The 54,549-nt window shown below is 68.5% G+C and carries 56 protein-coding genes (2 of these 56 only partly in view); 29 read left to right on the top strand and 27 right to left on the bottom strand.

What is annotated here, in order from left to right:
• The 14 genes from AC1RRF_RS12925 to AC1RRF_RS12860 all read right to left on the bottom strand — a co-directional run.
• Positions 1-244 carry the 5' portion of a VOC family protein gene (locus AC1RRF_RS12925; RefSeq protein ID WP_492835150.1) on the bottom strand. 149 nt of this gene lie to the left of the window's left edge, so the window shows 244 of its 393 coding nt (coding positions 1-244); the start codon lies at positions 242-244; the stop codon falls past the left edge of the window.
• On the bottom strand, positions 244-1,605 hold the full coding sequence (locus AC1RRF_RS12920) for a glutamate--cysteine ligase (protein ID WP_492835148.1): 1,362 nt from the start codon (positions 1,603-1,605) through the stop codon (positions 244-246). The genes AC1RRF_RS12925 and AC1RRF_RS12920 overlap by 1 nt, the downstream gene beginning before the upstream one ends.
• A gap of 193 nt (positions 1,606-1,798) precedes the next feature.
• Positions 1,799-2,518, bottom strand: a complete 720-nt coding sequence (locus AC1RRF_RS12915; protein WP_492835147.1) for a 16S rRNA (uracil(1498)-N(3))-methyltransferase — start codon at positions 2,516-2,518, stop codon at positions 1,799-1,801.
• Positions 2,515-2,697, bottom strand: a complete 183-nt coding sequence (locus tag AC1RRF_RS12910; RefSeq protein WP_492835145.1) for a hypothetical protein — start codon at positions 2,695-2,697, stop codon at positions 2,515-2,517. The genes AC1RRF_RS12915 and AC1RRF_RS12910 overlap by 4 nt, the downstream gene beginning before the upstream one ends.
• A 58-nt stretch (positions 2,698-2,755) precedes the next feature.
• Positions 2,756-3,919 (bottom strand): acyl-CoA dehydrogenase family protein, encoded by a 1,164-nt coding sequence (locus tag AC1RRF_RS12905; protein ID WP_492835407.1) that lies wholly within the window; start codon positions 3,917-3,919, stop codon positions 2,756-2,758.
• 94 nt (positions 3,920-4,013) lie between these two features.
• Positions 4,014-5,801, bottom strand: coding sequence for an acyl-CoA dehydrogenase C-terminal domain-containing protein (locus AC1RRF_RS12900; RefSeq protein ID WP_492835143.1), 1,788 nt, complete (start codon positions 5,799-5,801; stop codon positions 4,014-4,016).
• Between the two features lie 3 nt (positions 5,802-5,804).
• Positions 5,805-6,290, bottom strand: coding sequence for a MerR family transcriptional regulator (locus AC1RRF_RS12895; protein WP_492835141.1), 486 nt, complete (start codon positions 6,288-6,290; stop codon positions 5,805-5,807).
• A gap of 143 nt (positions 6,291-6,433) precedes the next feature.
• Positions 6,434-6,856, bottom strand: coding sequence for a DoxX family protein (locus AC1RRF_RS12890; protein WP_492835139.1), 423 nt, complete (start codon positions 6,854-6,856; stop codon positions 6,434-6,436).
• 323 nt (positions 6,857-7,179) lie between these two features.
• Positions 7,180-7,341 (bottom strand): hypothetical protein, encoded by a 162-nt coding sequence (locus AC1RRF_RS12885; protein WP_492835137.1) that lies wholly within the window; start codon positions 7,339-7,341, stop codon positions 7,180-7,182.
• A gap of 57 nt (positions 7,342-7,398) precedes the next feature.
• On the bottom strand, positions 7,399-7,593 hold the full coding sequence (locus AC1RRF_RS12880; protein ID WP_492835135.1) for a helix-turn-helix transcriptional regulator: 195 nt from the start codon (positions 7,591-7,593) through the stop codon (positions 7,399-7,401).
• On the bottom strand, positions 7,590-7,817 hold the full coding sequence (locus AC1RRF_RS12875; protein WP_492835133.1) for a hypothetical protein: 228 nt from the start codon (positions 7,815-7,817) through the stop codon (positions 7,590-7,592). Before AC1RRF_RS12875 ends, AC1RRF_RS12880 begins: the two co-directional genes overlap by 4 nt.
• Positions 7,818-7,927: 110 nt before the next feature.
• Positions 7,928-8,167, bottom strand: a complete 240-nt coding sequence (locus tag AC1RRF_RS12870; protein ID WP_492835132.1) for a helix-turn-helix domain-containing protein — start codon at positions 8,165-8,167, stop codon at positions 7,928-7,930.
• A gap of 13 nt (positions 8,168-8,180) precedes the next feature.
• Positions 8,181-8,702, bottom strand: a complete 522-nt coding sequence (locus AC1RRF_RS12865; protein WP_492835130.1) for a DUF2975 domain-containing protein — start codon at positions 8,700-8,702, stop codon at positions 8,181-8,183.
• A 108-nt stretch (positions 8,703-8,810) separates the two neighbouring features.
• A complete protein-coding gene (locus AC1RRF_RS12860; RefSeq protein ID WP_492835128.1) occupies positions 8,811-10,214 on the bottom strand; it encodes a protein adenylyltransferase SelO family protein in 1,404 nt (467 codons plus the stop codon).
• A gap of 208 nt (positions 10,215-10,422) precedes the next feature.
• On the opposite strand from AC1RRF_RS12860, the gene nhaA reads away from it, so the two are divergent.
• The gene (gene nhaA / locus AC1RRF_RS12855; protein WP_492835126.1) at positions 10,423-11,637 is read left to right on the top strand and encodes a Na+/H+ antiporter NhaA; all 1,215 of its coding nucleotides are present in this window, start codon (positions 10,423-10,425) and stop codon (positions 11,635-11,637) included.
• A 230-nt stretch (positions 11,638-11,867) separates the two neighbouring features.
• Complete coding sequence (locus tag AC1RRF_RS12850; protein ID WP_492835124.1) at positions 11,868-14,525, top strand: TonB-dependent receptor; 2,658 nt, start codon at positions 11,868-11,870, stop codon at positions 14,523-14,525.
• A gap of 583 nt (positions 14,526-15,108) precedes the next feature.
• Here AC1RRF_RS12850 and AC1RRF_RS12845 read toward each other — a convergent pair.
• Together AC1RRF_RS12845 and AC1RRF_RS12840 are read right to left on the bottom strand one after the other, a co-directional pair.
• The gene (locus AC1RRF_RS12845; RefSeq protein WP_492835123.1) at positions 15,109-18,222 is read right to left on the bottom strand and encodes an efflux RND transporter permease subunit; all 3,114 of its coding nucleotides are present in this window, start codon (positions 18,220-18,222) and stop codon (positions 15,109-15,111) included.
• 9 nt (positions 18,223-18,231) lie between these two features.
• Positions 18,232-19,377, bottom strand: a complete 1,146-nt coding sequence (locus AC1RRF_RS12840; RefSeq protein ID WP_492835121.1) for an efflux RND transporter periplasmic adaptor subunit — start codon at positions 19,375-19,377, stop codon at positions 18,232-18,234.
• A 228-nt stretch (positions 19,378-19,605) separates the two neighbouring features.
• Between AC1RRF_RS12840 and lepA the strand changes: the two genes are divergently transcribed.
• Positions 19,606-21,414: a translation elongation factor 4 gene (gene lepA, locus AC1RRF_RS12835; protein WP_492835119.1), complete on the top strand. Its 1,809-nt coding sequence runs from the start codon at positions 19,606-19,608 to the stop codon at positions 21,412-21,414.
• Between the two features lie 45 nt (positions 21,415-21,459).
• On the opposite strand, the gene AC1RRF_RS12830 is transcribed toward lepA, so the two are convergent.
• The 3 genes from AC1RRF_RS12830 to AC1RRF_RS12820 form a co-directional block, all read right to left on the bottom strand.
• Positions 21,460-22,944 (bottom strand): NfrA family protein, encoded by a 1,485-nt coding sequence (locus AC1RRF_RS12830; RefSeq protein ID WP_492835117.1) that lies wholly within the window; start codon positions 22,942-22,944, stop codon positions 21,460-21,462.
• Positions 22,945-22,960: 16 nt separating this feature from the next.
• Positions 22,961-25,276: a glycosyl transferase family protein gene (locus AC1RRF_RS12825; RefSeq protein WP_492835115.1), complete on the bottom strand. Its 2,316-nt coding sequence runs from the start codon at positions 25,274-25,276 to the stop codon at positions 22,961-22,963.
• Positions 25,277-25,575: 299 nt separating this feature from the next.
• Complete coding sequence (locus AC1RRF_RS12820; protein ID WP_492835113.1) at positions 25,576-26,415, bottom strand: hypothetical protein; 840 nt, start codon at positions 26,413-26,415, stop codon at positions 25,576-25,578.
• A gap of 256 nt (positions 26,416-26,671) precedes the next feature.
• Between AC1RRF_RS12820 and AC1RRF_RS12815 the strand changes: the two genes are divergently transcribed.
• Positions 26,672-27,223 carry an OmpA family protein gene (locus tag AC1RRF_RS12815; protein ID WP_492835111.1) on the top strand — a complete coding sequence of 184 codons (552 nt, stop codon included), beginning with the start codon at positions 26,672-26,674 and terminating at the stop codon, positions 27,221-27,223.
• Between the two features lie 225 nt (positions 27,224-27,448).
• Here AC1RRF_RS12815 and AC1RRF_RS12810 read toward each other — a convergent pair whose 3' ends face one another.
• Together AC1RRF_RS12810 and AC1RRF_RS12805 are read right to left on the bottom strand one after the other, a co-directional pair.
• A complete protein-coding gene (locus AC1RRF_RS12810; RefSeq protein WP_492835109.1) occupies positions 27,449-28,390 on the bottom strand; it encodes an HNH endonuclease in 942 nt (313 codons plus the stop codon).
• Between the two features lie 287 nt (positions 28,391-28,677).
• Entirely contained in the window at positions 28,678-29,118 is a 441-nt protein-coding gene (locus tag AC1RRF_RS12805; protein WP_492835107.1) for a hypothetical protein, read from the bottom strand.
• A 99-nt stretch (positions 29,119-29,217) separates the two neighbouring features.
• Between AC1RRF_RS12805 and AC1RRF_RS12800 the strand changes: the two genes are divergently transcribed.
• Positions 29,218-29,967 carry an NYN domain-containing protein gene (locus tag AC1RRF_RS12800; RefSeq protein WP_492835105.1) on the top strand — a complete coding sequence of 250 codons (750 nt, stop codon included), beginning with the start codon at positions 29,218-29,220 and terminating at the stop codon, positions 29,965-29,967.
• On the opposite strand, the gene AC1RRF_RS12795 is transcribed toward AC1RRF_RS12800, so the two are convergent.
• Positions 29,964-31,097, bottom strand: a complete 1,134-nt coding sequence (locus tag AC1RRF_RS12795; protein WP_492835103.1) for a zinc-dependent alcohol dehydrogenase family protein — start codon at positions 31,095-31,097, stop codon at positions 29,964-29,966. The two genes, AC1RRF_RS12800 and AC1RRF_RS12795, sit on opposite strands and share 4 nt — an antisense overlap.
• A gap of 178 nt (positions 31,098-31,275) precedes the next feature.
• Here AC1RRF_RS12795 and AC1RRF_RS12790 point away from each other — a divergent pair, with 178 nt between their 5' ends.
• Positions 31,276-31,713 carry an acyl-CoA thioesterase gene (locus tag AC1RRF_RS12790; RefSeq protein WP_492835101.1) on the top strand — a complete coding sequence of 146 codons (438 nt, stop codon included), beginning with the start codon at positions 31,276-31,278 and terminating at the stop codon, positions 31,711-31,713.
• A 165-nt stretch (positions 31,714-31,878) separates the two neighbouring features.
• Here the strand turns inward: AC1RRF_RS12790 and AC1RRF_RS12785 are convergent, their stop codons facing one another.
• Entirely contained in the window at positions 31,879-32,079 is a 201-nt protein-coding gene (locus tag AC1RRF_RS12785) for a hypothetical protein (RefSeq protein WP_492835099.1), read from the bottom strand.
• A gap of 131 nt (positions 32,080-32,210) precedes the next feature.
• Between AC1RRF_RS12785 and AC1RRF_RS12780 the strand changes: the two genes are divergently transcribed.
• Together AC1RRF_RS12780 and AC1RRF_RS12775 are read left to right on the top strand one after the other, a co-directional pair.
• Positions 32,211-32,984, top strand: coding sequence for a YebC/PmpR family DNA-binding transcriptional regulator (locus AC1RRF_RS12780; RefSeq protein ID WP_492835097.1), 774 nt, complete (start codon positions 32,211-32,213; stop codon positions 32,982-32,984).
• Positions 32,984-33,511, top strand: coding sequence for an energy transducer TonB (locus AC1RRF_RS12775; RefSeq protein ID WP_492835095.1), 528 nt, complete (start codon positions 32,984-32,986; stop codon positions 33,509-33,511). Before AC1RRF_RS12780 ends, AC1RRF_RS12775 begins: the two co-directional genes overlap by 1 nt.
• A gap of 42 nt (positions 33,512-33,553) precedes the next feature.
• Here AC1RRF_RS12775 and AC1RRF_RS12770 read toward each other — a convergent pair whose 3' ends face one another.
• Positions 33,554-34,984, bottom strand: a complete 1,431-nt coding sequence (locus AC1RRF_RS12770; protein WP_492835093.1) for a M20/M25/M40 family metallo-hydrolase — start codon at positions 34,982-34,984, stop codon at positions 33,554-33,556.
• 103 nt (positions 34,985-35,087) lie between these two features.
• Between AC1RRF_RS12770 and AC1RRF_RS12765 the strand changes: the two genes are divergently transcribed.
• From AC1RRF_RS12765 to AC1RRF_RS12755, 3 genes are all read left to right on the top strand, one after another.
• Positions 35,088-35,843 carry a hypothetical protein gene (locus AC1RRF_RS12765; RefSeq protein WP_492835091.1) on the top strand — a complete coding sequence of 252 codons (756 nt, stop codon included), beginning with the start codon at positions 35,088-35,090 and terminating at the stop codon, positions 35,841-35,843.
• A 44-nt stretch (positions 35,844-35,887) separates the two neighbouring features.
• Complete coding sequence (locus tag AC1RRF_RS12760; protein ID WP_492835089.1) at positions 35,888-36,580, top strand: MgtC/SapB family protein; 693 nt, start codon at positions 35,888-35,890, stop codon at positions 36,578-36,580.
• 81 nt (positions 36,581-36,661) lie between these two features.
• The gene (locus AC1RRF_RS12755) at positions 36,662-37,351 is read left to right on the top strand and encodes an MgtC/SapB family protein (protein ID WP_492835087.1); all 690 of its coding nucleotides are present in this window, start codon (positions 36,662-36,664) and stop codon (positions 37,349-37,351) included.
• Positions 37,352-37,482: 131 nt separating this feature from the next.
• Here the strand turns inward: AC1RRF_RS12755 and AC1RRF_RS12750 are convergent, their stop codons facing one another.
• Positions 37,483-38,709 carry an MFS transporter gene (locus tag AC1RRF_RS12750; RefSeq protein ID WP_492835085.1) on the bottom strand — a complete coding sequence of 409 codons (1,227 nt, stop codon included), beginning with the start codon at positions 38,707-38,709 and terminating at the stop codon, positions 37,483-37,485.
• Complete coding sequence (locus AC1RRF_RS12745; protein WP_492835083.1) at positions 38,702-39,112, bottom strand: MarR family winged helix-turn-helix transcriptional regulator; 411 nt, start codon at positions 39,110-39,112, stop codon at positions 38,702-38,704. The genes AC1RRF_RS12750 and AC1RRF_RS12745 overlap by 8 nt, the downstream gene beginning before the upstream one ends.
• 95 nt (positions 39,113-39,207) lie before the next feature.
• Here AC1RRF_RS12745 and ruvC point away from each other — a divergent pair, with 95 nt between their 5' ends.
• From ruvC to ftsH, 15 genes are all read left to right on the top strand, one after another.
• A complete protein-coding gene (gene ruvC, locus AC1RRF_RS12740; RefSeq protein WP_492835081.1) occupies positions 39,208-39,723 on the top strand; it encodes a crossover junction endodeoxyribonuclease RuvC in 516 nt (171 codons plus the stop codon).
• A complete protein-coding gene (gene ruvA, locus AC1RRF_RS12735; protein WP_492835079.1) occupies positions 39,720-40,337 on the top strand; it encodes a Holliday junction branch migration protein RuvA in 618 nt (205 codons plus the stop codon). The genes ruvC and ruvA overlap by 4 nt, the downstream gene beginning before the upstream one ends.
• Positions 40,334-41,368: a Holliday junction branch migration DNA helicase RuvB gene (ruvB, locus tag AC1RRF_RS12730; protein ID WP_492835077.1), complete on the top strand. Its 1,035-nt coding sequence runs from the start codon at positions 40,334-40,336 to the stop codon at positions 41,366-41,368. The genes ruvA and ruvB overlap by 4 nt, the downstream gene beginning before the upstream one ends.
• 48 nt (positions 41,369-41,416) lie before the next feature.
• Positions 41,417-41,785, top strand: coding sequence for a hypothetical protein (locus AC1RRF_RS12725; protein WP_492835075.1), 369 nt, complete (start codon positions 41,417-41,419; stop codon positions 41,783-41,785).
• Positions 41,782-42,237 (top strand): tol-pal system-associated acyl-CoA thioesterase, encoded by a 456-nt coding sequence (ybgC, locus tag AC1RRF_RS12720; RefSeq protein ID WP_492835073.1) that lies wholly within the window; start codon positions 41,782-41,784, stop codon positions 42,235-42,237. The genes AC1RRF_RS12725 and ybgC overlap by 4 nt, the downstream gene beginning before the upstream one ends.
• 1 nt (position 42,238) lies before the next feature.
• Positions 42,239-42,679, top strand: a complete 441-nt coding sequence (locus AC1RRF_RS12715) for a hypothetical protein (protein WP_492835071.1) — start codon at positions 42,239-42,241, stop codon at positions 42,677-42,679.
• 153 nt (positions 42,680-42,832) lie between these two features.
• The gene (gene tolQ / locus AC1RRF_RS12710; protein WP_492835069.1) at positions 42,833-43,552 is read left to right on the top strand and encodes a protein TolQ; all 720 of its coding nucleotides are present in this window, start codon (positions 42,833-42,835) and stop codon (positions 43,550-43,552) included.
• 3 nt (positions 43,553-43,555) lie between these two features.
• Positions 43,556-44,014: an ExbD/TolR family protein gene (locus AC1RRF_RS12705; RefSeq protein WP_492835067.1), complete on the top strand. Its 459-nt coding sequence runs from the start codon at positions 43,556-43,558 to the stop codon at positions 44,012-44,014.
• A 4-nt stretch (positions 44,015-44,018) separates the two neighbouring features.
• Positions 44,019-44,810, top strand: a complete 792-nt coding sequence (locus AC1RRF_RS12700) for a hypothetical protein (protein WP_492835064.1) — start codon at positions 44,019-44,021, stop codon at positions 44,808-44,810.
• A gap of 10 nt (positions 44,811-44,820) precedes the next feature.
• Positions 44,821-45,201, top strand: a complete 381-nt coding sequence (locus AC1RRF_RS12695; protein ID WP_492835062.1) for a hypothetical protein — start codon at positions 44,821-44,823, stop codon at positions 45,199-45,201.
• A gap of 97 nt (positions 45,202-45,298) precedes the next feature.
• Positions 45,299-46,672: a Tol-Pal system beta propeller repeat protein TolB gene (tolB, locus tag AC1RRF_RS12690; RefSeq protein WP_492835060.1), complete on the top strand. Its 1,374-nt coding sequence runs from the start codon at positions 45,299-45,301 to the stop codon at positions 46,670-46,672.
• A gap of 130 nt (positions 46,673-46,802) precedes the next feature.
• The gene (gene pal, locus AC1RRF_RS12685) at positions 46,803-47,354 is read left to right on the top strand and encodes a peptidoglycan-associated lipoprotein Pal (protein ID WP_492835405.1); all 552 of its coding nucleotides are present in this window, start codon (positions 46,803-46,805) and stop codon (positions 47,352-47,354) included.
• Between the two features lie 119 nt (positions 47,355-47,473).
• Positions 47,474-48,385, top strand: coding sequence for a tol-pal system protein (locus AC1RRF_RS12680; protein ID WP_492835058.1), 912 nt, complete (start codon positions 47,474-47,476; stop codon positions 48,383-48,385).
• Positions 48,382-49,707: a tRNA lysidine(34) synthetase TilS gene (gene tilS / locus AC1RRF_RS12675; RefSeq protein ID WP_492835403.1), complete on the top strand. Its 1,326-nt coding sequence runs from the start codon at positions 48,382-48,384 to the stop codon at positions 49,705-49,707. The genes AC1RRF_RS12680 and tilS overlap by 4 nt, the downstream gene beginning before the upstream one ends.
• The gene (gene ftsH / locus AC1RRF_RS12670) at positions 49,704-51,632 is read left to right on the top strand and encodes an ATP-dependent zinc metalloprotease FtsH (RefSeq protein ID WP_492835056.1); all 1,929 of its coding nucleotides are present in this window, start codon (positions 49,704-49,706) and stop codon (positions 51,630-51,632) included. Before tilS ends, ftsH begins: the two co-directional genes overlap by 4 nt.
• A gap of 63 nt (positions 51,633-51,695) precedes the next feature.
• Here the strand turns inward: ftsH and AC1RRF_RS12665 are convergent, their stop codons facing one another.
• Positions 51,696-52,109 (bottom strand): GreA/GreB family elongation factor, encoded by a 414-nt coding sequence (locus tag AC1RRF_RS12665; protein WP_492835054.1) that lies wholly within the window; start codon positions 52,107-52,109, stop codon positions 51,696-51,698.
• 293 nt (positions 52,110-52,402) lie between these two features.
• Here AC1RRF_RS12665 and AC1RRF_RS12660 point away from each other — a divergent pair, with 293 nt between their 5' ends.
• The 3 genes in view from AC1RRF_RS12660 to AC1RRF_RS12650 are tightly spaced (at most 60 nt apart) and all read left to right on the top strand, a layout consistent with a single transcriptional unit that may run on beyond the window.
• Positions 52,403-53,620 carry an acyltransferase family protein gene (locus AC1RRF_RS12660; RefSeq protein ID WP_492835052.1) on the top strand — a complete coding sequence of 406 codons (1,218 nt, stop codon included), beginning with the start codon at positions 52,403-52,405 and terminating at the stop codon, positions 53,618-53,620.
• 60 nt (positions 53,621-53,680) lie between these two features.
• The gene (locus AC1RRF_RS12655) at positions 53,681-54,325 is read left to right on the top strand and encodes a hypothetical protein (protein WP_492835050.1); all 645 of its coding nucleotides are present in this window, start codon (positions 53,681-53,683) and stop codon (positions 54,323-54,325) included.
• Positions 54,326-54,328: 3 nt separating this feature from the next.
• A protein-coding gene (locus tag AC1RRF_RS12650; RefSeq protein WP_492835048.1) for a winged helix-turn-helix domain-containing protein crosses the window boundary here: on the top strand, positions 54,329-54,549 show its 5' portion. Its footprint extends 82 nt past the window's final position; the window shows 221 of its 303 coding nt (coding positions 1-221); it begins with the start codon at positions 54,329-54,331; its stop codon lies off the right edge, out of view.

The raw sequence follows: 54,549 nt of genomic DNA, 5'->3' as shown, positions 1-54,549 counted from the left end.
CGATGCGCAGGCACAGGTGATCCATGTTGCGGCCTTCCGGACCGGGCGCCGCCCCGCCCTTGGCGCCCAGAACGCCATCGACCGGGACCAGATCGATCAGGGCCTCGCCGGCCCGCAGCTGGATCAGGCCGATATCGTCGCGGCGACGTTCGACGGTGCAGCCGACCACGTCGCAATAGAAGGCGATCATCGCCTCCGGGTCGCGGGTGCGGATCACCACGTGGTCGATACCGAGGGGGCGCATCAGTAGGCGAAGTCGCGGTAGAGGCGGGTCAGGTCGCCCTGCCATTCGCCGTTGTAGAGGTCCAGCAGCCGCTCGGCCGGGGTCACGCCGCTGGCGGCGATGTCTTCCAGCTCGGACAGGTAGCCGCGCTCATCCACCATGCCGCCCGAGAAGCGGGCGCGGTTCTTCAGCCCCTGGCGGGCGATCTCGACCATGTCTTTGGCGACGGCCTGCACGGTGCGGCCGCCGACCTCGGCCTTGAGGCCCAGCCGGGTCACGTCGCGGCGCAGGCGCTCGTGATCGGCGATGTCCCAGTCCTTGACCAGGTCCCAGGCGGCGGCCAGCGACGGGGCGTCGTACAGCACGCCCGCCCACAGCGCCTGCAGGGCGCAGATGCGGCTCCAGGGCCCGCCGTCGGCGCCGCGCATCTCGAGATAGGCCTTCAGCCGCACCTCTGGGAAGAGCGTCGTCAGGTGGTCGTTCCAGTCCTTCAGCGTGGCCAGTTCGCCGGGCATGTCGTCCAGCCGGCCGTCCATGAATCTCCGGAACGAGCGGCCCGACAGGTCGATGTAGTGACCGCCGCGCTTGGCGAAATACATAGGCACGTCCAGCGCATAGTCGGCGTAGCGCTCGAAGCCGAAACCGTCCTGGAAGACGAAGTCCAGCATGCCGGTGCGGTCCGGATCGGTGTCGGTCCAGACGTTGGCGCGGGCGGTCAGGAAGCCGTTGGGCTTGCCTTCCGTGAACGGAGAGTTGGCGAACAGGGCGGTCGCGATCGGCTGCAGCGCCAGGGCGGTGCGGAATTTGGCGACCATGTCGGCTTCGCTTTCGAAGTCGAGGTTCGACTGGATGGTGCAGGTGCGTAGCATCATGTCCAGGCCGAGATCGCCCTTCTTGGGCATGTAGGCGCGCATGATCCCGTACCGGCCCTTGGGCATGATCGGCACGTCCGCCCGGCTCCACATCGGGTCGAAACCGGTGCCGAGGAAGCCGAGGTTCAGCTGGTCGGCGACCGACTTGACCTCCATCAAGTGCTGGCCGGTCTCGTTGCAGATGTCGTGCACGTCCTTCAGGGGCGCGCCCGAGAGCTCGAACTGGCCGCCGGGCTCCAGGCTGATGGAGGCGGTCATGCCCTCGGCGTTCTTGCGCTCCAGGGCGATGACGTTCTCGCCCTCATAGACCTTGTCCCAGCCGAAGCGGGTCAGGCCGTCCAGCATGGCCTTGATGCCGTTGGGGCCTTCATAGGTCGGACGACGCAGGGTCGAACGGTCGAAACCGAACTTTTCGTGCTCGGCGCCGATGCGCCACTGGTCGCGAGGCTTGGCGCCCTTCGACATGGCCCCGATCAGGTCTTCGCGGGAAAGCGGCGCGGTGTCGGCCATGGATGTCTCAAGCCCCTCGTGTCGCGGCTAGATGGGCGGGAAGCGGCCCTTGCTCAAGGGGCAGACGGAATTGGAACGGTCCCGGCGGCGGTTTCGTCGGACTCGCGGCGGAAAAAACAGGGTGCGAACAGTGCGAACAGTGCGATTCCATCGTTCCGTATTCTGGCTCGCCGATGCGTCAATTCCGGTCGGATCAGCGGTCCCAATCGCCGATGGCCGCCTGCCACAGGGTCAAGGCGGTGGTCGCGGCGGTGTCGGCCCGCAGCACGCGCGGTCCCAGCGACACGGCGGTGGTGAAGGGCAGGGACCGCAGCCGGTCGCGCTCTTCAGGCGTGAAACCGCCCTCGGGCCCGATCAGCACGGCCCACGCGGATCCGCCCGCGGCCTGCAGCGCCTTTATCGCCGGCTCCCCGCCGGTCTCGTCGCAGAACATCAGCCGGCGCGAGGCGTCCCAGTTGTCGAGGATCGCATCCAGTTTCGACGGTTCGTCCACCGGCGGCACATCCAGCCGCCCGGTCTGTTCGGCGCTCTCCTCGGCGATGGCGTCCAGCCGATCGAGGCGCAGGTGCTGGGGCTGGGTTCGAGCGGTGGCGACCAGCCGGATCCGCGCGGCGCCTAGTTCGGTCGCCTTCTCCACCGCGAACTCCAACGCCGCCTTCTTCACCACGGCGATCAGCAGGTGAATGTCGGGCGGATTGATCTGGTCGCGCACCCGTTCCTCGGCGCGCAGCACCACGCCCTTCTTCAGCACCTCGGCGATGGCGCAGCGCCACTCGCCGTCCTTGCCGTTGAAGACCCGCAGCTCATCCCCGGCCTTCAGCCGCATCACCTGGGTCAGGTAGCGCGACTGGTCGAGCGTCGGCGCGAGCGCGGCGCCGGGAGACAGGGGCTGGGGGATGTGGAGGCGAGTCATTCGGCCAACCTCTCCTTGAGAAGTTCGATGGCGATCGTGAAGGCCGCGATCCTGCGGGTGAGCAGGGTGTGCTGGGCCGTGCCGGGGGTGAGACGGACCAACGCCTTTTCGCATTTGGACAGGGTCGACTCGATCGCCCGCAGCGCCTCTCTGAGATCGTGTTCGGTATGGGCGGTCATTGAGCCGATCCCATAATCCTAACCCCAGCACGCGTCGACCGCGCCGGCGACCCAGGCCCTAGAGCGTGCGCGCGATCAGCAGCTTCATGATCTCGTTGGTGCCGCCGTAGATGCGCTGGACGCGGGCGTCCTTGTACAGCTGGGCGATCGGGTACTCGTTCATGTAGCCGTAGCCGCCGTGGAGCTGGAGCATCTCGTCGATGACCTCGCCCTGGATGTCGGTGACCCAGTATTTGGCCATCGAGGCCGTGGCGGCGTCGAGCTTGCCTTGCAGGTGCAGGCCCATGCAGTGGTCGACGAAGACCTTGGCGACGGTCAGCTTGGTCTTGACCTCGGCCAGCTTGAACTGGGTGTTCTGGAAGTCGATGACCCGCTTGCCGAACGCCTTGCGCTCCTTGACGTAGGCCAGCGTCTCCTTGAGGCCGCGCTCGGCGGCGGCGACGCCCTGAATGGCGATGTTCAGCCGTTCCTGCGGCAGTTGCTGCATCAGGTGGATGAAGCCCTGGCCCTCGGTTCCGCCGATGATGTTCTCGGCGGGGACCTTCACATCGTTGAAGAACAGCTCGGAGGTGTCGTTGGCCTCCATGCCGATCTTGTGCAGGTTCCGGCCGCGCTCGAAGCCTTCAGCGCCGTCGGTCTCGACGACGATCAGGCTGGTGCCCTTGGCGCCCTCGGCCGGATCGGTCTTGGCCACGACGATGATGAAGTTGGCCAGCTGGCCGTTGGTGATGAAGGTCTTGGAGCCGTTCAGGACGTAGTGGTCGCCCGACTTGATGGCCGTGGTCTTCACACCCTGCAGGTCGGAACCCGCGCCCGGCTCGGTCATGGCGATGGCGCCGACCAGTTCGCCGGTCTGCAGCCGCGGCAGCCAGCGCGCCTTCTGCTCGGCCGTGCCGTAGTGCCAGACGTAGGGCATGACGATCGCGTTGTGCAGCGAGATGCCGAAGTGATCCGCGCCCTTCCAGCCCAGCTGGCGCATCAGCACGACCTCGTGGCGGTAGTCGCCGCCGAAGCCGCCGTCCTCTTCCGGCATCGACAGGCCCAGCAGGCCCGCATCCCCGGCGTCGTTCCACAGCTGCCTCGGCACCGAGGCGTCGGCGATCCACTGCTGGACCTTCTCCAGCGGCGCATGCTCGTCGATCCACTTGCCGACGCTGTCGGAGAAGAGGGTGATCTCCTCTTCCTGCATGAAGGCGGGGTCGGGGCTGTTGAGGACGTTCATGGCTTCACTCGGCATTGTCCCTCCCTCGCCGGGCGAGGGAGGGTCGTTTCAGTCCGTGACTGCGTGCGTCACGTCACGGCAGTCAAATCCGTCCTCAGAACGAGTCCGCCGGCATGGCCATCAGCACGTCAGCGCCGGTCTTCATCTTGATCAGGTGCCCGGCGGCGTCAGGCAGGATGCGCTCGACGAAGTAGCGGCCGGTCTGAAGCTTGGCGGTGTAGAACGGGTCGGCCGAACCGGCGTCGATCTGCTTCTGGGCGGCGATGGCCATCTGGGCCCAGACATAGGCCAGGGCCGTGATGCCGAAGATGTTCAGATAGTCGGTCGAGCCGGCACCGGCGTTGTCCGGGTTGGCCATGCCGTTCTGCATCAGCCACATGGTGCCGTCCTGCAGCTTCTTCTTGGCGTCGGCCAGGCCGTCGATGAAGGGCTTCACGGTCTCGCCGGCGTCGTTGTGCTCCGCCACGAAGGCGTCGATGTCGCCGAACCAGCTCATGATGGCGCGTCCGCCGGCGGACGGCAGCTTGCGGCCCACCAGGTCCAGGGCCTGGATGCCGTTGGTGCCCTCGTAGATCATGGTGATCCGCGCATCGCGCAGATACTGGCTGGCCGGGAAGTGTTCGGTGTAGCCCGAACCGCCGTGAACCTGCATGGCCAGCGAGGCGGCGTGGAAGCCCTTGTCGGTCAGATAGGCTTTCAGCACCGGGGTCAGCAGACCCATGTAGTCCTTGGCCTTGGTGGCCACGGCCTCGTCTTCCGACTTCTCCAGATCCGACTGCAGCGCGGTCCACAGGATGAAGGCCTGGCCGCCTTCGACGAAGGCGCGGGCCTCCAGCAGCATGCGGCGCACGTCGGGGTGGACGATGATCGGATCGGCCGGGCCGTCGGGGTTCTTCGTCCCGGTCAGCGAACGGCCCTGCAGGCGGTCCTTGGCGAACTCGGCGGCGGCCTGGTAGGCGGCGGTGCCGATGGCCAGGCCCTGCAGGCCGGTGCCGAGGCGGGCCTCGTTCATGACCACGAACATGTTGTTCATGCCCCGGCCTTCCTCGCCGATTAGCCAGCCCTTGGCGCCGTCGTACTGCATGACCGCGGTCGCGTTGCCGTGGATGCCCATCTTGTGCTCGAGGCCGGCGCATTCCAGCGTGTTGCGCTCACCGATCGAGCCGTCCTCGTTGACGAGGAATTTAGGCACCAGGAACAGCGACAGGCCCTTGATGCCCGGGACCGCGCCTTCGACGCGGGCCAGGACCGTGTGGATGATGTTGTCGGCGAAGTCGTGCTCGCCGGCCGAGATCCAGATCTTCTGGCCGGTGATCGAATAGCTGCCGTCGCCATTCGGGACGGCCTTGGTGCGGACCATGCCCAGGTCGGTGCCGCACTGCGGCTCGGTCAGGTTCATGGTGCCGGTCCATTCGCCGGTCGTCATCTTGGGCAGGTATTTCGCCTTCAGCTCATCCGAGGCGTTGGCGTGGATGCCTGCCCAGGCGCCGGCCGTCAGGCCCGGATACATCGAGAAGGCCGCCGAGGCGCCCGCGGTGAACTGGCCCACGGCCGAGCCGACGACCGAGGGCATGCCCTGGCCGCCGTAGGCCGGGTCCATCATCAGCGAGGGCCAGCCGGCCTCGACCATCTGGTGATAGGCTTCCTTCCAGCCCTTGGGCGTGGTGACCACGCCGCCCTCGGCCCAGTGGCAGCCTTCCTTGTCGCCCGGATTGTTGATCGGGGCGATGACCTCGTCCGAGAAGCGCGCGGCCTCCTCGAGGATCTGCTGCGCCAGCTCGGACGACACGTCCTGGAAGCCCGGCTGGTTGGTGTAGCGGTCGATCTCCAGCACCTCGTTCAGGATGAACGTCAGGTCACGGACGGGGGCTTTGTAGGCCATGCGTCAGGCTCTCGCTTTGAAGGGCTGGTGGTGATGGTCGATGTTCAGGCGAGCCTTCATCAGGGTCGCGTATTCTTCGGCGCCGGGCAGGAGGTCGGGGCGGAACTCGCCCAGCTTCTCCTCCATCCACCGGCAGGCTTCCTCAGCCGTTTCGATGGCGCCTTCGATGTCGTCGAGTTGCTGCTTCAGCGCGGCGATCTGGGCGCGATGCTGGCGCAGGGCCACGGCCATCTGGTGGGCGTTGTGGTCCTTGCGGTCGTACAGATCCAGCATCGACTGGATCTCCTGCAGGCTGAAGCCGATGCGACGGCCGCGCAGGATCAGCTTCAGGCGGGCGCGGTCGCGGGCGTCATAGACGCGCGTCTGTCCCTTGCGGGCCGGATTGAGCAGGCCCTTGTCCTCATAGAACCGCAGGGCGCGCGCCGTGGCGCTGAACTCGCGGCACAGCTGGCGGATCGAATAGGTGCGGTGGTCGTCGACGGTCGCCATGCGCGAAGTTCTAGACCGAACTTGACGTGCACGTAAAGGGAAGGTTTGGCCGAGGCTGTAGGCGGGGAGGGCTGGCTCTCAAGCGAAGGGCCGCGACGTTTCCGCCGCGGCCCTGCCGCCTAGCGCCTAGCCGCCCTCGCGTGTCAGCGAACTTCGCGCGCCCGCATCCACAAGACCGGCGCGGTCATGGCGATCAGAATCAGGTTGGTGACCGCCGGGCCGACGTCCATGCCGGTCGCGTGGAAGGTCAGCATGACGGTTTCCAGCAGCAACAGGCCTGAGGCGGCGACGACCAGCAGCGGGCGGCCGTGCTTCCACGAGGCCAGCGGGGCCAGCAGTAGGACGGCCAGCGCGATCTCGGCGACGCCGAGGCCGCGCGTGAAGTTCTCCGACACCAGGGCCGGCCACTTCATCAGGTCGGTCAGGTTCGCCAGCGGCTCGCTCAGCTTGGCGTAGCCGGCGGCGATGAAGAACATCGCGATCCAGCCCTGCAGGGTCCACAGGGTCAGGTTACGGTAGCTCGCGTTCAGCCGCGAGCGGGCGGGATTCAGGGTCTGAGAAGTCATTGTCGATGACGCCCGTCGGGCGCTCTTGTTATTTGCAACAGTTGCGAGATCGGATCGACCGAGCCGTTCCGCAAGGGGGCGCAGCGATAACGTAACCATCCGTGACCGCCTTCTGCGGGAGCCCCACGGCCAAAGCGTGGCCGTATTCATAAATCGTTGTAATGCGACCGGCCTTTCCGCCCGGTTAAGCCGGTCCCGGGGTGAATCGTACTGACAGGTCATGACGGGGCTCCCGGGCGGACGGGCCGGCGGGGCGCGCCGGCCAGGACATCTCTACCGCCACCCTGCTGCCAGTTGCTGTCAGCAGCCTTACATGGGCGACTTCAGGCCTCTGCCGTGACGGGGGTGGGCGACGCATCGGCGGCGGCGCTGATCTGGGCGTCGGCGGCATAGAGGAAGGCCAAGGCGACGATCGTCAGGCACAGGCCGGCGGCGAAATGTTCCAGGCAGGAGGCGGCGCGCCCCAGGATGATGCTGGTGGTCATGGTCTTGTTCCTTGATGTGAAAGAGCGGGATGGGCTCCGAGGGATCGGGCCCGGGGGTCAGAGGTGGAAGAGCTCTTCCACCGGCCGGTTCAGCGCTCGCGCCGCCCTGAAGGCCAGGGTGACGGACGGGTCGTAGAAGCCGTTCTCCATGGCCCGGAGCGTCCGGAGCGAGATGTCCAGCCGGCAGGCCAGCTCGGCCTGCGTCAGGTTCTGTTCGAGGCGCAGGGCCTTCAGCGGATGGGGCGCGCTCATTGCGCCCGCTCCCACTGCTCGCGGCCGAACCGGCTCAGAGCGAGAAGGATCGCGGTGATGAGCAGGACCGTGCCGACGGACGGCGCCTGTCCCCAGACCGTCGGCCAGAAGGGGATGGGCTCGGGCATGTCCGAAACGATCACGACGATGGCCAGAAGGAAGATCGCGATCTCGCCCCGCGAAGGGGTCCAGGCCGCTTTGGTCGGTGCGGGCGGGTTGGTCATGTCAAGGCTCCCTGTCGTTGTGACAAGGGTGTTTTACATCACGCTCGCGTCGAGTCAAGCGTCTTTTACATCATGACAAGCAGGCTTTCCGAAGACCTGCTGGAACGGCCTCAGGCCGCGGCCTCTTCGTCTTCCGTCGGCTGGGGGCCTTCGTTGCGGGCCAGGAGTTCGCCAGGCTGGCAGTCCAGTTCGCGGCACAGGGCCTCGAGGGTGCTGAACCGGACGGCGCGGGCCTTGCCGGTCTTCAGGATCGACAGGTTGGCCAGGGTGACCCCGACCCGGTCGCTGAGCTCGGTCAGGGACATCCGGCGTTCGAGTAGCAGGCGATCCAGTTGAACATTGATGGACATCTCCCCGCCTCCCTCAGACCGTCATCTGCTGGTCGTCGCGCATGGCGGAGCCTTGGCGGAACACCTCGGCGAGCATGAAGACGATCAGGATGCCCAGCCAGGCGCCGAGATCGAGCTGATAGTCGAGGTCGTCGATAATCCCCCTGGGGACCGTGAAGGCGAGGATGGCGGCGCTGATCTGCACCCCGATCAGACCGAGCCCGACTCCCTGCAACCGCCCGACATTGGCGCGTTCGAAGGCGTCGCCATTGTTCACCGCCAGGAACATCCGGCGTAGGCGGTTCAGGATCCACCAGGTGCTGAGCGTCGCCACGAAGGCGGCGAGGAAGGTGGCGCGTTCGTTGAGAAGAAGTGTCCGCATGCCCGCGTCCTCATCCGACAGGCCGTCGATGAAGCCGGCGGCGAAGTCCGGCACGACGAGCGAAGCCAGCAGCAACAGGGCCGTCGCGACGACCGCGAAGGTCACGAACACGTTCACGAACCCGAGGACCCAGCGCAGGACGCTGGCGACGGAGCGACGACCGATGAGCTTCATTTGACTATCTCCCCCGCCACAACGGGCGGCCATGTCGATAGTCGATATGGCGGTATCGATTATCGATCAAGGAAATTGTCGATAAACGATATGAAACTTTCGTAAGGTTCAGGCGCGGGCGGCTCGTGTCGCCTCCAGTCGGGCCAGCTTGTCGTGCAGGAGCGACCAGTCGTCGGCGGCGTCGATGGCGGCCCAGATCGCCTCGACCTCGTCGATCAGCATCTCCTCCGGCTCGGCCGCCGCGAAGATGGGATGTTCCAGCCGCTCGGGGCGGTCGGGCTCATGCTCGAACAGGGCGAAGCGGAAGTCGGCGAAGGCCTTGGTCTGGTACAGGGCCGCGCGCGGACCGGCCAACGCCCGGGCCGAGGAGGCGAAGCCGCCGAACCAGTCGTGGAAAAGGGGCTCCCAGCGGATCGCCTCGCCGCCCTCGCGCTGCAGGGCCAGGGTGGAGTCGAGCAGCCGCTGGTCCGCCGCCTCGCCGAGGCTCTTCACGCCCAGCCGTTCCAGGAAGGCGGCGCGCAGGTGGCGGATGTAGGCTGGGCCGAACCCGTTCAGGGCCTCGGTCAGGACTTCGGCGTCGGCCGCCAGCTTCAGCGCGCCGCCCAGCTGGGTCAGGGCCCAGAACACCGCCTCGGGCTGGCGCGCGAAGGCGTAGAGGCCGGTCTGGTCGAAATAGGCGGCGGTGAAGCCCGGCTCGTAGAAGGGCAGGAAGCGCCACGGGCCGTAGTCGAAGCTCTCGCCCGTGACGTTCAGATTGTCGGTGTTGAGCACCCCGTGCACGAAGCCGGCGGCGATCCAGCGCGCGGTCAGCCGGGCCGAGGCCTCGACAACGGCGGCGAGGAAGCCCGGGACGTCGCCTTGCGCAACCTGCGGGTGGTAGAGCGAACGCGCGTGTTCGACGAGGGCCTCGATCATATCGGGCCGCCCGAAATACGCCGCGCGCTGGAAGGTGCCGAAACGGATGTGGCTGTGCGACAGCCGCACCAGCACTGCCGAGCGGGTGGGGGAGGGTTCGTCGCCGCGTTCCAGGTCCTCGCCGGTCTCGATCAGGCTGAAGGCCCGGCTGGTCGGGACGCCCTGGGCTTCCAGCATCGTCGCCGCCAGCACCTCGCGCACGCCGCCCTTGAGCGTCAGCCGCCCGTCCGCGGTCCGCGACCAGGGCGTCGTGCCCGAGCCCTTGGTGCCGAGATCCAGCAGATGGCCTTGATCGTCGCGGAGTTGCCCCGCCAGGAACCCCCGCCCGTCGCCGAGGTCAGGGTTGTAGGTGCGGAACTGGTGCCCGTGATAGCGCATCGCGATCGGTCCGGGCTGGCCGGGCAGGGGTTCGAACCGGCCGAAATGGGCGATCCATTCCGCGTCCGAGAGCGTCTCCAGCCCCACGGTGGCCGCGGCCCGGTCGTTGCGGAAGCGCAGGATGGTCTCTGGAAACTCCGCCGCCCGCACGGGGTCGCCGTATTCGTCCCCCAGATCGAAGAAACGTGGCTCGGGGCGGTAGGCGGGAGAGACGGGCATCCGCGCCAGATGCGGTCTGTGCGCCTGCGAAGCAACCGTCCGGTCTTGCGTCTTCGCCTTGAACCGACGGCTCGCCGCCGTATGGTGGCCGCAGAGATCAGGCCCGCGTCCTCTCCTGGGCGTCGGGTCAGGCCGGCGCGCCTCCTGCGAATCCGGTCCGGCGTCCGTCGATAACCTGGCGCCACTGACCTTTACGATCGGAGGCCCCATGGCGCGCAAACTCACCCTCGAATTCCTCAAGACCGAGGCCGGCTCCGGCGCGGTGCTGGGCCTTGCGGCGATCGCCGCACTGATCGTCGCCAACTCACCGTGGTCGGCCGATTACTTCGGCTGGCTGAAGAGCGAGCACATCGTCCGGCTCGGACCCGTGATGCTGGAGCTGACGATCTCGGAGTGGATCAAGGAAGGCCTGATGGCGGTCTTCTTCCTCGTGGTCGGGCTGGAGATCAAATACGAGATCTTGCGCGGCGAACTCAGCGATCCGCGCAAGCTGGCGACGCCCGTGCTGGCGGCGGTGGGCGGCATGCTGGTCCCGGCCGCGGTCTATCTGGCCTTCTCGACGGCGCTGGGCGGGCCGCATGGCGGCTGGCCCATTCCGCTGGCTACCGACATCGCCTTCGCCCTGGCCGTCTTCGCCATGGTGGCGCGCAATCTGCCGTCGTCCCTGCGGGTCTTCCTGCTGACCCTGGCCATCGCCGACGACCTTGGCGCCATCGCCCTTATCGCCATCCTGTTCTCCAAGGGGGTGGCGATCGGCCCGTTGCTGTGGGTCGCGGGCCTGCTTCTGGTCGGCGCTGTCGTGGCTCAATGGAAGAAGATTCCGGCGCCCTTCTGGGTGCTGGGCTTCGGCCTGATCTGGTATCTGACCGTGCAGTCCGGCCTGTCGACCTCCCTGACCGCCGTGGCCTTCGCCGCAATCGTGCCGGTCAAGGATCGCCGCTCGGACGGCCAGAGCCCGCTGCAGGAGGCCATGCACGACCTGCATTTCTACGTGGCCTATCTGATCCTGCCGCTGTTCGCCTTCGCCAAGGCGGGGGTCAGTTTCGCGGGCCTGTCGCTGGAGCAGGCTTTCGCCCCGCTGGTGCTGGGGATCGCCCTGGGTCTGTTCATAGGAAAGCAGGTCGGGGTCTTCGGGGCCGCGGTCCTGGCGTCCGCCGTCGGCATCGGACGCCGTCCGACCGGGGCGACCTGGCTGGAGCTGTACGGCGTCAGTCTGCTGTGCGGCGTCGGTTTCACCATGAGCCTGTTCATCGGCATTCTGGCCTTCCCCGGGGCGATCGACTCGCCCGAGCAGGTTGAGGTCAAGCTGGGGGTGCTCGGCGGGTCTATATTATCAGCGATCACCGGAGCGGTGGTTCTTGGGATTGCAGCCTCGCGGCGCAAGAAATTGGCCGAAACCGACGCGGATACTCACAGTAGTTGAGCGAATATTGACGTAACGTCATCGCTTTCTGTCGCTTTTGCGTCACAGTCAGCCTTCACGCACCGGCGAAATGCTATCTGGGCGACCAGCGCTCCTTGTCGCTGAGTCCGGCCTGAGTTACCCCGGATACTGGAGTTTCGCGCTCCACGATAAGGGCGCGGACCAAGGGATCAGGAAACGCCACGACCACCGTCACACACGGGGGCGGGCCTATGTCGGGGAGCCATTGCATGCGCCTTACCAACCTTCTTCGCACCACCGTCTCAGCGGCAGTCGTCGGCGCCTGCGCCTTCGGCTTCGCCGGGGTCGCGTCGGCCCAGAGCGCCGGCCAGGACGCCCCGACGACCATCGACGACATCATCGTCACCGCCCAGAAGCGTGAGCAGAACCTTCAGGACGTGCCGATCGTGGTCACCAGCCTGCCGGCGGAAACGCTGCAGAACGCCGGCGTCCGCGACATCAAGGATCTGCAGATCCTGACCCCGGGCATGACCGTCACCTCGACGCAGTCGGAAGCCTCGACCACCGCCCGTATCCGCGGCGTCGGCACCGTCGGCGACAACCCCGGCCTGGAGAGCTCGGTCGGCGTGGTCATCGACGGCGTTTATCGTTCGCGCAACTCGGTCGGCTTCGGCGACCTGGGCGAGATGTCGCGCATCGAGGTCCTGAAGGGTCCGCAAGGCACCCTGTTCGGCAAGAATACTTCGGCGGGCGTGATCAACATCATCACCGAGGCCCCGTCCTTCACCCCGGGCTTCAACGCTGAAGCCACCGTCGGCAACTACGGCGCCATGGGCGTTTCGGGCTCGGTCACCGGTCCGCTCACCGACACCCTGGCCTTCCGCCTGTATGCTAGCCGTCGTGTTCGCGATGGCTTCTACGACATCGATCGGGGCGACGGTCCCCGCCAGAACGGCGACGACGCCAACCAGGACTTCTTCACGACGCGCGGCCAACTGCTTTGGCTGCCGAACGACAACGCCTCGGTCCGCGTGATCGCCGACTACACCAAGCGTGACGAGTATTGCTGCGCCGCCGTGCAGATCCGCACGGGACCGACCTATCCGTTCGTCGATGGGCTCTCGACCGGCACTGGGCAACGTCCGCCGGCGGCCGGCAATGGCGTGCTGCCGTTCTCGCGCACCGCCTTCTCCAACCGCGACACCGGCCAGTCGATCGAAGACAAGGGTCTCTCGGTTGAAGCCAACTTCGACCTGCCGTCACTGTTCGGCGGCTCGACCCTGACCTCCGTCACCTCCTGGCGCGACTGGTCCGGCGATATCGGCATGGATATCGATTATACGGGCGCCGATATCGCCTACCGGAACCAGGATGGCGAGTACGGCTATTCGGTCTCGAACCTGACGCAGGAGTTCCGACTGGCCGGCGCGACCGACAAACTGGACTGGCTGGTCGGCTTCTTCGCCACCAAGGAAGACATCACCCGCAAGGACAGCTGGTATTTCGGCGCCGACTACACGCCGTTCCTGTCGTTCCTGCTTTCGGCCCAGCTCAACGCCGCCTCGCAGGCCGTGCCGCCGGCCGCCGGCGGGCCCGTCGTCATCAGTCCTGCGGCCGTCAACTGCCTGACCGGAACCGGCGCCAACGCCACGTCCACCTATATCCGCAGTTGTTTGCAGGGCGCGGCCGGTTCCCCGCCGGCGGGTCCGGGCTTCACCGTGGGGCAGGGCTTCCGCGACTCCTACGACCAGGAATCAACATCGTACGCCATCTTCACGAACAACACCTGGCACGTCACCGAGCAGTTCGATGTGACGCTGGGCCTGCGTTACACGATGGATGACAAGAGCCTGGATGCTCAGCAGCGGAACACCAACGGCAACGGCGCCACCTGCGCCGCCGTCGGCGCCAACGCCACGGCCATCGCCGTTGCGCTGGGCTTCGGCGGACCGCCGAACGCCGGCGCCGCGCAGACCATTGTCGGCAACGCCTGCCTGCCCTGGTCGAACGCGGCCTACAACAACCGCAACATCTCCGAGAGCTTCGATGACGGCGAGCTGACGGGTACGATCAAGGCGGCCTATCGCCTGAACGACGAAGTCATGACCTATGTGTCGTACGCCCGCGGCTACAAGAGCTTCGGTTACAACCTGGATCGCGTGCAGACCGGCATCACGCCGAACGCCTCGCTGCTGTTCCCGTCGGAAGTCGTGGACAGCTACGAAGCCGGCGTGAAGATGACGCTGCTGAACCGCAGCCTGCTGCTGAACGCCACCTACTTCGACCAGACGTTCACCGACTTCCAGCTCAACACCTTCCTGGGCACCGCATTCGTGGTGGAATCTATCCCCGAGCTGACCTCGCGCGGCATCGACGCCGACTTCCTGTGGTTCACGCCCGTCGAGGGCCTGAGCTTCTCGGGCGGCGTCACCTACACCAAGGCTGAGTACGGCAACTTCACCGCCGCCGACCTGACCAACCCGGGCAACTTCCCGCAGCTGTCGCTGCTGCCGGGCGCCACGGCGTCGTTTGCGCCGGAATGGTCGGCCTCGGCTGCGATCAGCTTCGACCGTTCGGTCGGCAACGGCCTGCGCGCGGGCTTCAGCTTGGCCGGGAAGTACATGTCTGACTACAACACGGGTTCGGACCTGCTGCCCTACAAGCACCAAGACGCCTACACGACCCTGAACGGCCGGATCATGCTGGGCACCGAGGACGAGCGCTGGACGTTCGAGGTCTGGGCGCAGAACCTGACCGACGAAGAGTATGTCCAGGTCGCCTTCAACGCCCCGCTGCAAGGCTCGGCGTTCCAGTCGACGGTGCAGCCCAACGGGACCTTCTACAACCCGGCGCTGGATACCCAAACCTACGACGCCTACCTGGGCCAGCCGCGCACCTTCGGCGCGACCCTGCGCTTCAAATACTGATCGCTTCGCCGCAAGGCGGATCGTGGAACCGGCCGGGGGCGACCCCGGCCGGTTTTGTTTTGGGCGAACGAGATCGCCATGGCCCGCCGCCCGTTGTTCGCCATCGCCGCCTTGGCGCTGCTCGCCGCTGGTCCGGTCGCCGCCCAGGATCAGCCCGGCCCGTGGACGCCGCTGGCGGCCTTCAGTTCGGGGGGTGCGGGGCGAGAGGCGCGACCGGCCGCCTCCGGCCCTGGCGGCCTCGAAATCCGGATCATCATCGCTTGGCTGGACCCGCATGACGCCGGCGGCGACTACATGCTGGGGTGCTTCCTCGTGAACTGCGACACACGGCAGGCCTCGGCCATGGAAGCCGTGACCCTGGCGCTGACCGAGGGCGAACTGCACCTGGAGGCCCGTGAGCGTCCGAGCTGGGGCGATGCGACGCCCGGTTCACCCGCGTCGGCGCTGATCGGAGTACTGTGCGACGGGATGATGGTTCAGGACGGACCGCGTCACGCGGACGCCGCGGCCTTTGTCGCCGCCGCCCGCCGGACGCCGCCCGCACCCTGGTTGGGGCGGGCGGCTCAAGGTCTCAGTCCGTGGTCTAGGACGCAGTCGCGTCGGGTTCGGCGGGGCGCTCGGCGGGGCGTCCGTCGCCTTCGTTACGGCGCGCGGCGAACCCGCCGCCCAGGTGGCGCGAGACCCACTTGGCGATGTCGTCGATGATCGTGAAGATCGGCGGGATAAACAGCAGCGACAGGAAGGTGGACGAGATCAGTCCCCCGACCACGGCGATGGCCATGGGCTGGCGGAACTCCACGTCGGCGCCCCAGCCGATGGCCACCGGCAGCATGCCGGCGCCCATGGCGAAGGTGGTCATCAGGATCGGTCGCGCCCGCTTGTGCGCGGCGTCCATGATGGCCTCGAAGCGGTTCATCCCGGCCTTTTCGGACATGACGATGTAGTCGACCAGCAGGATCGAGTTCTTCGCCGCGATCCCCATGAGCATCAGCACGCCGATGAGGGACGAGATCGAGAAGCTGGACTGTCCGACCATCAGGGCCGCCAACGCCCCGCCCACCGCCAGCGGCAAGGAGGCCATGATGGTGATCGGGAAGGCGAAGCTTCGGAACAGCAGCACCAGCACGGCGTACATCAGGAACAGGCCGGTGCCGAAGGCGATGGCGAAGCCGGTGACCATCTCCTGGATGAACTCGGCGTCGCCGGCCGGAACCTCGCGGACGCCCTCCGGCAGGGTCTTCACCGAAGGCAGCTCGGCGACGCGCTTGGCGGCGTCGCCCGACCGGATGCCGTCCAGTTCGGCCGTGATCGAGGCGATCCGCGCCCGGTCCTGACGGCGGATTTCCGACGGTCCGGCGCCGAAGGCGATATCGGCCACTGAGCTCAGCGGGACCGATCCCCCGCTGCTGGTCGGCACGCGCAGGGTCTCCAGCACCGCCAGATCCTCACGCGCGCCTTCGGTCAGTTGCAGCCGGATCGGCACCTGCCGGTCGCCCAGATTGTATTTGGGCAGGTTCTGTTCGACGTCGCCGATCGTGGCGACACGAATGGTCTGCGAGATGTCGCCGGTCGACACCCCCATCAGTGCCGCCTCGTCGGCGCGGGGCGTCACCAGGATCTCGGGACGGGCGATCGACGCCGTGTTCACGACGTTGGCCAGGCCTTTGACGGTGCGAATCTCGGCTTCGATCTTGCGCGCCGCGGCTTCCAGCTTGTCGCCGTCGTTGCTCAGGATGGCGAAGGTGTAGCTGGTCCCGTCGCTGGGCCCGCCGCCTTCCTGGGCCGCGCCGGCGCCGATGCGGACGCCCGGCACGTCGTTCCAGCTGTCGACCATCTGGCGCTGGAATTCCTGCTGGGTGATCTTGCGATCGCCCTTGGGCACCATGTCCGCGTAGATGTTGGCCTGTACGACGCTCTGACCGCCCACCTGGGCGTAGACGGAGGTCACCTCCGGTCGGGCCTCAAGGTCACGCGTCAGGCGCTGAACGACATTGTCCGTCTGGCGCAGGGTCGCGCCCGGCGGCAGTTCGACCGAGAAGGCCGCGCGCGACTGGTCGCCCGCCGACATGAACTCGAACGGCACGGCGCCGCTGACGATGATGCCGGCCGAGGCGATCAGGAAGGCGGTGCCGAGGCCGAAGACTTTCCAGCGGTTGGTCACGCTCCACTTCAGCGCCTTCAGATAGCCGCCCATCCACGGCGGATCCTTGTCCTCGTGCTTGTGGTGCTTCAGTAGATAGGCGGCCATCAGCGGCGTCAGCGTCCGGGCGACCACCAGCGAGAAGGCCACGGAGACGCAGGCCGCCAGGGCGAAGGCCTTGAAGAACTGGCCGACGATGCCGGGCATGAAGCCCACGGGCGCGAACACGGCGATGATGGTGGCCGTTGTCGCCACGACGGCCAGGCCGATCTCGTCGGCGGCCTCCATCGAGGCGTGATAGGGCGTCTTCCCGTCCCGCATGTGCCGGACGATGTTCTCGATCTCCACGATGGCGTCGTCGACGAGGATGCCGATCGTCAGGGACAGGGCCAGCAGCGTCACCCCGTTCAGGGACTGGTCCAGCGGGCCAATGATGGCGAAGGTCGGGATCAGCGACAGCGGCATGGCCACCGCCGTGATGATCGTCGCCCGCCAGTCACGCAGGAAGATGAAGACCACCACGATCGCCAGGACGGCGCCGAGGATCAGGGCTTCGACCGAGGCCAGATAGCTTTCCTCGGTGAATTCGACGTTGGCGTTGACCTGCTCGATCGTCAGCTCGGGGTGAGCCTTGTCGATCTCGGCGACCACCTCGCGGGCCTTTTCGGCGACCGCGACCTCGCTGGCCGTGCGCGAACGCAGGAAGTTGAAGGTCACCGCCTCCTGGCCGTTGTATCGGGCCAGGGTCCGGGGCTCGTTCCAGTGGTCCTCGACCGTGCCCAGGTCGCCCAGCCGGACCGTGCGTCCGCCGCCGATCGGGATCAGGGTCTCACGCAGCTGTTCGACCGATCCGGCCGAACCCAGGGTGCGGATCGACCGCTCCGAACCCGCGATGGTCACGCGCCCGCCGGGCAGGTCGCTGTTCACCGCAGTCAGCGCCTGGCTGACCGTGGCCGCCGTCACGCCGAAGGAGGCGAGGCGGTCGGGGTCCAGGGCGACCCGAATTTCCCGGTCCACGCCGCCCGAGCGATTGACCTGCCCCACGCCGCGGACCGCCAGCAGATCGCGGCTGACGTCGTTGTCGACGAACCAGCTCAGTTGTTCCGGCGTCATGGTCGGCGACCGGACCACCCAGGTGATCAGGCTGTCGCCGGTGATGTCGATGCGCTGAACGCTGGGTTCCTGCATGTCCTGCGGCAGGTCGGCGCGCAGGCCGCTCATGGCGTTGCGGACGTCATTGGTCGCGCGTTCGGTGTCCGTGCCCAGCTCGAACTCGATCTGGGTGTTGGAGACCCCGTCGGTGATCTGGGAGGTGATGTGCCGCACGCCGGACAGGCCGGACAGGGAGTCCTCGACCAGGCGGGTCACCTGGACTTCCATTTCGCTGGGCGCGGCGCCCGGGCGGACGGCCGTGACATTGACCAGCGGGAAGTCGATGTCCGGATTGTTGTTAATCCGCATGCCCATGAAGCTGATGATCCCGGCCAGGGTCAGCAGCACGAACATCAGGATGATCGGGATGGGGTTCCGGATCGACCAGGAGGAAATCTGGTTCATCTGGGGGCCCTACTGCCGGGCCGCGGGAGCGCGCGGCGCCGCCGCACGCGTCGGGGCCGAGACCGTCACGCGATCGCCTTCGGCCAGGAAGCCGGCGCCGTCGACCACCACCTGGGCTCCGGCATTCAGCCCCGTGACCGCCGTGCGGTCGCCGTTGCGGGAAATCACCGTCACGACCTGGAAGCGGACCGTGCCGTCCGTGCGCAGCACGAAGGCGCCGGGCTTGTTCTGACGGTACAGCACGGAAGCGGTCGGTAGGGTCACGGCGGGCTGGTCGCCCACATCGATGCGCGCCCGGGCGAACATGCCGGGCCGGAAGCCGCTGCCCGACAGGGCGATGCGGGCCACGCCCAGTCGGGTCTCCGGGTTGACTTCGGGGGTCACGATACGGACCCGGCCCGAGGCCTCGCCCACCTGATCGGACGACACGGTCGCCGTCTGGCCGGCGCGCACCAGGGCCAGATCGGTCTCGGGCACCTGCGCGTCCAGCTCCAGCCGCCCGTCGCGGACGATGCGGAACAGTTCGGTCCCGGCGGAGATGATCTGGCCGCGCGTGACGCTGCGGCTGATCACCAGCCCCGAAACCGGCGCCTTGATCGTGGCTTGCGACAACCGGGTCTGGGTCTCGGACAGGGCGGCGCGGGCCGAGGCCAGATTGGCCTGGGACGCGCGCTGGTTGGCCAGGGCCGTGTCCAGGCCCGCCTGGCTCAGGAAGCCGCGGGTCTTCAGTTCCTGGGCCCGGCCCAGCGCCGCGTCGTCGCGCGCCGCATTGGCCTCGGCCGTCTGCACCCCGGCCTGCTGCTGGCGCAGCTGGGCGCGCAGCAGGGCGTCGTTCATCTGCACCAGGGGCTGGCCCTGCCGGACATAGGTCCCTTCATCGACATAGACGGCCGTGGCCGTCAGCCCGCCGGTCTCGGCGCCCACAGGGACTTCTTCCCAGGCGGAGACGGAACCGGAGGCCGTGATCGTGCGCGACAGGTTCTGCAGCGTCGCGGCCTGCACCGTGACGGCCTGTCCGCTGGCATGACCGGCGTCGGCCTTCTTCTCGGCCTCCTTGGCCTTCTCGTCGCCGCCGCCGCAGGCGGCCACGGCCACGCTCACAGCCATCAAGGCGGCAGCAGTGACGGTCCAGGTGTTGCGGAGTCTCATCGGCATCTGATCCCCTGTGGGCCGGCGCGGTGGGGAGCCGCGGGCCCGGACGGAAGGAACGCCCCTGTGGGCGTCCGGTTGTCATCCGTCGTTGAATACAGATTTCGCCGGCATTCGGAAACGACAAAGCGGCGCCTTACGTGGAAGTAATCAGTAACGAAATCAGTGGCGGAGCCCGGGAGATATCCCGTTGCGTTGGCGCTTTCCCGTGCGTCGTGCTAGGCGCGCCGGACCATGACGACCCCTCCCATCGAACGCATCCGCAACTTCTCCGTCGTCGCGCACATCGACCACGGCAAGTCCACGCTCTCCGACCGGCTCATCCAGTTCACGGGGGGGCTGACCGCGCGCGAAATGTCCGCCCAGGTTCTGGACAACATGGACATCGAAAAGGAGCGGGGGATCACCATCAAGGCGCAGACCGTGCGCCTGAACTACAAGGCCAAGGACGGGCTCGACTACGTCCTGAACCTGATGGACACGCCCGGCCACGTCGACTTCGCCTATGAGGTCTCGCGCTCGCTGGCCGCCTGCGAGGGCTCGCTGCTGGTCGTCGACGCCTCGCAGGGCGTCGAGGCCCAGACCCTGGCCAACGTCTATCAGGCGATCGACAACAACCACGAGATCGTGCCGGTCCTGAACAAGATCGACCTGCCAGCCGCTGAGCCTGAGCGCGTGCGCGCCCAGATCGAGGACGTCATCGGCATCGACGCCTCCGAGGCCGTGATGGCCAGCGCCAAGTCGGGCATCGGCATCGAGGAAGTGCTCGAGGCCATCGTCACCCGCCTGCCGCCGCCCAAGGGCGATGCGGATGCGCCACTGAAGGCCATGCTGGTCGATGCCTGGTACGACCCCTACCTGGGCGTCGTGCTGCTGGTCCGCGTCTTCGACGGCGTGTTGAAAACCGGCCAACGCGTGAAATTCATGCAGAACGGCTCGACCCACCTGGTCGATCGCGTCGGCGTCTTCCTGCCCAAGAACACCCCGGTCGACCAACTGTCGGCCGGCGAGGTCGGCTTCATCACCGCCCAGATCAAGGAAGTGGCCCACGCCGCCGTCGGCGATACCATCACCGACGAGAAGAAGCCGACCGCCGAACCGCTCAAGGGGTTCAAGGAAGTCCAGTCCGTGGTCTTCTGCGGCCTGTTCCCCGTCGACGCCGCCGACTTCGAGGACCTGCGCGCGGCCATCGCCCGCCTACGCCTGAACGACGCCAGCTTCACCTATGAGATGGAGAGCTCGGCGGCGCTGGGCTTCGGCTTCCGTTGCGGTTTCCTGGGTCTGCTGCACCTGGAGATCATCCAGGAGCGGCTGAGCCGTGAGTTCAACCTCGACCTGATCGCGACGGCCCCGTCGGTGGTCTACAAGATCGACCTGCGCGACGGATCCCAGATCGACCTGCACAACCCGGCCGACCTGCCGGACGTGATGCAGATCATGGAAATCAGCGAGCCTTGGATCAAGGCGACCATCCTGACCCCGGACGACTACCTGGGCAGCGTCATCAAGCTGTGCCAGGACCGCCGCGGCAACCAGCTGGAGCTGTCTTACGTCGGCAGCCGCGCCCTGGTGGTCTATGAGCTGCCGCTGAACGAGGTGGTGTTCGACTTCTATGACCGCCTGAAGTCGATCTCGAAGGGCTACGCCTCGTTCGACTATGAGATCACGGGCTACAAGACCGGCGACCTGGTCAAGATGAGCATCCTGGTCAACTCGGAGCCCGTCGACGCCCTGTCGATGCTGGTCCACCGCGGCCGCGCCGAGACGCGCGGACGCGGCATGGTCGAGAAGATGAAGGAGCTTATCCCCCCCCACATGTTCGTCATCCCGATCCAGGCGGCCATCGGCGGCAAGATCATCGCCCGCGAAACCGTCCGCGCTCTGCGCAAGGACGTGACCTCCAAATGCTATGGCGGCGACGCGACGCGGAAGAAGAAACTGCTGGAGAAGCAGAAGGCCGGCAAGAAGCGCATGCGCCAGTTCGGCAAGGTCGAGATCCCGCAGGAAGCGTTCATCGCCGCGCTGAAGATGGATGAGGATTGAAACGCAAAGGGGAGCCGGTTCGGCTCCCCTTTTTCATTCCGCAGATCAGAACCCGAAGGTGAGGGCCGCCACCACGCCCTCGTCCCGTGGCCCGTTCCCGATCGGGGCGTAGTACCCTAGCGACAGGTCCAGATACCGGCCCGGGGCGCGCAGGTCGTCGCCGCCCATCCAGTGGCGCCAGGCGACGCGCGGGCCGGCGGACACCGCCCACTCTTCCGCACGCAGGCTGTCGTAGTCGGCCCTCACGCCGACGCCGGCGGTGAGGGTGTCGCGGCGGGTTTCGGAGGAGACCCAGGTCCAGCCGATGTTGGCGTCGGCGACGGCATAGGTCTGCTCGTCCTCCAGGAGGCGGGCGGCATCGACGTACAGGTGTGCCGAAGGCCAGGAGTCGCGGTCGTAGCGCAGGTCGCCGCCCACATCGCCCGACCAGGCGGCGCGCAGCATGGTGTCGTCGCGCGCCGCGTCGCCGATGGCGATCAGCCGGCTGGCCTCGACGACCAGATTGGTGTCCGTCAGCGGCTTCCAGCGCACGCCGACCCAGCCTTGCGTGCTGTCGCCGCCGGTCGGGCCGGTGTCGGCGTCCACGGTCTGGTAGGCGCGGGCGAAGACCTGCACCGGGCGGCCGTTGTTGTCGCCGCCGACGCGGGCCCAGACCTCGCCGCCGACCTGGGTGACCTGATCGCCGCCGGCGTTGACCAGCGTCGTCGCGCTGGCGGCCGGGCCGGTCGAGACCGTCACCGTCCCGCCGATGCGGTGCTCCAGCGTCTGCAGTTCGCGACCGATCTCATGGCGACGCTGCGGCGTCAGTTCCTCGGTGGGCAGTGTGCGCGCGCCCTGTTCCAGCCACGTGATCGCCTCGACGTCCTGACCGGCCCGGCGCGCCGCATAGGCGGCGTCCAGCGCCTGGGCGCCCTTCAGCGGCTCGGCGCGGTCGGCGGCGGCGAAGCCCTGAACGGCCAGCCGGTCGTCGCGCGCGCCCACGGCGGCGTAGGCGAAGTCCAGCGGCGCGTCGCCCGGCAGCACACCGCCGGCGGCGGCCTCGCGCAGGATCGTGCGCGCCTCGTGGGTGCGGCCGAGCTGGACCAGGGCCTGCGCCCGCGCGCGGGTCAGATAGGCGCGGCTCTCGGCGGTCGGGGCCAGGGGCGCGGCGAGGGCGTAGGCCTCGACCGCCTGCTCCAGATCGCCGGTCTGGCGCGCGGCCTCGGCGCGGCGGGTCTGGACGCGGTGGTCCCAGCTGCCGGCCACCGGCTGCAGGGCGGCCAGCGCGCCCGAGTGGTCACCCGATCCGGTCAGGGCATCGGCCAGCAGCAGCCGCCAGTCGAGATTGTCCGGCGCGGCGGCGACGGCGCGGGTCGCGGGGGCCACGGCGTCGGCAGGGCGTCCGGCGCCCATGGCCTGATAGGCGGCGGTCGCGTCGGCATAGCCGTCCGCCCGGGCGGCCACGGTCTGCGCGCGGGCGTCGGCCGGCGTCAGGACCACGGCGCCGGTGGCGGCGAGGGCGACGGAGGCGAGGAGCAGGGAGCGGTTCATGGCGAGGCCTCGAGGGTCAGACGGATACATGGCGGGGATCGGGCAGGGATTCCGGCGGCGCGCTTCTCAGCGTCTCAGCCAGATGTTCGTTCAGCCAGCGTGCGCTGCGCTGGTCCTTCAGGGCGGCTTCGATGTCGGCGGACGAGGCCATGTTCAGTCGGGTCAGGGTCTCGCCCAGCGAGCGGCCTTCGGCGCGCGACGCGGCCAGCGCGGTCTGCAGGTCGGCGTGGGTGATGCGGCCCTGACGGATCAGGATGTCGCCCAGCCGTGCATAGCCGGCCCGCACCGAACGCCACAGCATGGCCTCGCGCGACGCGTCCAGGCGGCCCGCCGTCCGCATCCGCATCAGCTGCTCCCGTACGCCGGGGAAGGGATCCTCGCCCCAGGCGAAGCGGATCGCGAAGGCGATGTCGCTCAGCGGCGCGAACAGGAAGCGCACGCTGCGCACGCCCTGCTGGCCGAAACGCTTTTCCAGCGCCGTGCGCTGATCGGCGGGCAGAGGCTCGGCCAGGGCCACATCCAGATTGGCGCCGTTGCGGCGCAGCGGCACGGCGCCGTAGCGCGCGGCCTCCTCCGGCGTCAGCAGGTTCAGCACCGCGGGGTCGATCTGGAAGGGATCGAAGATTGAGGCGTAGGTCTCGCCGCGCTCGGCGAAGGCCTCGGCCAGATGGTCGTCCTCGACCGTGCCCAGATCCAGCAGCAGCAGGCCCAGCGGACGATAGTCCGCCTTCTGGGCCGCCAGCGCCGCGGTCAGGTCGGCTTCGCTGACGTGGTTCCAGAAGCGCAGGGTCTCGCCCAACCGGCCCGAGCCATGCTGCAGTTCCGACAGCGACGGATAGGCGTGCTGGGTCTTGTCCCAGGCGATCGGACGGCCGGTGATCAGGTGGCTGATGTGCTGCCGCGACGCCCGCCAGAAGGCGCCGAACGAGATCAGGTTCGAGGTCATGATCCGGACCGGCGTCAGTGGCACATGCTTGATCCCGTGGTTCCGGAAGGTGAACCAGGCCCGGTGCAGGACGCGGTTGATCAGGAAGAGCAGGTTGAACGTCACGATCAGCCAGACCCAGCGCCGGTCGATCAGCGGCGGCAGGTCGGTGGCTTCCGGCCAGATCCATTCCAGCAGGAAGACGCCCAGGATCTGCACCACGACAACGTAGCCGAACAGGCCCGTCGGGGCGGTGAACAGCGCCTTGCGGTCCCGCGCCAGATAGTACCGGTTCACCAGGCCGCCGAACCAGCCCAACTGGCGCCAGCCCATGATGGAGATGCCCAGCATCCAGCGCGCCTTCTGCCGGATGCTCTGGACGAAGCGGTCGGGGAAGAACTCCTTGGTCGCCACCAGTTCGCGCCGGCGCACCTCGACGGTTCCCTTGCGCAGCCAGGCCTTGCGCCGCCGCGTCACCGTCGCCCGATAGCGGACGAACATCGAGCGGAAGCCCAGGGTGCTCAGCCGGTGGGCGACGTCATAGTCCTCGGTCAGGCTGTCGGTGTTGAACGGCTGGCCGTTCTTCTCGGTCAGCAGGGCCATCAGGGCGTCGCGATGGAAGGCCGTGGCGACCCCCGCCGACGGCGTCATCCCGGACAGCCAGGACCGCACCAGCAGATCCTTGGAGTGGAACTCGGCGAACTCGTCCATGTAGTGACAGGCGACCAGCCGGTTCCATTTCCGGTCCATCGACACGACCGGCGTCTGGATCATGGCGGCCTCGTCGATGAACCAGTTCACGGTCTTCAGGCCGAACGGGTGCACCACGTCCTCGGCGTCGTGCATCAGGAAGGCGTCGAACTTCTCGCCGCTCCGCTCTTCGTACAGAAGGATGTTCTGGATGATCCAGTTCAGGCAGTCGGCCTTGGACGTCGGACCGTCGTGCGGCACCTCGGCCCGGTGCACGTTGGGAAAGCGCTGGCGCACCTTCTCGACCTCGCGCCGGGTGTCGGCGTCATTGGCGTAGACGCCCACGAAGATGTGGTAGCGGCTGTAGTCGAAGGTGTTGTTGGTGTTGGCCACCATGCTGGCGATGACGTCCGCCTCCTGCCAGGCCGGCACCATGATGGCGATCAGCTTTTCGGGCTCGCGCTCCAGCCAGGCCTGCGGGGGCGGGCGCTCCCAGAAGCTGCAGAACCGCACCAGAAGTCCGAACCAGTAGGCGATGTCGATGAACAGATCGTCCAGCGAACTGATCAGGATCAGGGTCGCGGAGATGATCAGCGCCCAGCGCAGGACGTTCCAGTAGGCCAGCAGGAAGGCGTGCAGCTCTCCGCTGGTCGGCGCGTGCGCCGCCGTCGCCAGGCTCAGCCAATATTCGAGGGTGATCAGAAGGGTGACGGACATGTCAGACCGCCGCCGATCGGTCGCCCGATCGCGTCCCGGTCGGAACGAGAGGTTCGACGCGCGAGGACGTCAGCCCAATGACCTCCGGGCTTCTGCCCGCAAGCGCGACGATTTTCACACCAAGCCCCACAACCTTGTCGAGCAACCTCGACAGTCGCGGGTATGCAGCGGCCACGCCCAACGGAACCTGAGGCCCTCGTTGTCCGCCGTTCATTTCACGCGAGCGTACCGGCTCGCGGCGCGTGTAGGATCAGGGCGCGACCGGACAGGGGCGGCCTCGCGACCGATTTACGGCAGCTTCACCGTACCCTCAGCAGGTCATTCCACCGCCAGCTTCCGGTCCCCAGCACCACCCGCGCCGCGCCGGGGGCGTCGCTCATGGTGATCAGAACCAGGCCGCGCATGGTCTCGCGGCGGCAGGCCTGGGGAGCGAAGGCGACCTCCAGGGCGATGGCCTGACGCACGCCCGCCAGCCCCTTGCCCGACTGTCCCGGCGTCTGGCGCCAGTCGCCGTCCCAGACCAGCAGGGCGCGGCCCGGGCCGGCGGCGTGATGGGCGTTGGCGATGGCCGCGCGCACGTCTGCGTCGCCGCGCAGGGCGTTCTGCAACTCCCGCACCATGTCGCAGCCGCCGCCGTCCCCGGAACCGCCGCTTCCGCCGCCCGCAGCGCCCGCGCCTCCACCACCGCCGCCGGATCCCGCGCCGGCCCGCAGCGCTCCGGCCAGTTGGGCCTCGCCCACGGTCGGCATCGGAATCGCGGGCGGAGCTTCCGGCACCGCGGCGGGCAGGGGCACGGATTCCATCCGCGGCGTCGGTGGAGCGGGGCGCAGGCGCAGAGGCGGCCGCGGCGCGGGCGGCCTGGGCGGGGCGGGCGCCGGATCAGGCGGCCCGGCGGGGGGCGTCGGCGTCTCCGCCTTCGGGCCGGGCGGCGGCGGCGCCTCGGTCGGCGCTGGAGGCGGCGGGGGCTTCGGCGGCGGGATCAACTCCACCAGGATCGCGGTCGGCTCGACCGGCGTCGGCAAGGCTCCTGGATCGCCGCTGGCCGCGAACAGCACCGGCAGCAGGGCGGCGTGGGCCAGCACCGCGACCGCCGTCGCGCCGATCCGTCCGCCGTTTCGCCGCCGTCTCGCTTCGCGCATCCGTTCTCCAGAACGATGTTAGATAAGAATCTCTATCTTGATGATGAGTCTCGTCTCGCGTCAGCATCATGGCGCCACCAGGTAAGTTGAAAGCAAGCTTTACCGTGTGAGGCTCCAGAGTATCTCCACACAATAAATCGCACCGCTTCCATTCGTCTCATGCAACCTCATTCGACGTTCGTCGTTGGGCAACCTGTGCTGGGCGGCTCGCGCGACAACCGGACCATGGCGCACCGGACCATTGATGGAGAGACTCTTGATCAGATCGAAACTCAGGATGGCTGCGGCCGCGGGCGTGCTTCTCGCCGTGGGCGTCGCCGCCTCGGGCTGCGCCAGCCACCGCTTCGTGCGCGATCAGACCGCCGTGGTCGATGCGCGCGTGACCACGGTCGAGGGCACCGCCGGCGAAGCCCTCGCTCGCGCCAACTCGGCCCACAAACTGGCCGAGGGCAAATTCCTGTACGAGGTCGTCCTGTCGGATGACTCGGTGAAATTCCCGACCGACATGCACGGTCTCTCGCCTGAGGCGGAACAGCGTCTGGCCGAGTTCGCCCAGCGCCTGACCAGCGAGAACCAGAACGTCTATCTGGAGATCCAGGGCTATACCGACAGCGTCGGCGACGCCGCGCACAACGACCAGCTCGGCGAGGCCCGGGCCGAGGCCGTGCGCCGCTTCCTCAGCCGTCGTGGCGTGGCCCTGAACCGCATGGCGGCGATCTCCTACGGCGAGGAATCGCCGGTGGCCTCCAACGACACCCCCGAGGGCCGCGCCCAGAACCGGCGCGTGACCATCGTCGTTCTGGCGTAAACCGGGCAACGACTCCGGCGTCCGCCCGCCGCGGACGCCGGAGCATCTCATCCTAGGAGCGAGCGAATCTTGATGCCGCGCGTCAGTCTTCCGTCCGGCTGTTCCTGAGTGAACTCGGCGCAATCGAGGCGGCCGCGCTCGCCAATCCGTTGAACCCGCTCAGGCCGTCCTTTGTGAGCGAATTGTCGATCCGCTTGGGTGGCTAGAGGCCGCTTACTCGAAAAGCTAACCCCTCCGGAGGCGTTCCAGGAGGCGCGCTGCGAGTTTTTCCCGCGATACAGTTGCGGGAATGATGAGCCTCCGCCCCTCAAATTCGCGATAGATGCTTTGTTTGAGCTCATAGCTGAGTTCAATCGTAAGGGTCTCGGGATCGATCCAGAGCAAATTCCGATCGAACAGCGTGTGGATGTCTCCTCGCATGAGCAAGGCGTTGTCCGCAGTGTTGGTGTGCGGACCTCGGTACGGCACGATGTGTGCGGCTTCTAGCACCTGTTCGACATCGCACTGTGAGACGACGCAGCGTCCACTAAAGCGCTCCAGCGCGTCTCTTCGAAATTTACCCCCGCCCTGACGGACATAAATCTGCGCTTCAATCTGACGGCGGGCGTCTTCTAGACTCAGAGGTTCACTGGGTTCGGCGACTTCGGCGTAACTCGCCGATGGAATTTCGTATGCCAAAGCAGGCTCAAGATGCCTACCTGTCAATTCACCCGCTTTGTTGTAGCCTTGAAGCAAGAAGTAACCGTCTGTAAAGCGGATGACCTTGGCAAGACCCCAGACGCGGTAGAGCACGCCGGGCGCCGGCTTTTCCTGAATCATAACCGCAACGGGGACGTCATCCTCCAGGCAGGCCAACAAGCTTTTGTTGGTAGCCATCTTCGTCGCTTGTTCGAGATCAAGCCGTTCTTGGAAGTAGCGATAGGTCCATGATCCATCCGCGACTTTTACGGGCGGATGATCATCGTAGACGCTTGTCAAAGTTTGCCGGACGCTGATCGCGTATTTCCAGCCCGCTGGCTTTTGAATTCCGGTTTGCGGGTTGAACACATAGACGCCGCCAATCGGCCCCGGCTTGCCGATGAGTTCTCCACGTCGGTCGTTAAACCAACTCAAGGCCATCTCATGTTCGGCCGGCAATGCCGCAAGTCGCCTCAAGAGCGTGCTCACCCAGCACCTCTACGAGCAAAGCTTCCTATTTCGAGTTGGTAGCGGCACCAGAACATCCATCCCAGGTTAGCAAAAGGATGAACGGTGAAGCTAGGGCGCCCGTTCGTTCCGTTCTGGGAGCCAAGGGCGAAATCGAGCCCGACCGTGGGCGCGATGATCTGTCCCTGAAGCCAGCTGCGTAAGACCTAAAGCTGCAGTCGCTGTTTCAGGTGTGAAGGCGTCAAATAGGGCGCGGAAAAGGAGGGGGCGGAATCTGAACCCGACTTACTACCCGCACGCTGCCCCCCCTATCGCTTCCTGAACCTCACCGCCTCGGCCGTCATTTTCGATCCCCAGTCGTCGCCGCGGTCGTCCGGGCCGGGCTCGGGCTGGAAGGGCAGTTCGCCGGCGACGCCGCGCATGGCGAGCGCCAGCGGCAGGACCCAGTGGGCCAGCATGCGCAGGGGCTTGCGCTTGCCGTCGGTGACATCCCAGCCCTCGGCCTCGAAGGCGTCGGTCAGATCGAAGCCGGTCAGGCGCTCGATGCCGTCCCAGTCGCCGGGCAGGGCCAGGCCTTCCGCCTCGTCCGGGGTCAGGCCGAAAGCGGCCTTGGCCGCCTCGGCGATCTCGGGGAATTCGTCGCGCGTGTCCGGATCGGCGAGGCGTGGCTTCATCAGCGCCTTCATCTCCAGGGCGTCGAGGCCCGGCAGGTCGATCAGGCGGCGCGGGGGAGCAGGGCGGTCGGTCATGGGCGCGGTGTAGCGTGTCGGGCGCGAGGACGACAGGGGAGGCGACAGCGGCCGCGAAGGAGCAGAGGATGCACGGCCACCCTTCGCCGAGATCGCCCCATGCCCGCCTCCGCCGCCGCCAAACCGCTCCGCCTCGCCGTGCTGATCGACGCCGAGAACGCCTCGGCCCGGATCGCCGAAGCCCTGTTCACCGAGATCGCCACCCTGGGCGAGGCCTCGGCGCGGCGCATCTACGGCGACTTCTCGAGCGCGCAGTTGGCCGGGTGGACGCGGGTGCTGGCCCGGTTCGCCATCCAGCCGCAGCAGAATTTCGCCAACACCAAGGGCAAGAACTCCGGCGATATCGCCCTGGTGATCGACGGCATGGACCTGCTGCATTCGGGCCGGTTCGACGGCTTCTGCCTGGTCTCATCGGACGCCGACTTCACCCGGCTGGCGTCGCGGATCCGCGAGGAGGGGGTCGATGTCTACGGCTTCGGCGAACAGAAGACGCCCGAGAGCTTCCGGCAGGCCTGCACCCGCTTCATCTACACCGAGAACCTTAGCGCCCCCGTCGCCGAGGAGGGGTCGGTCGCCGCGCCGGCGGGCAAGGCGCCGCCCGCTGCGGCGGGGCGCCGCAAGCCGTCAGAGGCCGCGCGCCTGATCGCCTCGGTCATCGCCGACATGGACGAGGACGGCGACGGCTGGGTGACGGTCGGCGGCATCGGCAACCGGCTGCGCAACGCCTATCCCGACTTCGACCAGCGGTCCTACGGCCACGCCAAGCTGTCGGACCTGATCCGCGCCACCGGCCGCTTCGATGTGGAGACCGGTCAGGGCGGCGCGATGCGGGTGCGCGACAAGGCCTAGAAGCGGACGACGGTCCGCACGGCCTTGCCCGCATGCAGGTCGTCGAAGGCGGCGTTGATGTCCTCCAGCGCGACGACGCCGGTCAGCAGCCGGTCGACCGGCAGGCGGCCCTCGCGGAACAGGCCGATGTAGCGGGGGATGTCGCGCGACGGGATGGCCGTGCCGATATAGCTGCCCTTCAGGGTCCGCTCTTCGGCGACCAGATTGACGACATTGACCGCCAGCGCCGCCTCGGGCGGGGGCAGGCCGGCGGTGACCGTGGTTCCGCCCCGGCGGGTCATCTTCCAAGCGGCCTCCAGCGCGCGGACCGAGCCGGCCATTTCCAGGACCACGTCGGCGCCGCCGCCGGTCAGGGCGCGCACCTGGTCGACGGCGTCGGCGTCCGCGGCGTTGACGGTCAGGACGGGGCCGAGCGAGCGGGCCAGCGCCAGTTTCTCCTCTGACAGGTCCACGGCCACGACGGGGCTGGCGCCGCTGGCCAGGGCGCCCAGCACCGAGGCCAGGCCGACGCCGCCCAGGCCGACCACGGCGACGGACTGCCCGGCCTTGACCTGTGCGGTGTTCACGACGGCCCCGACCCCGGTCAGGACGGCGCAGCCGAACAGGGCGGCGTGCTCGAACGGCAGGTCGGCCGGAACCTTGACCAGCGACCGGCGCGAGACGACGGCGCGGTCGGCGAAGGCGGAGCAGCCGAGATGATGATGCAGCTCCCCTTCGGGGCCGTGCAGGCGGACGCCGCCGCCCAGCAGTTCGCCCTTGCCGTTGGCCGCCGCGCCGGGTTCGCACAGGGCCGGACGGCCGCCGGCGCAGGGCTGGCAATGGCCGCAGCTGGGCATGAAGACCATGACCACATGGTCGCCGGGCTGCAGGTCGTCGACGCCCGGACCCACCGCCTCGACGACGCCTGCCGCCTCATGGCCCAGGGCCATCGGCATGGGGCGGGGCCGGTCGCCGTTGATCACACTGAGGTCCGAGTGGCACAGGCCGGCCGCCCTGACCGCCACGAGGACCTCCCCCGCGCCCGGCGGGTCCAGCGTCACGGTCTCGATCGCCAGCGGACGGCTGTCGGCATAGGGGCGGGCGGCGCCCATGGCGCGAAGGACGGCGGCGCGGGTCTGGATCGTGCTCATGGGTCGAACGCTAGGCGCTTGACGCGGCGTCCGCCAAGCCCGAGCGTCGGTATCGGAAGTCGGCGCAGACCGGCTCCGAGGGACGAACGACCACAGAGCGCGGCGCACTCATCCTGCGCTCAAGCAGCGAGGCGCCGCGCGCCGAGCGGTAGCGCACCTAAAAGAGGGAAGGGACTTAATGACCGGGACCATCGAACGCACGAAGCGCGGCGACTACCGCCGATTCCAGCAGATTTCGACGCGCTGGATGGACAACGACGTCTACGGCCACGTGAACAACGTGGTCTATTATTCGTGGTTCGACACGGCGGTGAACCGGCTGCTGGTGGTCAACGGCGTGCTGGATATCCACGAGGGCACGACCATCGGTCTGGTGGTCGAGACGGGGTGCCGGTATTTCTCGCCGACGGCCTTCCCGGACGAGATCGAGGCCGGGGTGCGGGTGGCGCACGTGGGTTCAAGCTCGGTCCGCTACGAGATCGGCCTGTTCCGCAACAACGAGCAGGAGGCCGCCGCCGTCGGCTACTTCGTCCACGTCTATGTCGACCGCGAGAGCAAGCGGCCGGTGCCCGTCGACGAGAAGATGCGCGGCTTCCTGGAGAGCCTGAAGAGTTGAAATCTCCCTCCCCTTCATGGGGAGGGATGTCGGCGCCCCGGGTCCGACCGCAGGTCGGCCCAGGACAGGCTACGCGACGACAGGGTGGGGTCCGTATCCGAGCGCGCGGTTCCCCACCCGTCTCGCTTCGCGAGCCACCCTCCCAGAAGGGGAGGGAGAATTCCTCTAGTCGTCCAACCGGCCCATCAGGGCCAGGGCGCCGACCGCGGTCAGCACGCCGAGAGCAAAGGCGCCGATGACGGCGCCGGTGGCGACGGCGGTCGGGACCGTGACGGGGCGAGCCTCGTACCACTCGACGATATCGGCCTCATGCAGGTCGTCGTCGTGATAGCCCTCGGCTTGGTAGATGGCGTCTTCGGCGGTCATGTCGGGGCTCCGTCTGCTGATCCGAAATGCCTGTAAAGCTCTACAGGTTCCTGAATCGTGACACCGTCGCCGCCATCCGCTAGATCGCGGCTCCTACTTTCGACCCGTTGAGACGACCAGAGACCGAACCCATGGCCGGCCATTCCAAGTTCAAGAACATCATGCACCGCAAGGGGCGCGCCGACGCCCAGCGTTCCAAGCTGTTCTCCAAGCTGTCGCGCGACATCACCGTGGCCGCCAAGTCGGGCATGCCCGACCCGGCGATGAACCCGCGCCTGCGTCTGGCGGTGAACAACGCCAAGGCGGAAAGCCTGCCCAAGGACGTCATCCAGCGCGCTATCAACAAGGCGTCGTCGGGCGACGTCGATACGATGGAAGAGGTCCGCTACGAGGGCCGCGGCCCAGGCGGCGTCGGCATTATCGTCGAGGCCCTGACCGACAATCGCAACCGGGCCGCCTCCAACATCGGCGCCGCCTTCAAGAAGAACGGCGGGGCGCTGAGTGAGATGAACTCAGTCGCCTTCATGTGGGATCGTGTCGGCCAGATCATCTACAAGGCCGAGGCCGGCACCGAGGACGCCGTCATGGAAGCCGCCATCGAGGCGGGCGCCCAGGATGTCGAGAGCGATCTGGTCAAGCCGGACATCTACGAGGACGCGCCGGGCCATACCATCTGGACCGCCTTCGAGGACCTGAACGAGGTGGCCGAGGCCATGTCCAAGGTTCTGGGAGACCCGAAGTCGACCGCCATCGTCTGGAAGCCCCAGTCGGACGTGCCGGTCGCGGGCGAGGCCGTCGGCACCCTGTTCAAGCTGCTCGACGCGCTGGACGCCGAGGATGACGTGCAAAACGTCTATTCGAACGAGGACATCTCGGACGAAGACGCGGCGAAGTACGCAGGCTGATGGACTTCAACGGCGAACGCCGCAGGATTCCTCTGATAGAGGAGCCGAGGCGCCCGCCGTGGAAGGTGATCGGCATCCTGCTCGCCGGCGCGGCGTTGATCGCCGCCACCTGGATCGGGTTGGACCTTCGCATCGATTTTGTACCGGCCCAGACCGGAACAGCGCCTGCGCCTGAAAGCGGCAGACGGATCGTCGAGCCGGAAGAGCACGTCCAGGTGAGGCCGCCAGAGACCGCATCCGGCCCGACGCCGCGTCCCGGCGGCGGGCCGCGTTGGGCGAGGCAGTCGGTTCCCGAGTATCCGCGCGAGGCCATGCGCGCGGCTGGCCGCGGAGGCGTGGTGACGTTGACCTGTCTGGTCCAGCCCGATCGCTCCCTGGGCGCTTGCCGCGCCCTGAAAGAGGACCCGGAAGGCTATGGCTTCGCCGAGAGCGCGATCGAAGCCGCCGGGCGGTCGCGCACGACCGCCGAGGCGCGGCCCGGTGCGCGTGTCACCTACACCGTTCGTTACGTGACGCCGAAAGACTGACGGCGTCTCCAGGCTGGTCGGACCACGGCGCCGTCGAAGGTCTTACCGGGCGTAGGCCTTCACCAGCTCGAACAGGAAGTCCCGTCCTTCATACAGGGACCGGACGCGGATCCGCTCGTTCAGGCCATGCACGCCGCCGCCGTCCGGATCGGCGAACAGGCCGGTGACCCCATAGGTCGGGATGCCGGCGGCGTTGGTGAAGCGGCCGTCGGTGGCGCCCGGGCTCATCGACGGCAGGACGGGCACGCCCGGCCACAGATCGGCGGCGATGCGGCGGATCGGATCGACGATGGCGGGGCTCAGCGGCGGGGGCGGCGAGGTCGGATCGATGTGTCCGGAGATGGTCACCGCGACGCCGGGGTCGGCCAGCACCCGCTCCAGCTCGGCGCGCACCGCTTGTGGGTCGTGCCCCGGCAGGATGCGACAGTTCACATTGGCGGTCGCGCGCTGGGGCAGGGCATTGGGCGCATGGCCCGCGTCAACCATGGTCGCCACGCAGGTGGTGCGAAGCACGGCGTTCCACGCCGGATCGGCCGTCGAAAGCCGCTGCGCCGCCCGTTCGCGAATGTCGAGATTGGCGGCCGCAGCGACCTCGCGCATGGTCTGGGCGTGGGCGGGCGTGACCTCGGCCAGGGCGGAGAAATAGGCTCGGACCGTCGCGTTCGGCTCGGTCGGGAAGGTGTAGGCTCCCAGCCGGGTCAGGGCGGCGGACAGGCGGTAGATGGCGTTGTCCGGCACCGGCCGCGAGGAGTGGCCGCCCGGATTGGTGATCTCCAGCCGGTAGTCCTGATAGATCTTCTCGCCGGCCTGGATCTCCAGCGCCACGCGTTCGCCGTCCGCATCCAGACGGCCCCGCGCGCCCTCGTTCAGGGCGAACTCGGCTTGCAGCGCGTCGCGGTGATGCTCCAGCAGCCAGGAGACGCCGTTGAAGGTGTCGGAGGTCTCTTCGCCGCAGGTCAGGGCGATCTTGATGTCGCGGCGCGGGGTGAAGCCCTGCGCCTTCAGCCGGATCAGGGTGTCGACCCAGATGGCGGCCTGGGCCTTGTCGTCTTGGGCACCGCGCGCGTGGAAATAGCCGCCCTCCTCGACGAGGGTGAAGGGGTCGCGGTCCCAATCCTCGCGGCGGGCCTCGACCACGTCGATGTGGGCCAGCAGCAGGATCGCGCCGGCCGATGGGTCCGACCCGCGCAGCACCGCCGACAGATTGCCGTCCTTCGGCCGCTCCGTCGGGATCAGCACGCGGACGTCGGCGGCTGGATAGCCGGCGGCCAGCAGCCGCGCCGCCATTCGTTCGGACGCCAGGGTGCAGCTGCCCTCGGACAGGGTGGTGTTGGTCTCGATCAATTCCTCGTAGAGGCCGCGGAACGCCTGCTGATCGGGCCGGGGCGCGGCCTCCTGGGCCTGTGACGCAGCGGCCCCGAAGGCGACGAGGACAGCGGCGATCGCAGCGACGGTACGGGCGGAATAGGACATCAGGTTTCTCCCCAGCAAGAAGACGCTAGCGCGGCGCGGGGCCGCTGTCTCGGACGTTGCAAGACGGGGGACTGAACGGTCAGGATAGGGGCGGGGAGGCGCCATGACGCACAACTATGACGATCCGGCTGATGCGAGGCCGCGCGGCAAGACCGAGCGGTGGCTGATCCGCGCCTTCAGCGTGACCCTGACGGTCGCGGCCGTCGTGTCGCTGGTCCATCTCGTCGGCCAGTACCGGCAGGCCGGACCTTACCGCGCGACGCAGGCCGCCGAACGGGCGGCGCGGGACGCCCAGGAGGCGCTTGAACGCGAGCCGCCCGTGCCGACTCCCGCCGCTGAGGCGCCGTCGTCGGTTCGGCTCACGACCCCCGTCTCGCCCACGGGCCATCTCTCCTACGGCGATGCGCCCCCCGATACGGCGCAGCGCGGCGCATCCTCCGAACGCGAGAGCCGTGAGCCGGCTTGGGGGCCGCTGCGCTGGACGGTCCCGCCGACCTGGCCGTCGGTCGGAGACGACGCCTACCCGTCGGGCGTCACCCGAATGAGTGTCCGGTTCCGTTGCGACGTCAGCCGCGGCGGGACCCTGTCGAACTGTTCGGCGACCGAGGAGCCCGCCGGCACGGGCCTGGCCGCGCGGACGCGGCCGGCTCTGTCGGGCGCGCGCATGGAGCCGTTGACGGCCGGCGGCCGCACGGTCGAAGGCACGGTCACCCTCGGCGTGACCTACAACGCCACCCCCCGATGGGTGAGGCCGCCCCAGCCGCCGGCCGAGGCTGAAAAACCGCCCGCCGACGCGCCGCCGTCCACCGATCGGCTGGAAACGCCGCCGCCGCTACCGGAGCCCGCGCCGGTCGGCTGATCGCCGGAACCGCTACGCTCGGCCGCCGTTGCTCGCCCATGGATATGAGCGACCTGCCCGGCTTCACCCTTCCGCTTCTGGCCGCTGTCCTCGCCGGCGGGCTGATCGGCTTCGAACGCGAATGGCGGGGAAGGGCCGCGGGCTTTCGCACCCACATCCTGGTCTGCCTCGCCTCGGCCCTGCTGATGGAGGCGGCGGTGTCGCAGGGCGCCTGGCGGTTCCTGCCGGTCGCGGGCGCCGCGGTGGTGGCCGATCCGGCGCGTCTGGCGCACGGCGTCCTGACCGGGATCGGCTTCCTGTGCGCCGGGGTGATCTTCCGCGCGGGCTTCTCCATCCACGGCTTGACCACGGCGGCGTCGCTGTGGATCACGGCGGCGATCGGCCTGCTGTTCGGGGCAGGGCTCTACGGGCTCGGCCTCGTCGGGACGGTGCTGACGGTCGCCATCGTGGTCATCCTGCGGCTGGTCAGCCTGCGCCTGCCGCAAAAGGCGGTGATCGACGCCCAGATCATCTGGCGGCGCGACGCGACCGGCGCCGAGGATCGCATCGAGGCGGCGTTGGCCGGCATCGACCGCTCCTCCAAGGCGGACCATTTCGAAATGATCGACGGCGGCGCCGCTCTGCGCCGCAGCTTCCGCTTCAAGGTCGAAGGCGAGCCGGCCCTGAAGACGCTCGCCGCCCGGCTGCGCGGCATTGACGGCGTGATCGGCTATTCGCTGGATCCGCGCGACGACTGACCCCTGCTTGCCCCCCCCGCTTGATTGAAACCGTCGGACGGGCCTAGGTTTGGGATTCGTCAGTTTGCGGAGCGAATTTCATTGCTGAATTTTGATCTGGTCTGGCCCGTGCTCGCGGCCATGACGGCCGGGGGGCTGATCGGCGTCGAGCGGACCTATCACGGGCATCCGGCGGGTTTCCGCACCCACATCCTGGTCTGCCTGACCAGCTGCGTGTTGATGCTGGCGGCCATGCACCAGTCGACCTGGGCCTTCACCGCCCTGCCGGGGCAGAACGTGGTGATCGACCCGACGCGGATGTCGCACGGCCTGCTGACCGGCATCGGCTTCCTCTGCGCGGGCGTGATCTTCCGCGAGGGGTTTTCGGTCCATGGCCTGACCACGGCGGCGTCGCTGTGGGTCACCTCGGCCATCGGCGTGCTGTTCGGCGTCGGCATGCTGCAGCTGGCGCTGCTGGCGGCGGGCGCGACGCTGGCGGTGCTCGCCGTGCTGCGCCTCGCCGACGCCAAGCTGCCCCACATCGGCGTCATGGACGTGGTGCTGAAGTGGCGGCGCAACGCCGCGCCCGCCGAGCCCGTCGTCCGCAACCTGCTGCGCGACTCCGGCATGAAGGCCGTCCGTCTCGGACACGTCATCTCGCAGGACGGCAAGGTCCACGAGCACCACATGAAGGTGAAGGGCGCCATGCCGCTGGACATCGACGGCCTGGTCGCGCGCCTGTCGGAGGAGGATGATCTGGCCGGCTTCTCGGTGATGCCCAGAGACGAATAGAGCCGACGAGTGAACTCAGGTGCAGAAGGCGACCATGGCGTCCATGAACACCGCCATGCCGTTGCGGCTCCATAGCCAGAGCCCTAGCGCGGTCAGGGCCAGCACCGCGGCGCAGATGGCCAGCTTGCGCGTCATTCCGCCGGGACCGCTTCAGGCCGGAGCAGCGGCGCTTCCCGGATCGGCAGATTGGCGGCGGCGGCCAGCAGGCCCAGGGCGATCGAGACCATCCAGATCAGGTTGTAGGAGCCGGTGACGTCGAAGGCCACGCCCGCGGTCCAGGCGCCCAGGAAGGCGCCGACCTGGTGGCTCAGGAAGACGATGCCGCCCAGCGCCGACAGGTGCCTCAGGCCGTAGATCTGGGCCACCAGCCCGTTGGTCAGCGGCACGGTGCCCAGCCACAGGAAGCCGAAGGTCGCGGCGAAGACCAGCACGCTGACCGACGACAGGGGCACGATCATGAACAGGACGATGGTCACGGAGCGCAGGGCGTAGAGCAGGGCCAGCAGGTTCTTCTTGGACCGCTTCGAGCCCCAGGCGCCCCACAGCCAGGAACCCGCGATGTTGAACAGGCCGATCAGGGCCAGGGACCAAGCCCCGACCTCGGCGGGCAGGCCCTGGTCGCGGATGTAGGACGGCAGGTGGGTGCCGACGAAGGCGATGTGGAAGCCGCAGACGAAGAAGCCCGCGTTCAGCAGCCAGAACGAACGGTCGGCGAAGGCCTCTTTCAGCGCTTCGCGGATCGGCGGGCCGTCCTGCTGGCCGATCGAGGCGGGCGGCTTGCCCGCGATGCCGATCGCCAGCAGCGCGATCACGGCGATCAGGCCGGCCATGACGAACAGGGTCGGCCGCCAGTCCAGGGCGTCCAGCAGGCCCTGCGCGGCGGGCACGACCAGGAACTGTCCCAGCGATCCGCCGGCGGTGACGATGCCGAAGGCCAGGGTGCGCTTCTCGGCGGGCACGATCTTGCCGACCGCGCCGAGGATGACGGTGAAGGTACAGCCGGCCATGGCCAGGCCCACCAGGGCGCCGAAGCCGACGGCGAGGCCAAGCGCGTTCACCGCCGTCGCCGCGATGATCAGCCCGACCGCATAGACGGCGGCTCCGACCAGGGCGACGCGACCCGCGCCGTGCCGGTCGGCCCAGGCGCCGACGAAGGGCTGCAGCAGGCCGAACAACAGGTTCTGGCCCGCGACGATCAGGCCGAAGGTCTGGCGGTCCACGCCAAGCTCCAGCCCCAGCGGTTGCAGGAACAGGCCGAACGACTGCCGCACCCCCATCGACAGGGTCACGATCACCGCCCCCGCCAGGATCATGGTCCAGGCGCGGTTCGACAGCTTCGGGTGCAGGACGTCAGACATGGGCTTCGACTTCCTGCAGCAGGGCGATCAGGGCGGCTTCACGGTCGCCGAGAGTTTCGGACACCTTCGCCTGCGCCGCGCGCCAGTGGGGCATCGCGTCGTGCAGCTTCTCAAGGCCCGACGGCGTCACCGACAGGCGCTGCCCACGCTCGCCCTTCGGCGAGGCGGCGTCGATCCAGCCCTTCTTCACCAGCGGTTGCAGGATGCGCCACAGGGCGCTCTTCTCGTGGGCGGTGGCGTCCGCCAGCGCCGTCAGCGTCGGCCGGTCCAGCCGCGACAGGGTCCGCGTCACCGAGAATTGAGTGACCGTCAGCCCAACCGGCGCCAGCGCCTCGTCATACAATCGCGTCAGCGCGCGCGAGGTGCGGCGCAGCCGGCCGCAGATGCAGGGAGTGGTGTCCATTGCATACGCAAAGCATGACTTCATTGCGTATGCAATGGCCGATGATCGCATCCGGTCATTGTCCGTTAGGCATCTCTCGGGCAATAACGGAACGGATGGCGAACGAAACGACTCGGATACTCGGTCTGGATCCCGGCCTCAGACGCGCCGGATGGGGGGTCGTGGCCTCCGAAGGCTCGCGCCTGCGCTGGATCGCGCACGGCGTCGTGACCCCGCCCGAGACCGCCCCGTTCAGCGAGCGGCTGCTGCACCTGCTCGACGCCCTGAGCGCGATCTGCACCGAATACGCCTGCGATGAGGCGGCGGTGGAGGAGGTGTTCGTCAACATGAACCCGTCCTCGACGCTGAAGCTGGGCCACGCCCGCGCCGCCGTCATGCTGGCCCCCGCCAAATGCGGGCTGCCGGTCGCCGAATACTCGCCCAACCTGATCAAGAAGGCCGTGGTCGGCGCCGGCCATGCCGACAAGACCCAGATCGCCTTCATGGTGAAGCGCCTGCTGCCTCAGGCCGGGGACGTGAAGGCCGACGCCGCCGACGCCCTGGCCGTCGCCATCACCCACGCCCAGCTGCGCAAGCGCGCGCTCCTGACCGCTCTGCGAGGCGCGGCATGATCGGCCGTCTCAGGGGCGTGCTGGCCGAGGTCGAGCAGGATCACTGCCTGATCGACTGCGCCGGCGTCGGCTATGTCGTGGCGTGCGGGTCGCGCACCCTGCAGCGGCTGCCCGCGCCCGGCGACGAGGCGACCCTGCACATCGAATCGAACTGGTCCGCCGAGAACGGCCCGCGCCTGTACGGTTTCCTGACCCGCGACGACCGGCGCGCCTTCACCACCCTGACTGGCATCCAGGGCGTCGGCCCCAAGGCGGCGCTCAGCGTGCTGGATGTTCTGCCGCCCGGCGAGCTGGCGGCGGCGGTGGCGCGCGAGGACAAGGCGGCGGTGGCCCGCGCCAACGGCGTCGGCCCCAAGCTGGCCCTGCGCATCGTCACCGAGCTGAAGGGCAAGCCGCTGGGCGACACCTCCTTCACGCCCTCCGCGCCCGGCGTCCACGCCGAGGTCGCGCCCCCGGTCCCCAGCCTGACCGGCGAAGCCGTCTCGGCCCTGCTCGGGCTGGGCGTGGCCGAGGTCAATGCGCGTCGCGCCGTCGATCAGGCCCTGATCCGCCTGGGTGAGGACGCCGACCTGTCCGCCGTCATCCGCGCCGCCCTGCAGGAGCTGGGGCGTTGACCGACGATCGCATCATCTCCGCCGAGCCCGCCCCCGGCGAAGCCTATGACCGCGCCCTGCGGCCCCAGACCCTGTCCGAGTTCGTCGGTCAGGAGCAGACCAAGGGCAATCTGAAGGTCTTCATCGACGCCGCCCGCGCCCGCAACGAGGCGCTGGACCATGTGCTGCTGTTCGGCCCTCCGGGGCTGGGCAAGACGACGCTGGCGCAGATCGTGGCGCGCGAGTTGGGCGTCGGATTCCGCGCCACCTCCGGCCCCATCCTCGCCAAGGCGGGAGACCTGGCCGCCATCCTGACCAATCTCGAACCGCGCGATGTGCTGTTCATCGACGAGATCCACCGCCTCGCCCCGACGGTCGAGGAGATCCTCTATCCGGCCATGGAAGACCATGTGCTGGACCTGATCATCGGCGAGGGGCCGTCCGCTCGCTCCGTGCGCATCGACCTAGCGCCCTTCACCCTGGTCGGGGCCACGACCCGCGCGGGCCTGCTGGCGACGCCGCTGCGCGACCGTTTCGGCATTCCGATGCGGCTGGAGTTCTACACCCCGCAGGAGCTGACCCGCGTGGTCATGGGCACGGCGCGCAAGATGGGCGCGGCGATCACCGAGGACGGGGCGCTGGAGATCGCCTCGCGCTCGCGCGGCACGCCCCGGGTCGCGGGCCGCCTGCTGCGCCGGGTGCGCGACTTCGCCTCCGCCGAGGGCGCGACCTCCATCGACAAGCTGGCCGCCGCCCGCGCCCTAGCCCGGCTGGAGATCGACGAGGTCGGTCTCGACGCCAACGACCGTCGCTTCCTCAAGGCCCTGATCGAGAACTACGGCGGCGGCCCCGTCGGCATGGACACCCTCGCCGCCGCCATCGCCGAGGCGCGCGACGCGGTCGAGGACGTGATCGAGCCCTATCTGCTGCAGCAGGGCTTCATCCAGCGCACGCCTCGCGGCCGCATGGCCTGCGCGCGCGCCTACAGCCACCTGGGCCTGACCGAACCGCCCAAGGTTCCCCAAGCCGGCGACCTGTTCGGGGGCAAATAGCCTTCACCTCCACGCCGAACCCCGGCATGGTCGGAGCAGGGAGGCCGCATGGCGAAACGGACAATCCGCGTTGAACGCCTGATCACCGTGCTGGGCGTGGCCGTCATCCTGCTCGGCGCCCTGCTGGTCTGGCTGGTCAGCCGCAACGCCTTCGGACCGTCCGAGCCGACGCCCGAGCAACGCGCCCAGGCCCAGGTGCATCGGCTGGTCGGGCGTCAGGCGCGCGTCACCTATACGGAGACCGGCCGCCGTCGCGCGGTCTGCGGCTATATCCGCAACGGCGATGACGTGGTCGCCTTCATCTCCCGCCCCAACCGCCTGATGCTGGAGACCGATCCGCTGAAGGTCGAGTTCGACCAGCTGCAGGGCGATCTCTGCCCCGGCTTCCTCAAGCGTCACGAGGAACTGGTGCCATGATCGACCGTCCCACCGCCGGCCGTTTCGAGGGGCGCGAGCATCGCCTGCCGGTGCGCGTCTACTATGAGGACACCGACTTCACCGGTCTGGTCTACCACGCCAACTACGTCCGCTATTTCGAGCGGGGACGGTCCGACTGCCTGCGCCTGATGGGCATCGGCCATGCCGAGCTGCTGGACGGCGACCAGCCGATGGCCTTCGTGGTCTCGAAGATGAACCTGACCTTCCTCAAGCCGGCGCGCATCGACGACGAGCTGGTGGTGCGCACGTGGTATGAGGCGGTGAAGGGACCCCGGCTGCTGATCGCGCAGGAGATCGCGCGCGGCGAGGACGCCCTGTGCCGCGCCGAGGTCGAGGTGGTCTGCATTCACATGGATGGCCGGCCGCGTCGGCCCACCAAGACACTTGTTGAAAAGGTCCGCCCTTGGCTGGCTGAAGAAAGGAAGCCCTGACATGGCCCAGAACTCCGAGATGACCGGCCGCCAAGCCTGGACCCTGCTGGCCATCGTCACCCTGCTGGGCGTCCTGCTGCTGGGCGGCGGACTGGTCGGCTGCCCCTACTACAAGGTCTGGGAGCGGAGGATGGCCGGTCAGGCCGAGCTGGCCTACCAGCAGGGCGCCCGCCAGGCCCTGATCGCCCAGGCCGCCGCCGAGGACGAGGCGGCGATCAAGCGGGCCGAGGCGGCCACCCGCCGGGTGCGCGGCTGGGCCGATGCGGCCAAGCGCGGCTGCGAGGACCTGGGTCGCTCGAACGACCTCGCCTGCGAGAACCAGCTGCTGCGCGACGCCGCCACCTACTCGATCGCCAAGGAAGGCCACGAAGGCGTGATCATCAGCGTCGGCGCGCCTGTTTCGGTGGCGGTGCAGCCGAATACAGCGCGGCCGCAGGAATAGCCTGGGGCGAGAGCTCGGCCGCATTGCGAACCTGTCACGTGCACGAGCGTGACCGTGCCGCTACACGACGCTAAACCCGGCTGACGACATCTGACTCGCCACAGAACCGCCACGCCCGTCCGCTGCACAGGACGGACACGCAAGGACGCCTGAATGACCATCGCTGCAGACCCCTCGATGCTGAATCCCGTCGACCTGTTCCTGCGGGCCGACCTCGTCGTGAAGGCCATCATGGTCGGTCTGGCGATCGCCTCGGTCTGGTCGTGGGCGGTGATCATCGACAAGGCGATCCGCTTCACCGGCCTGAACAGCCAGGCCAACGCCTTCGAGGATGCGGTCGGCTCGGGCCGGTCGCTGGAGGAGATCGCGGCGCAGGCGGGGCCGAACCCCTCCCATCCCCTGCCGCGCATGCTGGTGATCGCCCTGTCGGACTGGCGTGAGGCCCGCACGCGCGGCCCGCTGACCGAGGGGCAGGGCAATCTGCTGATGGCCCGCATCGACCGCGCGCTGGACAGCCTGATCGCCCGTGAAGGGCAGCGGGTCGAGAACGGTCTCGGCGTCCTGTCGGTGGTCGCCACCTCCTCGCCCTTCATCGGTCTGTTCGGCACGGTCTGGGGCATCATGAACGCCTTCGGCGCCATCGCCTCGGCGGGCAACACCAATCTGACCACGGTGGCCCCGGCCATTTCGGAGGCTCTGTTCGCCACCGCCATCGGCCTGTTCGCGGCCATCCCGGCCTATATCGCCTACAACAAATTCTCGATCGACGCGGGCAAGTTCACCGGCCGTCTGGAGAGCTTCGCCGACGATCTGCAGGCCGCCGTGGCCCGCCGCCTGGGCGCGCCTTCGTCCGAACCGCGCCGGGAGGCCTGAGCCATGGCCATGGGTGGAGCAGGCGGAGGCGGCCATGTCCGCGGCCGCCGCCGGGCGCGCAAGCGTCCGCTGAGCGAGATCAACGTCACGCCGCTGGTCGACGTCATGCTGGTGCTGCTGATCATCTTCATGATCTCGGCTCCCCTGCTGACGACCGGCGTCGAGGTGGAACTGCCCAAGACCGAGGCCAGCGCGGTCGATACCGAGAGCCAACCGGTGACGGTCTCGATCAAGGAGAACGGCGAGATCTTCGTCGGCGACGGCGAGGTGCGCTGGGATCAACTGCTCGTGCGCGTTGCTGAAGAAGGCGGCGCCGACGCCCGCGAGAAGCCGATCTTCATCCGCGCCGACGGCCGCGCCCCCTATCAGGCCGTGGCCCGGGTCATGGCCCGCCTGTCGTCGGAAGGTTTCACCAAGCTGAACCTGATCACCGACACCGCCGCGACGCCCGGGGAGGGCTGACGGCGTGGAGCGGCCCGGAGTAGCTCTGGTCGGCGCCCTGCTGGTGCACGCCCTGATCGGCGCCGGCCTGGTGTGGATGGTGCTGTTCGCGCCGACGCCGCCGCGCCTGCCGGTCAACAACGCCATACCGGTGCAGATCGTGTCCGATACCCTGGTCTCCGGCGGCGGAGAGATCACGCCGAACGCCGAGCCGACGACCGAGGAGGCCACGACCGCCCCGGCCGAGGCGGTGGTCGAGCCGCCCCCGCCCGAGCCTGTGCCGCCTGCGCCCGCGCCGCGTCCGACTCCGCCGCGTCCCGCGCCTCAGCCGACGCCGCGCCCGCCGGAGAAGCGCCCCCCGACGCCCCCGCGACCCCAGCCTCCGCGCCCTCAACCTCCGCGCCAGCCGCCCCAGCCCAGCTTCGATCCGAACGCCAACGCGGGGCCGCTGCGCAACAATCCGGGCCCGGCCCGCCGTCCTCCGGCCGGCGGCGGCGGCGCGGGGCCGGTGCGGCAGAGCTCGGGTCCGCAGGTCACGGCGATGTTCCAGCAGATCATCCCGAACTGGACGCTGCCCTGCGACGTGCCCGAGGCCCGCAACCTGCGCATCCAGATGGACGTCACCCTGTCGCCCGACGGCCGCATCATGTCTGGCCCCACCCTGATCTCGCCGCGCTCGGACCCCGTCTGGCGCGCTTCGGCCGACGCGGCCATGCGCGCCCTGCGCCAGACCGCGCCGTTCGACGTGCCCGACGGCTTCACCGGCGGCGCCTTCCGCCCGACCTTCAACACCGAAGAGGCCTGCCGTAACCGGTAGGGGAGGGACCATGCTGACCCTAATCGCCGCGCTGCTGATCGCGGGACAGGACGCGTCCACGCGGACTCCGGTCGACCCGGCTCAGGCCGCCGTCGCGGCCTCGATCTTCCAGCAAACGGCCAAACACTGGTCCCTGCCTTGCGATCTGCCGGCCGTTCGCCGCCACAGCGTGCGGTTCGACATCGTGCTGGATCGTCGTGGCCGCATCGTCTCCGGGCCGACGCCCGTGCGGCCGCAGCTCGACGACCCGGATTGGCGCGCGGCGTCAGAGCGCGCTCGCGTGGCTCTGATCTCCGCCGCGCCGTTCGAAGTCCCGGCCGACTTTCCCGGCGGCGTCTATCGGCCCACCTTCTTCGCCGAAAGAGCGTGCGCGGCGGCTGACGAACCCTGACGGGGCCTGAAAGTCGCCCCAATCACGGCCATGCTGGCCATAAGCGACCGGTTCGGCGACAAGAACCGGCGGACGTTTGAACTTGCGGGAGCCTCTCATGCGATTGAACCGACTACTGGCCAGCGCCGCCATCCTGGCGATGACGGTGAGCGCGGCCACGGCGCAGACGCCGCCCGCCGGACGACCGCAATCGCAGGAGCCGGTCGAGGTCGAGATCAATCAGGGCGTCCTGCGTCCCATGCAGATCGCCGTCGCCGACTTCGGCGGCCAGAACGGCTCGGACCTGTCGGGCGTGATCCGCGCCGACCTGCGCCGCTCGGGCTATTTCGAGCCGCTGGATCCGGCCAGCTTCGTCGAAACCGGGCTGACGCTCGCCAACGCCCCGAACTTCGCCCAGTGGACCTCCATCGGCGCGCAAGCCGTGCTCTACGGCTCGGTCACCCCGCGCCAGGACGGCCGCAACGACTTCGGCTTCCGCCTGTACGACCCCTACCGCCAGTGCCAGCTGGTCGCCTACCAGTTCACCGCCACGCCCGAGCAATGGCGCCGGATCGGCCACAAGATCGCCGACCTGGTCTATCAGCGCATGACCGGCGAAAGCGGCTTCTTCGACAGCCGCGTGGTCTTCGTCTCGGAGAGCGGCACCCAGCTGAATCGCCTGTCGCGTCTGGCGATCTCGGATCAGGACGGCTTCAACCCCGTCTATCTGACCCAGGGCGACGAGATCATCATGTCGCCGCGCTTCTCGCTCAGCGACCCGAACGAAATCACCTACGTCGCCCTCGGCAAGGACTACAGCCGCATCTACCTGTTCAATCTCGCCACCCAGCGCCGTGAAAGCCTGGGCGAGTTCGACGGCCAGGTGCTGGCGCCGCGGTTCTCGAACGACGGCTCCAAGATGGCCTTCTCGATCATCCGGAACGGCAACACCGACGTCTATGTGATGGACCTGTCCAGCCGGCAGGTGCGCCGCCTGACCAGCGATCCGGGCATCGACACCTCGCCGTCGTTCAGCCCGGACAACAGCCAGATTGTCTTCACCTCGGACCGTTCGGGCAGCGCGCGCCTGTACACCATGCGCGCCGACGGCTCGGGCCAGCGCCCGATCTCGCGCGGCGGCGGCCTCTACACCGCCCCGACCTGGAGCCCCCGCGGCGATCTGATCGCCTTCACCAAACAGGGCGGCGGCCGGTTCTCGACCGGCGTCATGGCCACCGACGGTTCGGGCGAGCGCATCCTGTCGTCCAGCTATTTCGAGGAAGGCCCGACCTGGGCGCCTAACGGCCGCTACATCATGTTCGCGCGCCAGAGCCCCGGCGGCGACACCCGCCTTTGGACCGTCGATCTGTCCGGCCGCGTGGTCAGCCAGGCCGGCTATGGCGGGCGCGGCACCGATCCGGCGTGGTCGCCACTGCTCGATCAGCAACCCAGCCGCCTGGGCGCGTCCGGCGCGGATGCCTGTCCCAGCTGATCACAAGCGGAGCCTTTAGGCTCACTACCGCGTTATCGTGTCTGGTGAAAACGCTGGCGCGACAGTACCGACCTTATACAGCAAAGCTACTCGGGGCCTGGCCCCGACGACCTAGGAGACGACCTCGATGATGAAGCCCTCGACCCTCGTCCGTCTGGCCGCCGTGGGCGTGGCCGTGACGGCCATCGCCGCCTGTACGCCGCGCCGTCCGGTTGAGACCGGCACCGGCGAGATCCCGCCGCCGGTCGGCCCGCAGTATCCGCCGGTCAACAACGGCAATGTCGATGGCGGCAACCTCGGCTCCGCCGCCCCGGGCTCGGAGCAGGACTTCGTCGTCAACGTCGGCGACCGCGTCTACTTCGACCTCGACAGCTATTCGGTCCGTTCGGAGGCCTTCCCGCGCCTGGACGCCCAGGTCGCCTGGCTGCAGCGCTACCCGTCGGTGACCATCCGTATCGAAGGCAACGCCGACGAACGCGGCACCCGCGAGTACAATCTGGCCTTGGGCGCCCGCCGCGCCGAGTCGGTCCGCACCTATCTGATCGAGCGCGGCGTCAACGCCGGCCGTATCGACACGATCAGCTTCGGCAAGGAACGCCCGATCGCCGCAGGGTCGTCGGAAGAGTCGTGGGCGCGCAACCGCAACGCCCACACCGCGATCGTCTCCGGCGCCGCGCGCTGATCCCTGACGTGAGTTCGCGAAGGGGGCCGGCGCGCGTCGGCCCCCTTTGTCTTGTCCGACCCTCGCGTCTTGCCTGACTTGTCTTGAACCGGCCTCAAATCGGTGGGACCCAATTGACCATGCTGAAGCTCCCGTCCGCCCTGCGCACCCGCAAAGCCGTCGTCACCGTCCTGGGCGTCGTGATGATCGCCGGCACGACGACCGTCGTGGCCCAGACCACGCCGATGGAGCCGATCCAGTGGGACAAGCGCCGGCTGGATCAGCTGGACCGCAACGTCCGCCGCCTCGAGCGCGCCGTGACCCAGCGCAACGCCGCCGGCCAGCCGGTGATCATCGAGCCGGACGAAGAGGTCGTGGCGCTTCAGGGCCGCGTCGGCCTGATGGACCGCCGCCTGCAGGATCTGGAAGCCACCACCCAGCGGGTGAACGGCGAGATCGAACGCCTGACCTTCGCCCTCGACGAGGCCAAGCGCGATAACACGGCCCTGTCGACCCGCGTCCGTGACGCCGAGGGCCGGGTCCGCGCCATCGAGCAAGCCGCCGCCCGCGAGGCCGAGCTGAACGGCCCCATCTCCAGCACCTCGCCGACCGGCGACGCCGCCCGCGATCTGGCCGCCGCCGTGCGCCTGGCCGCCACCGATCCGGCCATGGGCGACCGCGCCCTGCAGACCGTCACCCTGGCCTGGCCCGAGACGCCGCAGGCGCGCGAGGCGTTCAGCCGCATCGGCGACCTGCGCGTCTCGGACGGCGACTACGACAACGCCGTGCGGGCCTATTCCTCGGCCATCCGTGGCTGGCCGACCGCGCCCTGGGCCGCCGCGACCACGCTGGAACTGGCCAATGCGTTGAACTCCGCCGACCGCAAGTCCGACGCCTGCGGCGCGCTGGCGGAGTTCGCCAATCGCTACGCCGCCACCGCCCCGGCGCCCCAGCGCACCCGCGCCACGGAGATGGGCACGCGCTTCGCCTGCGCGCCCGCCCGCGCCCCGGCGGCGACCACCCCGCGTCCGCCGGCCCGGAGACCCGGCTGAGCCGGCCCGACCCTGACTGGGTCGTTCGGGCCCAGAGGCGCCTGACCGCCCGTCTTCTGACGGACACTGCCCGGCCTCTCGCGGTCGCCCTGTCCGGCGGCGGGGATTCCATCGCCCTGCTGCATCTCGCCGCCGACTGGGCCAAGGCCCACGACCGACGCCTGCTGGCGCTGACCGTGGATCATGGTCTGAACCCCGACAGCCCGCGTTGGACCGCCCGCGCCGAGGCCGCCGCCCGCGCCGTCGGCGCCGACTGGCGCGGTCTGGTCTGGTCCGGCGACAAGCCGGCCACGGGTCTGCCCGCCGCCGCTCGCGCCGCCCGTCATCGGCTGCTCGCCGACGCGGCCCGCGCGGCGGGGGCGTCGGTCGTCCTGATCGGCCACACCGCCGACGACGCCGCCGAGAGCGAGGTCATGCGGGCCGAAGGCTCGACCCTGGGCCGGTTGCGCGAGTGGGCTCCGTCCCCCGCCTGGCCCGAGGGACGGGGATTGATGCTGCTGCGCCCCATTCTGGAAGCCCGGCGCGCCGATCTTCGGGCCTGGCTCCACGCGCGCGGCATCGGCTGGATCGATGATCCCGCCAACGAGGACCTCCGTTTCGCCCGCGCCCGGGCCCGTCGCAGCCTCGCGGCGGCCGGTTCGCCGACCGTTCCGACGGCGGAGGGGGCTGTCGTCGGCGTGCTCGGGGTCGAGGAGGATGTCATCCGCCTGTCGCGCCCGGTCTCCGCCCGCGCCCTGTCCGCGGCCTTCGTCTGCGCGGGAGGCGGCGATCGTCTCCCGCGCGGCGAGCGCCTGGGCGCCGTTCTGAACCGTCTGCGGGCGGGCGAGGACTTCATCGCCACCCTGTGCGGCGCCCGTCTCGAGGCGAGGGGAGCGAGGATCACCGTCCTGCGCGAGCCGGGCGAGTTCCGGCGCGCGGCCGGCCGCCCCATCCCCTTGTCGGTCGGGATCGAAACGGTCTGGGACGGCCGCTGGCTCGTGACCGCACCCGATGCGGGTTGGGCCGTGTGCTCCGCCGCAGGCCGCATGGCGCTGTTGTCCGACGCCGACAGCGCCGCCCTGAAGGCCGTTCCGGCCGCCGCGCGCGGGGCCCGCCCTGTGCTGATCCGGAACGTTCCGGATGCTGCGGTTCTTGCAGAGAAGGGCGCGAAGGCGCAGGCCCTGGTCGAAGCGAGACTGGCGGCGGCGCTGGACGGAATGACGCATGAACGGGATCTGGATGCTCACGCACATGGCGCGACGCCCCGGAACCACCTATTTTCTGGCGTGACATCATCGAACGACGGGCCGCAACCGCGTTCCGAGGAAACGAGACGAGAATGAATCTGCGCAACCTGGCCATCATCGGCGTCCTGATCCTGGGACTGGCGACGGCCTACATGGCTTTCAACCGCGGCGGCCTGACGGCTCCCGACAACGCCAAGGCGACCGCCGCGCGTCCGGCTGAGATGAGCTATTCCGACCTCGTCAGGGCCCGCGACGCCAACAGCATCGAAAAGATCGAGGTGCATGGCGCGCAGGTGAAGGCGACGCTGAAGGACAAGCAGGTCGTGACGGTCACGACCCCGATGCCGAACGGCGACTTCATTGACAGCATCAACGCCAAGGGCGCTGACGTCGACGTCAAGGACACCCGCCAGCCGATCTGGATCGGCATCCTGATGGCGGCGCTGCCTTTCCTGCTGATCATCGGCCTGTGGATCCTGATCATGCGCCAGATGCAGGGCGGCACGCGCGGGGCCATGGGCTTCGGCAAGTCCAAGGCCAAGCTGCTGACCGAGCACAAGGGCCGCAAGACCTTCGACGACGTCGCCGGCGTGGACGAGGCCAAGGAAGAACTGCAGGAGGTCGTCGACTTCCTGAAGGATCCGGGCAAGTTCCAGCGTCTGGGCGGCAAGATCCCCAAGGGCGCCCTGCTGGTGGGCCCTCCGGGTACGGGTAAGACCCTGCTGGCCCGCGCCGTCGCGGGCGAGGCGGGCGTGCCCTTCTTCTCGATCTCGGGCTCGGACTTCGTCGAAATGTTCGTCGGCGTCGGCGCCAGCCGCGTGCGCGACATGTTCGAACAGGCCAAGAAGAACTCGCCCTGCATCATCTTCATCGACGAAATCGACGCCGTCGGCCGTCACCGCGGCGCCGGCCTGGGCGGCGGCAATGACGAGCGCGAGCAGACGCTGAACCAGCTGCTGGTCGAGATGGACGGCTTTGAGTCCAATGAAGGCATCATCCTGATCGCCGCGACCAACCGTCCCGACGTGCTGGATCCGGCCCTGCTGCGTCCCGGCCGCTTCGACCGGCAGGTCGTGGTGCCCAACCCCGATGTCGCGGGCCGCGAGAAGATCCTGCGCGTCCACATGAAGGACGTGCCGCTGGCCGCCGATGTGAATGTGAAGACCATCGCGCGCGGCACGCCGGGCTTCTCGGGCGCCGACCTGGCCAACCTGGTCAACGAAGCCGCCCTGATGGCCGCCCGCAAGGACCGCCGCATGGTCACGCACCGCGACTTCGAGGACGCCAAGGACAAGGTCATGATGGGCGCCGAGCGCAAATCCATGGCCATGAACGAGGAAGAGAAGCGCATGACCGCCTATCACGAGGCCGGTCACGCCCTGGTCGCCATCAACGTCAAGATGGCCGATCCGGTGCACAAGGCGACCATCGTCCCGCGCGGTCGCGCGCTCGGCATGGTCATGCAGCTGCCGGAAGGCGACCGCTACTCCATGAAGTACCAGCAGATGATCGACCGTATCGCCATCATGGCCGGCGGCCGTGTGGCCGAGGAGCTGATCTTCGGCAAGGAGAACATCACCTCGGGCGCCAGCTCGGACATCCAGCAGGCCACCAAGCTGGCGCGGGCCATGGTCACGCGCTGGGGCTTCTCGGACAAGCTGGGCACCGTCGCCTACGGCGAGAACCAGGAAGAGGTCTTCCTGGGCCACTCGGTCGCGCGCAGCCAGAACGTCTCGGAAGAGACGGCCCGGATCATCGACGAAGAGGTCAAGCGCCTGGTCACCAACGGCTGGGACGAGGCCCGCAAGATCCTCACCGAGAAGGCCGAGGACCACGAGAAACTGTCTCAGGCCCTGCTGGAGTACGAGACCCTGTCGGGCGACGAAATCCGCGACCTGCTCGAGAAGGGCCTCGCGCCGAACCGCGACGAGAGCAACTTCCCCACCGCCGGCCCGTCGGTCTCGGTGCCGATCACCCCGGTGTCGGACGGCGTCGAGGTCGAGGTTCCGACGGTCCACTGATCCGTCACGCCTTATGAAACAAGAAGGGCCGGGGAGCGATCCCCGGCCCTTTTTCCATCCGCCTCAGATCAGGTCGTCGGGACCCTCGATCAGGACGGGCGTCAGGGTGCGGATCTGCCCGGACGGGGCGGGCCATCGGATCGACTGACCCTGGGCCAGGCCCAGCAGGCCCGCGCCGACGTGCGACAGGGGCGAGATCAGCCCCTGGTCGATATCGGCCTCGGCCGGAAGCACGATCTTGATCCGCCGCGTCCGGCTGTTGTCGCCGTCGACGTAGTGGACCCAGTGGTTCAGGCCCACGGTGGGGATGCGACGGCCCGAGCGGTGCACATGGGCGCGGGCGAGCTCCTGCTGCAGCAGGCCGGCCGCGCCCTCGGCGTCGGCCTCCCCGACCAGGTTTGAGAGCAGGGCGTGGTCCGTGGCGCTGAGGTGGATGGCGGGCAGACGCGGGGCGGCGCCCGTGGAACGGGTGGTCATGGAATTGATCTCGATATGAAGCGTGCAGCGCGCCCGTTCGGGCGCCGTCGCTGCTGTTGAACAGGTCGCGTCTCCCGGAGGCGCGACACGCGTCATCGCCCCCGGGTCAGTCGCCTGCGACGAGGCGGCCCGCGTGATTCAGCATTCGACCCTGTTCGGACAATCCGCACATGCCCCGCAGGCTAGGCCGGCCACGGGGGAAGTCAAACCGAGCGAATGATGTCGCAATGAACAAGTTTGCAATTCAAACAAGTCTGATGTAGATCGGCGTTCTCAACGAGGGGAGCCCCGCCGTGTCACCATCCGAAACCCGTCCACCCGAACGCCTTCACGGCCTCGACGCCCTGCGGGGCGGCGCGCTGATGCTGGGCGTCGTCCTGCACGCCAGCCTGTCCTTCTTTCCGCAGCAGATCTGGATCGTCGGCGACGACAGCACGTCCATCGGCGCGGCCTGGCTGTTCTTCCCCATCCACCTGTTCCGGATGACGGCCTTCTTCCTGATCGCCGGCCTGTTCGCCCACATGATGCTGAGCCGCAAAGGCTGGTGGGGTTTCGCCCGGGACCGGGCGGTGCGCATCACCGGGCCGTTCCTGGCCTTCTGGTTCCCGGTCATGGCGGGGATCGTGACCGCCCTGGTCTGGAACGCCCACGCCAACGGCCTGGTCGTTCCGGGCGCGCCGCCGCCGCCGCCGCCGACCTATGACTGGACCAATATCCCGCTGACCCACCTCTGGTTCCTGTACGTCCTGTCCCTGTTCTGCATCGCGACCCTGATCCTGCGCGCACCCTTCGCGGCGCTGGACCGCGACGGCGGTTGGGGCCGGATCGTGGACCGGATCACGGGCGCGCTGATCGGCTGGTGGACGCCGGTTCTGCTGGCCGCGCCGCTGGCGCTGGCGATGTGGCTGGATCCGAAATGGATCGCCTTCTTCGCCGTACCGACGCCGGACGCGGGACTGGTCCCGCATACCGCCGCCCTGGTCGGCTTCGGGTCGGCGTTCGCGCTGGGCTTCCTGCTGGACCGGCGGCGCGATCTTCTGGACCGCATCGCCGCCTGGTCGCCGATCTTCCTGATCGTCGCCGTCGCCTCGGGCGTCGCAGCCTATGAGCTGGCGGGCGGACCAAACCTGGCGCCGATGGTCGAGCCGACCACGGCCAAGGGGATCGCCGCCGCGGTGTGCGCCCTGGCGGTCTACTCGTCCGCCTTCGCCGCCCTGGGCCTGAGCCTGAGGTTCCTGTCCGGCCACAGCCCGGTGCGGCGCTACCTCGCCGACGCCTCCTACTGGGTCTACATCCTGCACCTGCCGCTGGTCATGCTGGCCCAGGTCTGGGTGCAGGACTGGCCCGCGCCGTGGTGGGTCAAGCTGGCGGGCGTATCGCTGGGCGTCTTCGCCGTCTGCCTAGTCTCCTATGAGCTGCTCGTGCGGCACGGCTTCATGGGCAAGTGGCTGAACGGCCGCCGCATCCCGTGGCGTCGCCGCGCGGAACCTGAGGCGGTTCCCGCCGAATAACTTGCCAACCCCTTCCGGCTCGTCCACCCCGATGGACGAGCCGGTTCGGAGAGAGTCGCCATGCCCGCCAAGCCCCGTCTGCATTCGCCCGAGGACGACCTCGCCTTCATGCGCTCGATCGTCGAGGGCGGCGGTCGCGTGCCGATGACGCTGGCGATCTGCTACCTGGCCGGCGGGCTGATCTACGGCGCCCAGTGCCTGTTCCATGTCGGTCAGGCCTTCGGGGTGATCCGCCTGCCCGATCTGGCCAATCTGATCATCGTGATCGGCTTCACCGCCGCCTTCCTGGTCGTCCTGACCTGGGCGATCCTGCGGGACCGCAAGCAGGGCTCGTTCAATCGCGGCCCGATGGCGTCGCGCACGCTCAGCGCCGCCTTCAGCGCCACCGGCATGGCCAATACGGCGGTGATCATCGTCTTCGCCGTGGGCGCGATCCGGGACAAGGACTTCGCCATCTGGCTCTATTACGCCGCCATCGTCTTCGCGCTTCAGGCCGCCGCCTGGTACGTGGCCTGGACGCTGAAGCGGAAGGGCTGGATGCTGGCCACCGCGCTGGGCGGCTGGGTCACGGCGGTCGCGCTGGGCGTACTGGTGCGCCAGCCGCTCGCCTATCTCGGCGTCTGCACCATCGCCCTGTTCCTGCTGTTCGCCCTGCCGGGCCTGATCCTGTTCCGCGACGCTCGCGCCGGATCGAAGGCGGCTTGAGCCATGGGACTGGCGGATCTCGGACGCATCGACGAGGTCATCCACGGCCGCATGCGGCTGGGGATCATGGTCTATCTGGCCGACGCCGATACTGCTGACTTCACCGAGCTGAAGACCGTGCTGGAGGCGACCCAGGGCAATCTGTCCGTCCATCTGAAGAAGCTGGAGGAGGCGGGCTATGTCGCCATCGACAAGAGCTTCAAGGACAACAAGCCTCTGACCCG

It is taken from the genome of Brevundimonas sp. GW821-FHT12C05, assembly GCF_058807475.1.
This window is presented reverse-complemented; position numbering and strand designations above follow the sequence as displayed.

What these genes read in the sequence shown, in the direction of transcription:
- AC1RRF_RS12895 (WP_492835141.1), bottom strand. Translation starts at nt 6,290, where the DNA reads ATGGCGACCGTCGACGACCACCGCACCTATTCGATCCGCCAGCTGTGC.
- AC1RRF_RS12825 (WP_492835115.1), bottom strand. Translation starts at nt 25,276, where the DNA reads ATGTCCGTCACCCTTCTGATCACCCTCGAATATTGGCTGAGCCTGGCG.
- AC1RRF_RS12665 (WP_492835054.1), bottom strand. Translation starts at nt 52,109, where the DNA reads ATGACCACCCGTTCCACGGGCGCCGCCCCGCGTCTGCCCGCCATCCAC.
- AC1RRF_RS12760 (WP_492835089.1), top strand. Translation starts at nt 35,888, where the DNA reads ATGAGCGACCTGCCCGGCTTCACCCTTCCGCTTCTGGCCGCTGTCCTC.
- lepA (WP_492835119.1), top strand. Translation starts at nt 19,606, where the DNA reads ATGACGACCCCTCCCATCGAACGCATCCGCAACTTCTCCGTCGTCGCG.
- AC1RRF_RS12655 (WP_492835050.1), top strand. Translation starts at nt 53,681, where the DNA reads ATGCCCGCCAAGCCCCGTCTGCATTCGCCCGAGGACGACCTCGCCTTC.
- AC1RRF_RS12785 (WP_492835099.1), bottom strand. Translation starts at nt 32,079, where the DNA reads ATGACCGCCGAAGACGCCATCTACCAAGCCGAGGGCTATCACGACGAC.
- ruvA (WP_492835079.1), top strand. Translation starts at nt 39,720, where the DNA reads ATGATCGGCCGTCTCAGGGGCGTGCTGGCCGAGGTCGAGCAGGATCAC.
- AC1RRF_RS12875 (WP_492835133.1), bottom strand. Translation starts at nt 7,817, where the DNA reads ATGACCAACCCGCCCGCACCGACCAAAGCGGCCTGGACCCCTTCGCGG.
- AC1RRF_RS12780 (WP_492835097.1), top strand. Translation starts at nt 32,211, where the DNA reads ATGGCCGGCCATTCCAAGTTCAAGAACATCATGCACCGCAAGGGGCGC.
- ruvC (WP_492835081.1), top strand. Translation starts at nt 39,208, where the DNA reads ATGGCGAACGAAACGACTCGGATACTCGGTCTGGATCCCGGCCTCAGA.
- AC1RRF_RS12920 (WP_492835148.1), bottom strand. Translation starts at nt 1,605, where the DNA reads ATGGCCGACACCGCGCCGCTTTCCCGCGAAGACCTGATCGGGGCCATG.
- AC1RRF_RS12850 (WP_492835124.1), top strand. Translation starts at nt 11,868, where the DNA reads ATGCGCCTTACCAACCTTCTTCGCACCACCGTCTCAGCGGCAGTCGTC.
- AC1RRF_RS12840 (WP_492835121.1), bottom strand. Translation starts at nt 19,377, where the DNA reads ATGCCGATGAGACTCCGCAACACCTGGACCGTCACTGCTGCCGCCTTG.
- tolB (WP_492835060.1), top strand. Translation starts at nt 45,299, where the DNA reads ATGCGATTGAACCGACTACTGGCCAGCGCCGCCATCCTGGCGATGACG.
- AC1RRF_RS12715 (WP_492835071.1), top strand. Translation starts at nt 42,239, where the DNA reads ATGGCCCAGAACTCCGAGATGACCGGCCGCCAAGCCTGGACCCTGCTG.
- AC1RRF_RS12820 (WP_492835113.1), bottom strand. Translation starts at nt 26,415, where the DNA reads ATGCGCGAAGCGAGACGGCGGCGAAACGGCGGACGGATCGGCGCGACG.
- ybgC (WP_492835073.1), top strand. Translation starts at nt 41,782, where the DNA reads ATGATCGACCGTCCCACCGCCGGCCGTTTCGAGGGGCGCGAGCATCGC.
- AC1RRF_RS12695 (WP_492835062.1), top strand. Translation starts at nt 44,821, where the DNA reads ATGCTGACCCTAATCGCCGCGCTGCTGATCGCGGGACAGGACGCGTCC.
- nhaA (WP_492835126.1), top strand. Translation starts at nt 10,423, where the DNA reads ATGGCGCGCAAACTCACCCTCGAATTCCTCAAGACCGAGGCCGGCTCC.
- AC1RRF_RS12905 (WP_492835407.1), bottom strand. Translation starts at nt 3,919, where the DNA reads ATGAACGTCCTCAACAGCCCCGACCCCGCCTTCATGCAGGAAGAGGAG.
- AC1RRF_RS12680 (WP_492835058.1), top strand. Translation starts at nt 47,474, where the DNA reads ATGCTGAAGCTCCCGTCCGCCCTGCGCACCCGCAAAGCCGTCGTCACC.
- ftsH (WP_492835056.1), top strand. Translation starts at nt 49,704, where the DNA reads ATGAATCTGCGCAACCTGGCCATCATCGGCGTCCTGATCCTGGGACTG.
- AC1RRF_RS12705 (WP_492835067.1), top strand. Translation starts at nt 43,556, where the DNA reads ATGGCCATGGGTGGAGCAGGCGGAGGCGGCCATGTCCGCGGCCGCCGC.
- AC1RRF_RS12845 (WP_492835123.1), bottom strand. Translation starts at nt 18,222, where the DNA reads ATGAACCAGATTTCCTCCTGGTCGATCCGGAACCCCATCCCGATCATC.
- AC1RRF_RS12870 (WP_492835132.1), bottom strand. Translation starts at nt 8,167, where the DNA reads ATGTCCATCAATGTTCAACTGGATCGCCTGCTACTCGAACGCCGGATG.
- AC1RRF_RS12765 (WP_492835091.1), top strand. Translation starts at nt 35,088, where the DNA reads ATGACGCACAACTATGACGATCCGGCTGATGCGAGGCCGCGCGGCAAG.
- AC1RRF_RS12865 (WP_492835130.1), bottom strand. Translation starts at nt 8,702, where the DNA reads ATGAAGCTCATCGGTCGTCGCTCCGTCGCCAGCGTCCTGCGCTGGGTC.
- AC1RRF_RS12900 (WP_492835143.1), bottom strand. Translation starts at nt 5,801, where the DNA reads ATGGCCTACAAAGCCCCCGTCCGTGACCTGACGTTCATCCTGAACGAG.
- AC1RRF_RS12915 (WP_492835147.1), bottom strand. Translation starts at nt 2,518, where the DNA reads ATGACTCGCCTCCACATCCCCCAGCCCCTGTCTCCCGGCGCCGCGCTC.
- AC1RRF_RS12830 (WP_492835117.1), bottom strand. Translation starts at nt 22,944, where the DNA reads ATGAACCGCTCCCTGCTCCTCGCCTCCGTCGCCCTCGCCGCCACCGGC.
- AC1RRF_RS12805 (WP_492835107.1), bottom strand. Translation starts at nt 29,118, where the DNA reads ATGACCGACCGCCCTGCTCCCCCGCGCCGCCTGATCGACCTGCCGGGC.
- pal (WP_492835405.1), top strand. Translation starts at nt 46,803, where the DNA reads ATGAAGCCCTCGACCCTCGTCCGTCTGGCCGCCGTGGGCGTGGCCGTG.
- AC1RRF_RS12725 (WP_492835075.1), top strand. Translation starts at nt 41,417, where the DNA reads ATGGCGAAACGGACAATCCGCGTTGAACGCCTGATCACCGTGCTGGGC.
- AC1RRF_RS12770 (WP_492835093.1), bottom strand. Translation starts at nt 34,984, where the DNA reads ATGTCCTATTCCGCCCGTACCGTCGCTGCGATCGCCGCTGTCCTCGTC.
- AC1RRF_RS12790 (WP_492835101.1), top strand. Translation starts at nt 31,276, where the DNA reads ATGACCGGGACCATCGAACGCACGAAGCGCGGCGACTACCGCCGATTC.
- AC1RRF_RS12910 (WP_492835145.1), bottom strand. Translation starts at nt 2,697, where the DNA reads ATGACCGCCCATACCGAACACGATCTCAGAGAGGCGCTGCGGGCGATC.
- AC1RRF_RS12885 (WP_492835137.1), bottom strand. Translation starts at nt 7,341, where the DNA reads ATGACCACCAGCATCATCCTGGGGCGCGCCGCCTCCTGCCTGGAACAT.
- AC1RRF_RS12795 (WP_492835103.1), bottom strand. Translation starts at nt 31,097, where the DNA reads ATGAGCACGATCCAGACCCGCGCCGCCGTCCTTCGCGCCATGGGCGCC.
- AC1RRF_RS12775 (WP_492835095.1), top strand. Translation starts at nt 32,984, where the DNA reads ATGGACTTCAACGGCGAACGCCGCAGGATTCCTCTGATAGAGGAGCCG.
- tolQ (WP_492835069.1), top strand. Translation starts at nt 42,833, where the DNA reads ATGACCATCGCTGCAGACCCCTCGATGCTGAATCCCGTCGACCTGTTC.
- AC1RRF_RS12890 (WP_492835139.1), bottom strand. Translation starts at nt 6,856, where the DNA reads ATGACTTCTCAGACCCTGAATCCCGCCCGCTCGCGGCTGAACGCGAGC.
- AC1RRF_RS12860 (WP_492835128.1), bottom strand. Translation starts at nt 10,214, where the DNA reads ATGCCCGTCTCTCCCGCCTACCGCCCCGAGCCACGTTTCTTCGATCTG.
- AC1RRF_RS12745 (WP_492835083.1), bottom strand. Translation starts at nt 39,112, where the DNA reads ATGGACACCACTCCCTGCATCTGCGGCCGGCTGCGCCGCACCTCGCGC.
- AC1RRF_RS12750 (WP_492835085.1), bottom strand. Translation starts at nt 38,709, where the DNA reads ATGTCTGACGTCCTGCACCCGAAGCTGTCGAACCGCGCCTGGACCATG.
- AC1RRF_RS12800 (WP_492835105.1), top strand. Translation starts at nt 29,218, where the DNA reads ATGCCCGCCTCCGCCGCCGCCAAACCGCTCCGCCTCGCCGTGCTGATC.
- AC1RRF_RS12880 (WP_492835135.1), bottom strand. Translation starts at nt 7,593, where the DNA reads ATGAGCGCGCCCCATCCGCTGAAGGCCCTGCGCCTCGAACAGAACCTG.